This is a genomic window from Pseudomonas sp. FG43 (genome assembly GCF_057809175.1).
Genome location: NZ_JBMDJL010000008.1, coordinates 1 through 57,671, shown reverse-complemented (window position 1 = coordinate 57,671; position 57,671 = coordinate 1). Strand labels below are relative to the sequence as shown.

The window sequence follows — 57,671 nt, the reverse complement described above, 5'->3', positions numbered from 1 at the left end:
CTGGACTTCGGCGATGTGCTCGACGGTTTGCGGGCCGGCACTTTCTACCAGCCGCCAGATCACATCATGGGGTGCCAGCTCGCCATGGGCCGAATCAAAACCGCCCATTGCCAGCAGGTTGCGACGCTCGAACGCCAATGCTCGTCCCACATAGGGGTAGCCCCGCATCAGGTCGAGGTTGAAGTCCGGTTTGAACACCGGCTCCTGCGACTCGTCATCAACGATTGCGCCTTCATCACTGTAGACACACAACAGGCCGGAAATCTGGGCGACACGCTCGGCCAGGACCAGCAACGCAGGCTGGGTCAGCCGATCACCGGCATGCAGCAGATATACCCAGTCGGCATTCTCAAGCAGCGGCAGTACATCGTTCAGTTGCTGCGACCAGTCGGCCTGCAGCGGGAAGCGCAATACCTGCTGATCTTCGAGGCTGGCCGCATTGGTCAAGACCACAACGGACTCGGCCGGGTAATCCTGATCGGCAATGCTCTTGAGGGTCATTTCCAGCGCGTCGGGGTCATTCTGCGCATCGATCACCACAGGCACAATGCGTGGATTCCATGCCCAGCGCGCGATACGCTGCTCCAGTAGCTTTTTCTGAGGCTCAGTGAAGAGACGGCATGACAACCACTCGGCATAGAGCTCGGCGTAACTTTGACTGCCACTGCCGACCCGGCTGCGCATGATGCCTTGCCGGCTGGCCATGACGCCGTTCATGTCAACCTCATCCCACTCCCTTGGAGACTCCAGAGCCTTGTGCAAGGCCATGAAGCGCACCCAACCCTTGGCCGGTGCCTGCTCGCCGCTACGCGCCTTGAGCATCTCGTTCAGCCAACCCCATTCCGTGGTTGCAATGTGATACATGTCCGGCTGACTGCTGAGGCGAGCTGGATGCAAGCGTTCAAGACATTCAAGACTGTTCAGCGCAATCAGGTTGCCGCGTCGCAACAGGCAGTTGAACAACGCGAAGTCGAGCAGCGCAACAAAGCCCTGCCCCGGTTGCGCCAATGATGGCAAATACTCCAGAACATCGGCTCTGCGCATCAGAGCGCTACTGAAACAACCCAGAGTATTGCGTGAGGTACGCTCGAAAATCGCCAGCATGTCCTCACCCTTGAACAGGGCATCGTAGGGAACAAGACCAACGTTCTCCATACGGGTCGGCAGCACATAGTCATCGACATCGACCAGATGTCGCTTGCCGACCACCAACTGGACATCAGGACACATATCCAGTGCCTGAGCCTGGCGTGCAATGCAGTAAGCGTACAGACGATCGTCATCGCACAGAAACTTGATGTACTCGCCCTTCGACTCTTCAAGACACTTGAGCAGATTGCCCTGAAAGCCCAGACGATAAGGATTGCCTACATAGCGTGCAATACCATCTGATGAGGGCACCAGCTCGTCGAAGATTTCTTTGATTTCACCAGTCTGACAGTCGTCGCAAACTATGATCTCAAGATTGTCGTAGCTCTGAACCAGAGCACTTTGCAGCGCTTCGCGGAAGAACCGTGGATTGAGGGCGGGAATGACAATGCTGACGAGAGAAGTTTGATTCACAGTACGAACTCATGAGCGGCGGGAAACCAGCCAGTCGAATGGCTTCCCTCACCGCTGAAAAAAGACGGCGGATGCTCAATGCCAGGAATCAGATCTGGCTGAACAGGTTCAACTTGGACAGTTGGACAAACACCGCCTGGGATGCGTCCAGCATAGTCTTCTGCAACGTCAGTCGGGTGGTTGCCTCAACCATGTCCGAGTTGACGAACGTACCCTGCTCAACCTCGTTATTGCCCTTGAGCAAGTCGTTGGTCACGCCTTGCGCAGTAGCAGCGACCTGACGCGCACCGCCAGCCGAGCGCGCAGTGGAAGCCTGCTCCATGCTGCTGATGATGTTGCCCAGAGCCGAAGACAGAGCAGAATCAAGTTTTTGCGAAGCAACCAGATCGCCGTCGGTAGGTGTGGTCAACGCCTTGATCGCTGCCGACAGGGTGTTCAGCACGTTTTCGGTCTGATGCGTGGAAGATTGCACCACGAACTGGTCACCGTTGGCCGGCGTGCCGCTGATGGTGAAGTTGACGCCCGCCGCATTGGCGGTTGTTCCGGTCAGCGTGCCTGTGGACACCGGCGTACTGCTGCTGGTGACGGGCGAGGCATACAGTTCGTAATTCGTGGCACTGGTGAACTTGAGAATCGCACCCGTGGTAGGGAATGTATTGTTGAACGCGGTCAGGTCCGCAGCGCTGGTCCCCACTACCGAACTGCTGATGTTCGCAGTCGAAGGGTTGCCCGGGCTACGGGAGGTGGTCACGCTGTCCGGCGTAGAAGCCAACTGATAGGTACGGTTGGTCAGGACCGCATCCGCAGCCGCAGTCGTGGCCCTTTCCGCCGCCGTCAGGTTGACGTTCATGGTCAGCTCGACACCGCGGAAAGTGAATGACTGATCATTGAAGCTGCCGTGGGTAAAATTACCCGCCGTCGAAGCATCGGCGGTCACATCATTGCCCGAACCATCCGTGATCTTGAACTGGGTGCTGCTCAGGAAGGTCAGCGTGTAAGGCTCGCCTGCCTGATAGTTGTTGTTATAGGCGTTGCTGGACTTCACCAGACCACCGGTCAACGAGACCTTGCCATCTTCCACAGCAGGGGAAGTCAATGTCGCCGAAGTACGGGAGGTGTTGACGGCCTGCTCGAACGCCTCGAAACCGGTGGTATTGCTTGCCAGGACCAGGCCATCACCCACCGCGAGGTTCACGTGGGTCTGGTCACCGTTGTAGCTGTAGGTGCCGTCGGCATTCTGCGAGTACGGAGGAATAGACGACTTTGAACCCGAGAACATGTACTGCCCGTTGGAGTCCTGGCTGTTCATCAGGCCCAGAATCTGGCTTTGCAACTGCTTGAGTTCATCTGCCGTGGAGATACGGTCCTTGTCGGTATACGAACCGTTACCGGCCTTGACGATCAGCTCCTGAGCAGTCTGCATGGCATCAATGATGCTGCTCAGCGCAGTTTCAGAGTTGGTGGTGTTGGTATTGATCGTGCCGATGTTCGACGAGTACTGGGTCAGCATGGAGTTCTGCTGTGCCAGTTGCAGCACACGCGACGCGCCCACCGGGTTATCACTGGCGGTATTGAGCTTGATCCCGCTGGAAACCTCTTCGCCAGTCTTGATCATGTTCGAATAGTTGCGCTGATAGTTTGAAGTCGTGGCTTCGTAGAACTGGGAAGTTGAAATACGCATGGTTCACGACTCCTTAAAGACTGTTGATCAGCGTGCTGAAAATGGTTTGTGCCGCCTTGATGATCTGCGAAGAGGCGGTGTAGTACTGCTGATACTTGATCAGGTTGGCCGCTTCTTCATCCAGGGACACGCCCGATACCGAATCACGCGCTGACTTGGCCTGAGCCAGAACGGCATCGGTGGCCGTCACATCACTCTTGCCCTGACTGGCGCGAGTACCGATCTTGGCGACCAGATCCCCGTAGGCACCCGACAGGCTGGTGCCGACACTGCCACCGGTCACGTCAACACTCTTGGCGGTCTGCAAGGCCACACCGGCCAGGGCGTTACGGTTGTCGGAAGAACCGGCACCGGTCATATCGATACTGAAGGTGTCATTGACGATTGGAGACCCCGAGAGCGTCATCTCGATCTCGAATGCGGTCTGGGTGCTTGGCGTGGTACGGGTATCGGTGTAGCCCACGCTGAGCTTGATATTATTGCTCTGCCCCTGAACGATGGAACCGCCCACGGCATTGCCATTCTGGTCGAGCACAGCTGCACCGGTGGAATCCACCAGCGTATAGCTCTGCACGCCTGTGCTGCTGACCGAGCCCATCACCAGTTTCATCGGGGTGGAGTTTTGCAGCGCATTGCGCAGATCACTGGTCTGGGTCGAATCGTAGATGTCGGCCTTGGTATTGAGGACCGGCTGGGTAAAGCCACCAGTACCGGAGTTGCTGACACCCGCCTTGGCGGTCAGTGGCGCAGCAGCGGCAATGTCCTTGGCGTCGGTCAGGGCAACAGCGATCCCCGAAGCACCGTTACGTGTTGGCGAGACCTTGAAAGAATCACCTGCGGCCAACGTATTGCCGTTGAGGCTTACAGTGAAGCCCTCGAACTGGGTCGGCGGGTTATCCGTCAACGAACCGGTGCCGACGCTTTCGCCATTGGGCAGGCGACGCACAGTGAAGTTGTTCGCATCGCTGAAGGTGACTTCGTAATCGTCGGCCGTCAGTTTGCTGGTGTCCTTGATCGTGACATCCAGATTGCCCGAACCTGCACTGTTACCCACCTTGCCGGTGCTGCGCTGTGTGATCAGATCAGCGCTGTTGATATTGGTGAACAGGCCCGAGCCGAAATTGCCCTTGCTGTCGATACCCTGACTCATCTGGCTGTTCATCTGATCAGCCAGCACCAGCGCCACCCGACCCAACTCATTGGATGCAGGCGTCAATACTTCGGAGCGATAACGCAACAGACCACCGATGGCGCCACCTGTCACTACCGAGGTAACGTCGGTGCTGGTCTGGCCTATCTTGATCTGCAGGTTGTACTGCAAAGGGTCGGTCTTGCTTGGACCAGCCGAAAGGGTCGCCGCTGTAGAACCACTCACCAGGGACTGCCCGGTACCAGTCATGACATCATAGTTGCCATTACTGCTTTCAAGCACCTTGACACCGATCAGCTCGTTGAGTTTGCGCACGGTTTCGTTGCGCGTATCAAGCAATGTGTTGGGTGTGGTATTTCCGGCAGAAGCTGCAGTGATCTGCTTGTTCAGGCTGGCAATCGTACTCGTCAGTTCGTTGACCTGAGCGGTCAATGTAGTCAGCTGTGCATTGACGTTCTCGTTCTGCGACGACAACTGTGAAGCAATCGAATTGAAACGGGCGCTCAACGCGCTTGCCTGGGTCAGGAAAGTCGAACGCTCTGCCGACTGGGTCGCATTGGAGGCAACGGATTGCAGGTCGGTAAAGAACTTCGACATCTGCGCCGCAACACCCGTGGTGCTGTCCGACAGCAAGGTATCGGTCTTGCTCGCCTGACCAGAGTAAGCCACTGCATCGGCACTGAGCGCCGTGCTGGTTTGCAATTGGGCGTCGAGATAGCCGTTGTAGATACGACGCACATCGGACAACGTGGTACCGGTACCGATGTAGCCGATACCCAGGCCAATGTTGATCTGCGCCGAAGCCGTGGTCATTACCTGCTGACGCGAATACCCGGCAGTGTCCACGTTGGCCGTGTTGTTACCGATGGTATTGATCGCGGCACTGCTGGCGGTAATACCCGAGAGCCCAATTGAAATCAGCGACATGATTCAAACCTTATAAAGTCGTGGAAGAGCCCGTTGCGGCGGCGTAGTTCTGGTAACTCTTCATCTGTTTCGCAATCTGCGAAATCTTGCTTGCGTAGGCCGGGTCCGTGGCGTAACCGGCCTTCTGCAATTCTTTTACATACTGTTCAGAGTTATCGGCGGAGTTGATGACTTCTTTATAACGATTGTTGTTCTGCAGCAGACTGACCAGGTCATGGAAGCTGTCAGCGTAGGAATCGTAGGAACGGAAGTCCGCCGTTTCCTTGACCATCTTGCCGTCACGGAACTCGCTGGTAATCGCACGAGCCTGCGCGCCCTGCCAACTGCCGGTTGCCTTGATGCCAAACAGGTTGTGGCTGCTACTGCCATCCTGTTGACGCATGATGGATTTACCCCAGCCGGTTTCCAGCGCAGCCTGCGCCACCAGCATGACGGGATCGACCCCGATACGCGCTGCCGCCTCCTTGGCCAGAGGCAACATGGTCGCCACAAACTGGTCGGAGTTGCTGAAGGCGCGCTTGGCAGGAGCCAATGGCGGCTGGGCCATGGTACGAACATATTGTGGCTCGGCAAGATTGGGGTCCAGCGTCCAGTCACCATTGCTGCCAGTAACCGTCGCGCGCTGCGCAGACAATGGGCTATTGGTGTTGGCCGTTGCCGTCGAAGGCACAATCCCCAGCAACAATCGGTCAGTAAGCTTGCTGGGCAATGCCAGACGACGCGAATTGAGCAGCGCCATATCATTGCGACCTTCGACAGAACCTGTAGCGCCCGCCTTGTCTGCTGCCGCCGAGCGCGTCGCCCACAACGGACGCTGATAGACACTGGTGGCCAATCCCGTCTTGGCGGCATCCGCAGCGGCAGCCGGGTTTTCAGCCGTCGCAGCCGCGTGATTGACACCCTTGTCCTTGGACAACTGACGCATCAGCACATCCTGCAAGCCAATACCATTGGCGCGGGTCGACAAGGTCACTGCCAACTGCTGGTCATACATGTCCTGATACTGCCGTGTTGCCGCAGTATTCAGCGGATTGTCCTTGGCCAGGACTTCGTTGGCCGAACGCATGGCCTTGAGCATCTGGCTGACGAACAGCGACTCGAACTCCCGGGCAACCTTCTTCAGGTTTTCCGGGCTGTCCTTGTCGCCATTCTTCAAAGCGGCCAGACGATTGACGTCGGTATAGGCACCCGAATCGACCGTCGTGGAAATTCCGCTCTTGGGCATATCCATGCTCGATTCCTCAGATCACGATCAGGTCGGCTTGCAACGCGCCAGCCTGCTTCAATGCTTCAAGAATGGCCATCAAGTCGCCAGGAGCAGCGCCCACCTGGTTCACCGCACGGACGATCTCATCCAGCGTGGTGCCCGGGCCGAACTTGAACATCGGGTGCATTTCCTGCTGGGCGTTGAGCCTCGAACGCGGCACGACAGCCGTCTGCCCGTTGGAAAGCGCGCCGGGCTGACTGACGATCGGATCTTCAGTGATGGTCACGGTCAGGCTGCCGTGAGTCACGGCGGCTGGCGATACCTTGACGTTCTGACCGATCACGATAGTGCCGGTACGCGAGTTGATGATGACCTTGGCGGCGGTCTGGCCCGGATCGATTTCCAGGTTTTCCAGAATCGACAGGTAATCCACACGCTGCCCCGGATCCAGAGGCGCGGTCACACGAACCGAACCACCGTCCAGAGCCTGGGCGACGCCTGGGCCAAGCATGTCGTTGATCTTGTCCACAATGCGCTTGGCAGTGGTGAAGTCGGAGCGATTGAGGTTCAGCGTCAGGCTGTTGCCCTGATTGAAACCGCTCGGCACTGCACGCTCAACCGATGCACCACCCGGAATACGACCAGACGAAGGAACGTTGACAGTAATCTTCGAGCCGTCGCGACCTTCAGCATCGAAACCACCGACCACCAGGTTGCCCTGGGCAATGGCGTAGACGTTGCCATCGACACCTTTGAGCGGAGTCATCAACAGGCTGCCGCCGCGCAGGCTTTTGGAGTTACCGATGGACGACACACTGATATCCACCACCTGACCTGGCTTGGCGAATGGCGGCAGGTCCGCATAGACCGCTACTGCAGCAACGTTTTTCAACTGCACGGTGCCGGAACCGCTCGGCACCTTGATACCGAACTGCGACAACATGTTGTTGAAGGTTTGCAGAGTAAACGGCGTCTGAGTGGTCTGGTCACCCGTACCATTGAGGCCCACGACCAGACCATAACCGATCAATTGGTTGGCCCGGACGCCCGAGATACTGGCGATGTCCTTCAGGCGTTCGGCCTGAACACCGAAGGCGGTGGACAGCAGCAGGGTTGCCGCAATCAGTTGCTTGAACTTGATCATGTCTATCCCGCTATCAGAAAGGGAACAACGGGCTGAGGAAGAACCGGTCGAACCAGCCTGGCTGGTTGGAGTCGGCAAATGCACCAGTACCTGAATACGTAATACGCGCATCAGCCACTCGCGTGGATGACACAGTGTTATCGGTGGCAATGTCGTCGGCACGAATCAAACCGGCAATACGGACCAGCTCGTCACCGGTATTGAGGGTCAGCCATTTTTCGCCACGCACTGCCAGAATTCCGTTAGGCATCACATCAGCTACCGTCACCGTCACCGAACCGGTCAGGCTGTTGCTCTGGGCGGCCTGCCCCTGACCTGCGGTAGAACGTGCGCCCGTGTAGCCGGCATTGAGACTCAGGTCGTTACTGCCGATCGGGTTATTGGTCGTCAACCCGGAACCGAACAACGAAGTCAGACCCAGGTTGGCAGTGCTGTCCTTGGTAATGGCAGAACTGGCAGCCTTGCTGGAAGCCATACGCTCGGAAAGCGTGATGGTGATGATGTCACCCACCCGGAAGGCCTTGCGGTCGCCGTACAGGTTCTGCTCGAAACCGGCCTGATAGATCGCGCCATTGTTGGCAGCGGCAGACATGGGCGTGCGCGGCAACACCGGCGCGTAATAAGGGTCATTAGGCTTGGCAGAAGGCGCCACACAGCCTGACAGCAAAGCGATCCCGCACAAAGGGGCGATCAATACTGAAAAACGCAGAACACTAAGGCGTTTCATGACACTTGAAACCTCGCGGTGTAGCAGGCGCCGATCGGGCGCCCTGTCGATTTGAGCAGATACATCAGGGTCTTACAGATTCTGAGTCAGGTTCTGCAACATCTGGTCGGCAGTGGAGATCACTTTGGAGTTCATCTCGTAGGCGCGCTGAGTGGTGATCATGTTGACCAGCTCTTCAACCGTGCTCACGTTGGAGTTTTCCAGAGTGTTCTGCAGGGTCGTACCCAGACCGTTCAAGCCAGGAGTACCCACTTGAGGCGCGCCGCTGGAACCGGTTTCCAGGTACAGGTTGCCGCCAATGGCCTGCAGACCGGCCGGGTTGATGAACTCGGCAGTCTGAATATTGCCGATGACCTGCGGCGTTGCAGTAGCACCCGCCACAGTGATCGAAACAGTACCGTCCTGACCGACCGTGAAGGTCTGGGCGTTTTGTGGAACGACAATCGCAGGCTCCAGGGCATAGCCATTGGCAGTCACGATCTGGCCGTTGGCATCCAGGTGGAAAGTACCGTCGCGGCTGTAGGCGATGGTGCCGTCAGGCTGCGAGATCTGGAAGAAACCGCGACCATTGATTGCCAGGTCCAGAGGGTTTTCCGTGGTTTGCAGGCTGCCTGCGGTGAAGTTCTTTTGCGTGCCGACAATGCGCACACCGGTACCCAGTTGCAGACCGGACGGCAGTTCGCTGTCCTGGGTCGACTGAGCACCTGGCTGACGCTTGATCTGATAGAGCAAATCCTGGAATTCGGCACGATCACTCTTGAAACCTGTGGTCGAAACGTTCGCCAGGTTGTTGGAGATTGTGGTCAGGTTGGTGTCCTGAGCAGCGAGGCCGGTTTTCGCAACATATAGTGCAGGAAGCATTCGTTTTCTCCTCAAGCGCCGGATTGTCGACGCAAGCTGTCAATGGTTAGCCAAGTTGCAAGACGCGAGCCATCGCCTGATCATCTTCTTCAGCTGTTTTCATCATTTTGACGTGCAATTCAAACTGCCGGGCCAAGGCCAGTACCGAGGTCATTTCCTCCACGGCATTGACGTTGCTCGCCTGCAGAAAGCCGGACTCGACACGCACATTGGCGTCGACCGGCGCAGCCTGGCCACTCTTGGTGTGGATCAAACCGTCAGGGCCTTTTTCCATGGTGCTCAGGTCAGGGTTGACCAGCTTGATACGGTCAACTTCCGCCATGACCTGCGGGCTTTCACCCATCGAGCGAATACTGATCGTGCCGTCGGCACCGATTTCGATCTGCTGCTCAGGCGGCACGGCAATCGGCCCGCCGTTGCCCATGACCGGCAAACCACTGCCGTTGCGCAGCACACCCAGAGCATCGATATTCATGCCGGCACTGCGGGTATAGGCCTCACCACCATCGGCAGTCTGAACCGCAATCCAGCCATCACCCTTGACGGCGACATCCAGCTCACGACCGGTCTGGACCAGCGCGCCACCGGAAAAGTCAGTACCCGGACGTTCGCCCATCGCATAGGCACGCGAAGGCATGACCTCGCCAAATACCGGCATCGAACGGGCCTGTTGCAGGTCGCGCATGAAGCCATTGGTCGATACGTTAGCCAGGTTGTTGGCATGAACCTTTTGCGACTGAGCGTTTTCAGACGCCCCGCTCATTGCGACATAAAGCAACTTGTCCACAGTCTTCCTCCTCCGACAGACGCTTGCCGCCTGTAGCTGTTCTGCATGGGAGAAAGCAATTTTTGAACCAACTTTTCAGAATGGATACAAACGCCTGATTCTCTTGTAAAAACCGGAGCATGCCGGACAACCTTCGGCACCGCGCCACACAAGAGCGGCGGTAGATTGCCGCCACCCAGCAAACCGGCCTGACACACCGCCAAAAAAACTTCGCTCACCCTGACCGATACGCCTGACGAGGGTGATAATCTTGCCGGGAACCCACATAACGGGAATCGTCATGCACTTTCGAGCGCGTCTTCTCGCCAGCATTGCAGCCCTGCTGATGACCAGCCCCCTCCTCGCCCAGGCCGCTCCTGCGCCTTATTACAGATGGCAGGGCGACAGCAGGATCGTCTGCGCCCAGACCAGCCCGGGACCGGGATGGAAACGACTGAACGGCTCGTTTATCAAGTCCGACTGCTCGGTCTGAACAGCACCCCGAAAAGCGCTCCCTGCATCGGATTTCACAACCGCCACAAACAAGAAAGCCCCTCGCAAGGGGCTTTCTTCAACACTTCATCAAACCTGATTATCAGGTCATCTGAATAGTGGTCTGCATGATGGTGCTTTCAGTCGAAATGGTTTTCGCATTCGCCTGATAGTTGCTTTGCGCCTTGATCAGGTTGACCAGCTCCAGTGTCAGATCGACGTTGGAGTCTTCCAGCGCCTGGCCCGTGATGTAACCCAGAGTGCCTGACTGCGGAACACCGGTCACAGGCAAACCAGAGGCGAAGGTTTCACGCCAGTTAGTACCACCCGCCGGAGAGAGCCCCTGCACGTTGGCGAATGTCGTCAGAGAAACCTGACCAATCACCTTCGACTGACCATTTGTGTAGGACGCAAACAGGTTGCCACTGGCATCCACGCTCATATCCTTGATCTGTCCGGCTGCATAACCATTCTGGGTCTGAGTGATAGGACCCGAAACAGAAGCCGTCTGGGTAGCCTGAGTCATGTCCAGCCTGATACCCGAAGTGACGCCAACAGCACCGTTGGCAACCCAGGTCGCCGAGGTACCCGTACCGGTTTGCATGGCAGGGACCCAATTGTTGACCTGGAAAGTACCATCGGCATTGACTGCAACGTTGGTACTGGCCGACGGAACAGACGGGGTTGCCGCCGTATTGATGACCATGTTGCCGGACGTGTCGAAAGTCAGGTCGTTACGGTCAGCTGTGGTACTGGCCGGGTTGCTGATACTGCGACCATCGATCAGCGAATACATGGCCCAGGTGTTGGTACCTGTTTTAGCCAGGTAAGTTTCCAGAGAGTGCTCGTTACCCTGAGAATCGAAGACCTTGGTGCTATAGGTAAAGTTATAGCTATTGGTATTCGTCGCATCGAAAGGCGTGATAGTCGGAACTGTAGAGGTCGAATTAAGGTTGGCGACGTTGGTGATAATGCTGGTCGGACTCGCCGCCTGATTTGAACTGTCAACCCTCAGGTTGCCCGAGACACCAACAGCAACATTGCCGTTCGCATCAACGTTGTAACCCTGAAGATTCATACCCGCACTATTGACGACGAAGCCATCCTTGTCGGTACGGAATGCACCGGCACGGGTATAGAGCGTCTCGCCGCTGTTGCTGAGCATGAAGAAGCCATTACCGTTGATTGCCAGGTCCAGACTGTTACCCGTCCCAGTGGTAAGACCGCCTTGGGCAAACTGCTGAGAAACGGCAGCCGTGGTCACGCCACTACCAATACTGGTGCCGCCGGAAGTGCCACGAATCGACTGAGCATACTGATCAGCAAACTCGATACGCGATTGTTTGAAGCCTGTTGTCGCCACGTTGGCAATGTTGTTGCCGGTAACGTCGAGACTTTTGTTTGCCGCATAGAGCCCACTAAGGCCGATATTGAATGACATGTACCACTCCTACGCCGTCTAGTCGGCTCTATATTCCGATTGATTGCACTTTGGACAAAGCGATCGAACTGCCGCCAGCCAGGTTTAGAGTCATTTCCCCGCCACTCACAGCCGTGGTCACACTGTTGACCGTTGCTGGAAGATAAGTCGAGAGACCATTGTTTGTGCCGTTGATAGTGCCATTTGCAATAAAACTGTAGGTACCGGACGGCATGGCGGTGCCCTCACTATTGAGGCCATCCCAGGTGAAACTTGCATTGCCTGCACTTCTGGAACCCAAATCGATGGTATCGACCAGATTATTGCTGGCGTCGTAGACCTTGACCGTCGTCGCTGACGTTGAAGCAGGCACTACAACAGAACCAGTCAAACCTTTACTGGTATCCACCTGAGCGGTACCGGTTTCGACAATCACCGAACGACCCACCAGCGAAGAAGCCTGCAATGCCTGCGAGGACTTGTAGCTGGTCGCAATCGAGTCAACGGTCGACGTCAGGTTCTGCATGCTTTCCAGACTACTGAACTGCGCCAACTGCGCAACGAATTGCGTGTTGTCCTGCGGATCCAGCGGGTTCTGGTTCTTCATCTGCGTGACGAGCAACTGCAGGAACGCATCCTTGCCCAGCGCTTCGCCCGAACTGCTCGCACTGGCTTTGGGGTTCTGCAGCGAACTTATAAAATTCGTCGAGACATCGTTTTCAACGGCCATAACTTTCGCCCTTTATCACTGACCGAGGGTCAGAACCTTCTGCATCATGGATTTTGCGGTGTTCATGATTTCGGCGTTCGTCTGGAACGAACGGCTGGCGGAAATCATGTCGGCCATTTCTTCCACGACATTGACGTTGGGGTAATAGACATACCCGTTCTTGTCGGCAGAAGGGTGATTAGGCTCGAAGCGCGCCTCAAGGTTGGAACTGTCTTCAATGATGCCGCTGACCTGAACGCCCTGACCGGCATCGCCCTGATCCTGAAACAGCGAGCCACCGTTGGACTGCTGACCCTGCAACACGGTCGCAAATACCGGGTGACGGGCACGGTAAGTCTGATCCATGCTCGATGAAACAGTCTCGGCGTTGGCGATGTTACTGGCCGTGGTGTTCAGACGTGTGGTCTGGGCACTCATGGCGCTGCCGGCAATGTTGAACACATTGGCTAGTGACATGAATTATTCTCCGCGCAGGGCTGAAACCAGCCCTTTGAACTTGCTGTTAAGCAGGGTGAAACTGGCCTGGAAACCCATGGCGTTATCGGTGTAGCTGGCCTGCTCGACCTGCGAATCAACGGTGTTCTGGTCCAGCGAAGGCTGAGACGGAGTGCGGTACATCAACGTACCGTCGCCACTGCTCATGCCCTCGGCTTCGATATGACGGCTATTGGTCATGTTCAGCGCAAAACGACCGTTCTGAGCCTTCTCGCTTTCGGCGGCCAGCACCGAGGAGAAATCCAGATCACGGGCCTTGAAGTTCGGGGTATCGGCGTTGGAAATGTTGTTGGCCAACACCTCTGCACGCTGAGCCCGGAAGTTAAGGGCCTTTTCGTGTATGCCTAATGCTTTATCGAAGCTGATGCTCATTTCGGGAAACCTTTGCCGGTTGACCTGATTCTCGTATCACTGAGAAAGCAATCAGCGTGCCAAATCCACAAAACCAGTGTTTACGGGGGTTGTAGCGACGGCCAGAGCGGCAATGCCAGAAAAGCGGCAAGGCATTTCCGCTATGAGAGGGTAAAGCGGCAAGGGATGTGTCGTTTTTTTGCCATGTCAGCGGCAGGCATGGCCGGCCGCTGACAGCAGAAATCCCCGAGCCCGTCACTGTGCAGTGGCAGGCAACTCGACATAACCGGGTTTCAAGCCCGAAACTTCGACACCCTGAGGCATCGCACGGCCGACAGTGACAATGACCTGCTGCGGCGCATCGGCCATTTCCTGTCGATAGACAACAAAGGTCCTGCCTTCAGCATCCTGGCGCAAGGCTTCAGGAGCAAGTACGAAACCGTTTTCAGCGCGGTAAGTCACGATAGCCAGCCGCGCACTCATGCCAAGGCGCACTTTCGATTGCTGAGCAGCGGTCAAGGAAGCGATGTTTATGACAACTTCATAAGTCGTACCGCCACCGAACATATCGGAGGCCACACCCTGGGCAGCAATGGAAGAAATGGCCCCATCGAGGGTAATACCATCGAAACCATCACCCGTGACCTGCACAGGCATACCCTCAGCCAACTGATGCAGATCCGCCTCTTCGACACGAGCAACCGCCCTGATCTGTTCCAGGCTGGCCAACTCAAAAAGCGGTACACCCTGAGCCATGCGCATTCCTTGCTGGACCAAAGGAGAGGCGCCCCCTTCAGGCCTCTGGGGACGCAATACAATGCCGGCAAACGGAGCCTCGATTGTGCGCCGGGCATGCAGCGCCTGCAAAGCCTGATAGCGTGACTGGGCATTGGCCAGTTCCATTTCAGCTATCTGCCGGTTTTCCCCTTTCCCCTTCTCCATCACGGTGCGTAACTCCGCCTGAGAGGCAACCATATCAAGCTGCTGCATTCTGGCTTGTTGCTCAAGCGCCTCCACATCCATGCGAGCCACAATACCGCGCTCAAACAAGCGGCGAGTGTCAGCCAGTTTTCGCTCGGTATCACTCAAACCATATTGCGCAGTGGTCACGGTACGCCGCGCCCGTGCCATTTCCTCGCCCTGCGCCCAGTTCTGCATGTCCTTTACTGACCGCTGAAGCTTCAATTGAGCGGCAAGCGCCTCACGCAACTGAATATCCAGTTGTGCCGTATCCAGCGTCAGCAAATGCTTGCCACGCTCGACCTGCTGCCCTTCGACAACAGTAACCTCCTGCACAACACCCTCAAAGGGAGCCGCCAGAGTCGAGCGGCTGGCAGCTTCGATTCGCCCAACCAGCCCCAACTGGTTTTCCAGCAACTGCGGCTGCACAGGAACCCAGCTGACACCCGGAGATATCGGCTCAAGCCGCGATTGATAGCCATAGACAATGCCCGCAAAAAGCCCGGCCGCAACAACACCCGCGACAATAGCCCGGCCACTGACGCGAGATATGCGTAATCGCGCCAGATACTTAGTCATTGAGATCAATCTCCCAGCTCTCCAGGGTCGTACCCAGCCTCTGATCCAGGTCAGTCTGAGCATTAAGATAGGCAATCAATGCATTAAGGCGAGCATTCTCCGCGTTACGCAGATCCGCCTCGAAACTCAAGACCTGGAAGTTACTGGAACGACCGGCCTGCAACTTTTCCCGTTCGATATTCAGCTTGCGCAACGACAATTCACGGGCGCGCTGGGAAATCTCATACTGCCGCCAGCGCGTCCCCAGATCGCGCACCCCGTCACCGACATCACGCGCCAGGGACTGATTGGCCTCAGCCAGAAGCAGATCCTGATTTTCCACATCGACCCTTGCCCGAACCTCGGCTTGCCGCCGACTTAAATCACCAATCGGAATGTCGACCTGAATACCGGCATAGCCTTCCCAGGTGCGTGTAGTGCCCGGACCAAAGTCATTCTGAATGCGATCACGGATCTGAGAAGCACCGCCGATCAATGACACATCCCACAGCCGATCATTGCGGGCGACAGCGAGGTTGATTTCCGCCTGCTTGGTGGCGATCAACCGCGTGAGATAGGCAGGCTGTCGCTCTTGGGCCGTTGCAAGCGCCTGCGTCAGCCCCACCTCTATGCGGCGAGCCTCAAGCACCTCCGCCGCTCGCACTCGCGTCCCGAGGTCCAGAGCCAGAAGACGCAGCAACTCAAGACGACTGGCATCCAACTGATTGGAAGCCTCTTCGATGGCCAGCTCCTGAGTGGCGACATCGGCTTCAGTCTGAACGATATCGAACTCGGCCATCTGCCCCGCAGAAATCATGGCCCTGTTCGCGTCAAGCAACTGGCGTGATCGCTCCAGAGCATCGCGCGCGATACGCACCTGCTCCTGAGCGCGCAGCAACTCACGATAACCCGTGATGATCTGGGTAATGGTGTCCGAAACCGTCGACTTCAGAGCCAGACGGTTGACCTTTTCTGCAAGCACAGCCAGACGCACGGGAGCGGTGGCAATATCTTTCCCGGCACCGCGCAACAAAGGCTGAATGATGGTCAGGGTTGCACCATCATTACGACTGCGGCCGGTACTGTCGGCAAGCGTCAACTGGTTAGTCCAGGCCAGACTGAGCTGGGTACCGTACTCACCCAGCATTGTGGTTTGCGGGATAACCTGGGTCTGGCGATAGCTATCACTCTGACTGCGGTTGGCCAGATAACGACTGCTCAGAACGAGCTTGGGTGTAAAACGGTCCTTGGCAACCCGCAAGTCGAATTTCTGCGCAATACGCTCCAGATAAGCACTGCGGATGGAACGGTTTGCGCGCAATCCCAAAAATACGGCATCAGCCAGAGTAAGGTCGATCGTCTGCTCATTCAGCGAAACAGTCCTGGCCGGCATGCTCGGGGCATCAGGAGCCAAAGGCGCAGCAAGCGAAGGCTGGACACTGTAAAAAACCAGGCAGATCACTGCCGCGAAACGATAAAGATCAGTCATCGCGCAACGCCTGTACCGGCTCAAGCCGGGCTGCCATGAGGGCCGGGTTCAAGCCAAAGAAAAGCCCCACCAGCAGCGAGCTGGTAATGCCAAGGGGAAGAGAAGGAATAGAAAGCGTAAAGCCCCAGCCCGACACCACCGAAAACAGCCATGCCGCCAGCAAACCGATGCATGCACCCACCGACGCTCCAGCGATGGACAGCACAGCAGCCTCCAGCAAGAACAGCCGCCCGATATCCAGTGGCCTTGCCCCCAGCGCCATGCGAACACCGATTTCCCGGCGGCGCTCGGAGACATTCATCACCATCACGTTCATGACCCCGACCCCGCCGACAAGCAGGGAAATACCGCCAAGGCCTGCCAGCAGATAGGAAAAGGTGCGGGACTGTTGGGCCATGCCGTCAATCAATTGCTGGGGAATCTGCACCTGAACATCTCGTCCCGGCGCCAATGGCTGCAGAAAGTCCGTCAGGGCTTTGCCATCCTGCTCAAGGGTTTCACTCCCTCTCCCCCTGGCGACGATATTACTGATTTCAGGTTTTGAACTGATCCGCCGCATGCCCTCTATCGGCACGACAATAGCCTGATCGACAGCGACGGGAATAAGTGGATTCTGCCCGTGATCGGCCAGTATCCCGACCACTTCGAAGAGATAACTGTCGACCTGTATATGCCTGCCTGCCACATCCTGAATATTCAGGATGCCCAGATCCCTGGCCACTTGCGCGCCCAGCACGGCATAAGTACTTCTAGCGTCATGACGAGAAAGAAACCGGCCTTGAGTTACCCGAAGCCCCAGGACCGCCTTCAAATCACTGGATGTGCCGACAACACTTGCATTGTGCGCACGGCCATCAAAACGAACCCTGGTCGAAAGCACGATGAGGGGCGCGATATCAAGGATTCCGGGGACTGCATCCATGACGGCCTGGCTATCCAGCGTAGAGGGCGCCGGACGCACCTTGACCCCAGGCATTGCCGCAAAGCTGACGACCAGCATATCGCTGCCGAGCCCCTTGAATGCACTGATTGCCTCGTTGGCCGCGTTCTGACCGATATTCAGCAAGGCAACTACGGAAGCGCACCCCACAGCGATCCCCAACAAGGCAAGCAACGACCTGCGCCCCAAAAGACGCAAACTGTTCAAGGGCTCCATGAAGATCTGCCCAAGCGACGGGCCGTAACGTACAGACTTATTCTCAGGCATGTGCAATCCCGACAGACGACACATGCTCTTCAAGGCAACCGTCTTTTACATTCAGGCATCGCTGCATGTGCCGGGCCATGGCGTTATCGTGAGTCACCACGATCAGCGTGACGCCCTGCTCCCGATTCAGGGAAAGCAGCAAGGCAAGAATCTCGGCGGCGGTCGTGCTGTCGAGGTTTCCGGTAGGCTCGTCGGCAAGAATCAAAGCAGGCTGCCCGACCAGAGCGCGAGCAATCGCAACCCTCTGACGCTGCCCGCCCGACAGTTCGGCAGGCCGATGGTGAGCCCTGTCGGCCAGGCCAACGCGCTCTATTTCACGCTGCGCCGCCACTCGCGCGGCATGACGGGAATAACCGCGATACAGCAACGGCAAGGCTACGTTATCAAGGGCATTGAGGCGCGGCAGCAGGTTGAAGCTTTGAAAGACAAACCCGATAAGCTGATTGCGCACCCTGGCTCGCTGCTCTGCCGAGGCGCTCCCCATATCCAGGCCATCAAGAAACAGACCGCCAGAGGTTGGACGATCAAGGAGACCGAGGATATTAAGCAGCGTGCTCTTGCCTGAGCCAGAGCTTCCGACGATGGCGCAGCTCTGGCCGCGCTCGATGGAAAGAGAGACATCGCGCAGGACCGCATGTGTCACGGCTCCTGCCTGATAGGAGTGGCAAATACGCTCCAGTTGAATCAGGTTTGCGCAAGGTAGCGGCGTGGCGCTTCTGCATTGCTCCTGAGTGACTTGCCCTTCCATTGCGTACAGCCTTCTCCATGACCTCGTATTCGCCCGCCCTTATAGCACTTCAACAGAGAAGGTTGGAGTATTTTCAAAAAAAGAATTCAACACCCGCCTCCCACATCCTGAGCAGACTTATTAACAACACGATAAGGAAAATCAAAATGTGACAAGAGATTTCAATTACAACCAACCCTTTCAGCAGGGCCTTTATATCAAAACTACCATAACCTCATGAAAATAAAGCACCTGTATGAAAACCTCCCAAGACAAGCACTTCCAAAGCCAAGTCAACCCGCCCCGCCCACCACATGACGCAACTATTTCGGCACGAAGAATGCTATAAAACCTTAAGCATCCTTAATATTGTTTTTTTATAAAACCTCCTTGTTTCAGTGAAAATGAGAAGGTATAAAGTGCCAGCCTTCCCGTGCACGACGGGAGGTAGCTTGTAATACAATATGGAATATAGGGATTATTAAAGATGAAAAGAAAAGGTATTTTAGGATGTCTGGCAGCACTGGCGATGGCAACAGTTGCCGGTAACGCCGTTGCGGCAGGCGGCGCCTATTCTGGAAACGCAGTCGTTAGCCCCACCTACTCCTCCAACCTCTGGAACACCACTAACTTTCCGATTCTGGGCGCACCTCCCGCCAGCGGCAGGATCACATCCATCAGCTGGAACTACTCGATCGGCACCATCCCCGCAAATGCAACTTTCACTGCCTACCTGTGCCAGGGCAGTACCAGCGCCTGCATCAACGTGACTTCCATGAGAAGCGGAGTGACACAGGCGTTCAACAACAGAGCGCCTAATCAGGCATTCTTCCTGTATCACCAGATCTATCGCTCAGGCACCTTCTCTCCGGTATCGGGTGGCCCGGCACAAGTCATCGTGAACTGGGATAATTAATCCCGACCAGAAACTTGCGGAATCATCGACATTCAATTATCGGTGACTCTGCAAGTCTCATGAGACTCTTCGCTCGTTGCCTCCCAGAAAACCTGTTCAATCATATAAATCAGTCTTCACAACATCCCGCCCACAAAAAAGAGACCCGAAGGTCTCTTTCATGTTCATACAAAACCCACCATCACTTGGCCTTGTAGATAATCCCCGGACTGCACTGAACCATCTGATAATGATCCGGCAGGCCGTTGAGCGCTTCGGAGGCACCCAGGAACAGGTAGCCACCCGGCTTGAGCGTACCGTGGATGCGCAACAGAATGTCTTTCTTCACTTCGGCCGAGAAGTAGATCAACACGTTGCGGCAGAACACGATGTCGAACTTGCCAAGGCTCGCGTAGCTGTCGAGCAGGTTGAATGAACGAAACTCGACACGGCTCTTGATCGGCGCCTTCACAACCCAGCGACCCGGACTTTTCACGTCGAAGTAGCGCTGCAGGCGATCCGGCGACAGGCCGCGGCCGATTGCCAGGCTGTCGTACTCACCGGTCTTGCAGTTGGTGAGCATCAAGCCGGACAAGTCGGTAGCAACGATCTGCGCGCCAGCCTTGAGCTGGCCCGGATTGCTGCGCTCGAACTCGTCGATGGACATCGACAGCGAATACGGTTCCTGGCCGGATGAACAGGCGGCCGACCAGATGCGCAAACGCTGACCGGGGCTGGCCTTGATCTGCTCGGGCAGCACCTTGTTTTTCAGCACCTCAAAGGGGTAGGTATCACGAAACCACAGGGTTTCGTTGGTCGTCATCGCATCGACCACCTGCTCACGCAAACCGCTGCGAGGCTGAGACTGGATACGCTGAACCAGCTCGCCCAGCGATTTGAGTCCCTGCTGCTCCATCAGCTTGTTGAGACGGCTGGAGACCAGGTACTGCTTGTTTTCCCCCAGCAAGATGCCACAGGCTTTTTCCAGAAAGACCCGGAACTGTTCAAAATCCAAATTACCTGTAGACAAGGTGCCGCCTCTCAAAATCATGTGAACCACCAGGGACGACGCCCCTAGCTATTATCTGCCGCCTTGATCCGCGCCACGACCCTGGCCGCCAGGTCATCAGGTCGAAACTTCGCGAGAAAATCGTCAGCACCCACTTTCTTTACCATCGCCTGATTGAATACCCCGGAAAGCGAGGTATGCAAGGTGATGTGTAGTTTCTGCATCCGTGGATCATTGCGTATGGCTGTTGTAAGGGTATAGCCATCCATCTCCGGCATTTCAATGTCGGAGATCATCATCAGAAACTCTTCTTCAGGTTTCTTGCCCTCTTCAACCATTGCCTTCAGGTAATCCAGCGCCTGACGACCGTCATTCAAGGCAACCACCTCGACACCGACAGTTTCCAGACAACGACTCACCTGCTTGCGTGCAACCGACGAGTCATCGACCGTCAGCACTCGCAACGAAACGGCCTTGCTGTGAGTCTCTTCGTCGATCACACCATGGGAAACACCCTCGGTAATCGGCGCCACCTCGGCGAGAATCTTCTCGACGTCGATGATTTCCACCAACTGATTATCGACACGAGTCACGGCCGTCAGATAGTGGTCGCGCCCTGTGCCCTTGGGTGGCGGATGAATCTCTTCCCAGTTCATGTTCACGATGCGTTCTACCGAATGCACCAGAAAACCCTGAACCTTGGTGTTGTACTCGGTAATGATGACGAAGGAATTAACCAGCGAAATCATCCCGGTCGAGCCCGTCGCCATTGCCAGATCCATGATCGGGATCGTGCCACCGCGAATGTTGGCCACACCACGCACAATCCGGCTGGACTTGGGCATGATGGTCAGTTTCGGGCATTGCAGTACTTCTTTAACCTTGAATACGTTGATCCCATAGAGCTGCTTGCCGTCAAGACGGAACAAGAGCAGCTCAAGGCGATTCTGACCGACCAGCTGAGTTCGCTGGTTCACCGAATCCATTACACCCGCCATGCCCGACCCCCTTAACAAAAGCCACCGTTCGCCACACACCAGATTTGGCAAGCGGCACGAGCCTTGCTTTTTATACGCCATGAACACAAAGACGACAATTTTTCGACACCTGACACTGGAAACCCGCAGACTGCTCTGCGTGATCGCAATGCTGTGCCTTTCAAGCACTGCAAACTACGGCCGCGCCGAGAGTTTCACACTGCCTGAACAGCTTATCGGCGTCACTCAGGGGTTTCTTGAGTTCACAGTAGAAGACTATTTATCGAGTAACCAGATTGAAGGTCGATTTGAAATTCAGGTCAGGCAGTTGGACCCCAGATTACGCATGGGCTCCTGCGACAAGGATTTGACAGCAAAACTGGAAAGCGCAAAGCCGCTAGGCAGAGTGAGCGTGCGCGTACGCTGTGAAGGCTCATCGCCATGGACCGTATTCGTGCCGGCAGAGGTCAAGCTGTTTCGCAACGTGGTGGTTTCGGTACGCCCCTTGAAACGCGACAGTGTCGTGTCAGAAGAAGACATCGCCCTGCGTGAAAGGGATATTGGCAGCCTGGGGCTGGGTTTCATGACATCACTGGACCATGTAGTAGGACAAAAGGTAATCCGACCAACGGTCATCGACCAGGTGCTGTCCCCGGTTTATCTGGAACAGCCACAGATGATCCGCAAGGGAGATCAGGTGGTCATCACGGCCAGGAGCGGCTCACTGTCGGTACGCATGCCCGGCGAGGCACTGTCCGACGGCAGTTATAACGAGCAAATACGGGTGAAAAACCTGAATTCCAATCGCGTCATCAAGGCCAACATTACCGGCCCTGGACAGGTGGAAGTCGCCATGTAGATCGATTGAGGCTGGCGTCGAACGCGCGTTTTTCCTAGACTGCGGTGCATATTCCCGCGGTGGAAAGCGCGTTCCGTGTGCTTTTCACACAAAGCCTAAAGTTTTTTTGGGTTGGGCCGAAAACAAGGCAAGCGTCCAAACACCCAGAGGTTTTTTCAATCATGGTCATAGATTTCAGTCGCCTTGGAAATTCACAGTCTGTCGGTAGCACTTCGCGCACCGGGACTACAAAGGAAAGCGGTAAAACCGATGCAACGGAATCTGCAGCGACTGCTGCAAACGTCAAAGGCACCGGGGAATCCGTTCACTTGAGCAGTGAGGCTCAACAGTTGCAGAAGATCACTGATAAGTTGGGCGAACTGCCAACCGTCAACAGCGCTCGCGTAGCCGAGTTGAAGCAAGCGATTGCAGACGGCACCTACACAGTGGACAGCAACCGCGTAGCCAGCAAACTGCTTAATTTCGAAACCCAGCGCTAGCCCTGTGCTTGCGGTGGATAATCTGGACGCTTGAAAACCAGAGCATGCGATGCAAGATACTACTTTGCTTCAGATGATCACCGACGGCATGGTTCCGACCCGGCAACTGCTTGAGTTGCTGCAGGCCGAGTCACTGGTTCTGCATGGCCGCGACATGGGCGAGATGGAACATATTCTGGCGCAGAAACAGGCGCTGGTGATTCTGCTCGAACAACATGGTCGCAGGCGCAGTCAGTTACTCGCGGGCCTTGGGCTACCTGCGAACCGCAAAGGTCTCCAGGAGCTGGCCAGCCAGTCCGATGTGGGCGAACAGCTTCTCGCCGCGAGCGATGAACTGAGCGCACTGATCGCTGAATGCCAGGCTATCAACGAGCAGAATGGTAGCCTTATCCAGTTGCAGCAGGTGACAACCGCTCACCAGCTCCGCATCTTGAATGGTGTCGACACCCCGACGCTGTATGACAGCCGCGGGTCGACCGCAGGAAGAGCAAGACCACGCCCGCTCAGTCAGGCGTAACTTCCTGTTTCAAGGTTTAGTGCGTAGTGGCAGAATGCCTGTTGTTGCGTTGCCGTAGTATTTTGCCTGGAGAAGTAAAAACGTGAATGGCTCAAGCGCGGATGATGCTCCGCAGCCCCCGAAGGTTCTGAATACTCCTTTGGAAATCGCCGCCAACCTGCGGTTACTACTTGAACATAATGATCCGCTGATCATTACCTTTCATGAGCGCTCCCAACGCTTCCAGAGCTACCTGATCGAAGTTGACCGTGACAGTAACGTCATGGCCCTTGATGAAATGATCCCCCGCGACGGTGAACGATTCCTGGCCAACGGCGAATCGTTTCGGGTCGAAGGCTTCCATGACGGCGTGCGCATCGCCTGGGAAAGTTCGGAGCAGATGACCATCGTCGACGTGGATGGCCAACGCCTCTACCGCGGCGCCCTTCCTACAGAAGTCGTCTACCACCAGCGTCGCAACGCCTTCCGTGCCGCTCTCAAGCTTGCACAACTGGTCGACATTGAAATCGGTGGTGACAAACTCAAGTTCCCCCTGGCCGGCAAGCTTCTGGATATCTCGGCAACCGGCTGCAAGCTGCGCTTCGAGGGCGATGTGTCCGAACGCATGCAACTGGGTCAAGTGTACGAACGCTTCATCGCCAAGCTGCCTTTCGGCGCAATGACGGCACCGGTGGAGCTGCGCTATCTGCACTTCGAAGAAAGATTCCACACGACCTTCGCAGGCGTACGCTTTCACAACATGAGCGGCCTGGTACAACGCCAGGTAGAACGCTTCGTTTACCAACTGCAGCGCGAAGCACGTCGATTCGATAAAGACGACGATTTTTGATAGAAGCAGTTGCAAGCTGCAAGTTTTAAGCTGCAAGCTTTTGACTTGCGGCTTTTAGCTTGCAGCTTGCAGCGCCCTCCCCATCAAGGCCTATTGATTTCCTCTTCTTCCAGCCTCACCGACGGTGCGGGTGCGGCACTCGCCTCAGGCTCGACTTGCGGCTCGACCGTGGTCTGCATCTGATCCTGAACCACCTGCTCATCGACCCGAGGGTCAAGCGCCACGACCAGTGGTGAGCTTGACATGCTGTCCGGCATCGCCACGTGATGCAGCGGCGCGTCGTCCACCTGATGCTGATGCGTGACTGCCTTGGGTCGGGTAAGCAGCGCAAGTGCCAGCGCAATGAAGCTGACAAACGCATAAAGCATGTTATTGCCGAATAGCTTCATCAGGGCTCCGGCGACCAGAGGGCCGATACTGGCGCCAATCCCGAAAGTCATCAGCAGCATTGCTGTCAGCGATACCCGCCGCTCACCTTCAACGTGGTCATTGGCAAAGGCCACCGCCAGTGGATACAGGCTGAACTGCACCAGAGAAGCGATGAAACCCACTATAAACAGCATTTCCAGCGGCATGCTCGGCAGAACGGCAAGCGGCAAGGAGGCCAGCACCAGAACACCTGCAAAAGCGCGCATCAGGTGCGCCCGGTCATAACGATCGGACAACAGGCCCAGCGGCCACTGCACCAGCAGGCCGGCAAGAATGCAGACACCCATGAACATACCGACATGCTCGGTAGACAGCCCTTGCTGGGCGGCGTACAGCGGCGCCAGGCCATAAAAGGCACCGACGATAAGCCCGGACGCCAGCACAGTGGTCAACGACTGCGGCACGCGACTGATGAAAAAGCGCGGTTCCAGCGGAGCAGGACGCAACGGCGCCGGGTGAATGCTGCGGGTCATGGCCACGGGCACCAGACACAAGGCAAAACACATCGCAATCGACATCAGAAGCTCAGGCCCGAGCCCCGGATGGACCACCAGAATCATTTGCCCCAATACCAGCCCCAGATACGACGCAATCATGTAGCCACTGAAGACCATGCCTCGCTGGCGTGCAGCCGCCTGCTCGTTGAGCCAGCTCTCGATGACCATGTACTGACACATCATCCCCAGCCCGACGATCATGCGCAGGAACAGCCAGGCTGGCAGCCAGTTGATCAAACCCAGCCCCAACACCGCCGCGCCCACGATCCCGGCACAGGTCGCATAGGCACGGATGTGCCCTACCCGACCGATCAGGCGATGCCCTACCTTGCCGCCCAGCACAAGCCCGACATAGTTTGCCGCCATCATCGCACCGATCCACAGACCGTCGACCTCATCGGCAGCCAGCCGCAAAGCCAGGTAAGTGCTTAACAGACCCGAACCGATCAACATCATCAGCGAAGCGAAATAAAGACCCCGAAAAGACTTCCAGATTTGGCGCATGAACGTTCCAAAAATAAAGACACGCCCGAACAGGCGAATCCAAAACAGCGGTTTTTAAACCTGGGCACCCAACACACGCCGCTCCCAGGGGGTTATTTCATCAAGAAAGCTGGTCAGCTCCATGGTCTTGGAGGCGATGTAGCCTTCGATAAAAGCATGGCCAAACAGTTCCTTGGCCAGCGAACTGCGCTTCAGACGCTCCAGAGCCGCATGCAAGGTACATGGCAATGCCAATTCTTGCGGCACCACGATTTCACCCTGAATCGGCGCTGTCGGCTCCAGCTTCTGCTCGACGCCATACAGACCTGCCGCCAGACTCGCCGCAATGGCCAGATAAGGATTGGCATCGGCACCCGGCAAACGATTTTCCACTCGCCTGGCCTCGGCCGAACTCGCCGGAATGCGCAGCCCCGCGCCGCGGTTGTCGCAGGACCAGCACGCATTGTTGGGCGAGGCATAAGGATGAAACAGCCTTTGATAAGAGTTCACATGCGGCGCAAACAACGCAGTGAAATCGACAAGGCAGGCCTGCTGACCACCGATGAAATGCCGAAAAATCTCTGTCGGCTGGCCACTTTCATCACTGAAGACATTACGCCCCGACGCCGACTCCACCACGCTCTGATGAATATGCATCGAACTGCCTGCCGTCTGCGCTAACGGCTTGGCCATGCACACCACGTTCAGGCCATGCTTGAGTCCAACCTCTTTAAGCAGGTGCTTGAACAGAAAGGTCTGGTCAGCCAACAGCAAAGGATCGCCATGCCACAGATTGATCTCGAACTGACTGACACCCATTTCGTGCATGACCGTATCTCGGGGCAACCCCAGTTCCGCCATGCACCGGTAGACCTCAGTGAAGAACGGGCGCAGGCCGTTATTGGAACTGATGCTGAACGCCGAAAAACCCTCTTCACGCCGACCATCCAGCCCTACCGGCGGCACATAAGCTCGGGAAGGATCGGGGTTGGGGGCAAAGACAAAGAATTCGAGTTCGGTGGCAACCACCGGCGACAGACCGCGCTCGGCATAGCGGGCAATGACAGCCTTGAGCTGTACCCGCGTCGATAGCTCGCAACCCTCACCGCTCAGATCGTCCGCATCGCAGATCGCCAGCGCACGAGTCTGCTCGCTCCACGGCAGACGGTGGATCTGCTGTGGATCAGCAACCAGAGCAAGGTCGCCATCATCGATGCTGTAAAAATGCGCGGGCGGATAGCCGCCCATGATGCATTGCAGCAAAACACCACGAGCCAATTGCAGGCGACGCCCTTCCAGAAACCCGGCAGCAGTCATCACCTTGCCACGCGGTACGCCATTCAGATCCGGCGTCACGCACTCCACCTCATCGATACCCGCCAGTCGCTGCGCAAGAGAGCGGGGGTCATTGGCTGTCATCACTCAGTCCTTGATTGTCATTAGGTCGCTCAGTGCAACCTGCACAAAATACGCATCGCCCGTTCGAGATATCAAGCACTGAAATGACTTCGTCGACAGGATCACAACCCGCGTACAGCAAATCTCAGCGCCGCACTCTTGGCCGACTTCTTGCTTTTACCATCGGCAAAACAGTTCGGCTGCCATTTTTATGTCAAAGCCATTCTCGTGAACAGGGAAGGCGTCAAGAAATGTCCTGTCGAGCAGCAATCATCTGCGACACGAGTAGAGAACTCTCCATGAGCGCACCGATTCCCGTAACTCGTCCCCTGTTACCGCCTCTTGAGGAATTCATTCCCTACCTCGAACAGATCTGGCAAAGCCACCAACTCACCAACGGCGGCCCGTTTCACCAGCAGCTTGAAAAAGAGCTGGCCGAGTATCTGGGCGTCCAGCATCTGTCGCTGTTTTCCAATGGCACCCTGGCACTGATGACCGCTATCCAGGCCCTGCGGATCAAGGGCGAAGTCATCACCACGCCCTACTCCTTCGTCGCCACCGCTCACTCCCTGCTCTGGAATGGCCTGACTCCGGTGTTCGTCGATATCGACCCCAACACCTACAGCCTGGACCCCGACCGTATCGAAGAAGCCATTACCCCGGCGACCACGGCAATCATGCCCGTGCATTGCTACGGAATCCCTTGCGATGTGGACCGCATCCAGCAGATTGCCGACCGTTACGGCCTGAAAGTCATCTACGACGCGGCCCATGCCTTTGGCGTGCAGTTCCGTGGCGAGAGCCTGCTCAACCACGGCGACCTGTCGGTACTGAGCTTTCACGCCACCAAGGTGTTCAACACCTTTGAGGGCGGCGCCATCGTCAGCCCGGATGCGAAAACCAAACAACGCATCGACTACCTGAAGAACTTCGGATTCGCCGATGAAGTCACCGTGGTCGCGCCCGGCATCAACGGCAAGATGAGCGAAGTGAATGCAGCGTTCGGCCTTTTGCAGTTGCAACATATCGACCAGGCGCTTCTGAAGCGTCAGCGTATCGACGAACGCTATCGGGAGGCTCTGGCCTCGGTGCCCGGTATCGACATCGTCTGGCAGAGCACCGAGAAGCACAATTACTCGTACTTTCCGGTACTGGTCAGAAACGAGTTTGCCGTTTCCCGCGATGACCTTTACCAACGGATGCGCGACCGCAATATCCTCGCACGCCGCTATTTCTACCCACTGATTTCCACCTTCCCGATGTACAGAGGCCTGGACTCGGCCAAGCCCGATCGCTTGCCTATCGCAACCGACCTGTCCAACCAGATCCTCTGTCTGCCCATTTTCGACAGCCTCACCGATGAAGCCTTCGACAGCATCATCGATGTGATCGTCACTGCAAGTAATGAGAACTGAACATGCGAACGTGCCCGGTATGCTCCTGTCGTTTTCCGAACTTCTATCCCTTGGGTAGAACCTATCTGGAAGCCGCCCATCGTTTGAATGTCCACTACTCGATGGAAGACTACGAAACACTCAATGTCAGCCAGTACAGTTGCCCTGAATGCGCAGCCTCGGATCGCGACCGGCTCTATGCACTGTTCTCCATGCATATGCTGAACAACCCGCAAGGCAAGGAACTGCGCATCCTGGACATCGCGCCAGCCCCGGTCCTGTCCAGATTCCTGCGCAGCCTGCCCAATGCCCGGTATCGCTCGGCAGACCTGTTTTCGCCCATGGCAGATGACAAGGTCGACATCATGGACATGAACATCTATGCCGATGAGTCGTTCGATTTCATCGTCTGCTCCCACGTACTCGAACACGTGCGTGACGACGCCAGGGCCATGTCAGAGCTGTATCGCGTACTGGCCAAAGGCGGCTCGGCCATTCTGATGGTGCCCTTGCTGCTGACCGCCACCGTGACCGACGAAGATCCGGACGAAGAAAACGTGGATGAGCGCTGGGCGCGGTTTGGTCAGGACGATCATGTACGCATGTACGCCAAACATGACTTCGTGACCCGCCTGGAAACAGCCGGATTCCAGATCGATGCCCTGGGCACCCAAGCCTTCGGTGACGGGGTATTCAAACAGCACGGCATTACCGAGCAATCGGTTCTGTACATAGGCCGCAAGTGCTGAGCGAACCTGGCCCACTTGCACCGACCCCGTTGAACGGCTGGTCCTCCCTACTCTCTTCACACGTGGTATTGCGATGAGTTCTTCACGCCTGGTCAGTATTGTCATCCCGGCTTACAAGGCCACCTTTTTCGAGACCGCGCTTGCCAGCGCGATCAGCCAGAACCATGACGACGTTGAAATCGTCATCTGCGACGATTGCCCGACCGAGGCCATCAAGAACATCGTCGACAAACTCAGCCCTGGCAGCCGCTGGCCTATCCGCTACGAGAGAAACCCCGTAGGCTTGGGCGAAGAGCACAACGGTGCCCGCGCCATCAGCCTGGCCCGTGGTGAGTTCATCAAGTTCCTGTACGACGATGACATTCTGGTCCCTGACTGTGTACGCCTGCTCTTCGATGTCCTGCACGACAGCCCCGACATCAAGATGGTCTGCGCTACCCGCAAACTGGTAGACGACAAAGGCCAGTTCATGCAGGACAACATGGCCACCCGCAACCCGTTCGGGCGCAATGTCGTGATCAATGGTCCGGAACTGGTGTCGTTCATTGCCCAGTACCCGATCAACTTCATTGGCGAACCCAGCTCAGTGATGTTCCGCCGCGAAGATGCACTGGTGTTCGGCAATGAAATCATGTCGCTCAAGGGCATATTCATCTGGGGCCTGGCGGACGTTGCGTTGTTTGTGAAGCTGCTTCGCCAGGGCAATCTGGCGATGCTTGCGCGCCCGCTTTCGTACTTCCGGGTTTCCGATCAGCAGAGCAGTGAAGTCTGCCGTAACAACCCTGAACTCCCGAGACAACGACGCGCCGATTATCACCGCATCACCCGTGAGCTTGGCTGGGTACGCCCGGAAGAGCAGAATCGCACCGTCAAGATCGCCCCGCTGTCGCAGCGTGACAATATTCAGGAACTTGACCTGGTTGCCTATTTCGACCGGCGCCCTGAGAACCAGCGCCGCAACCAGCAGGTCGCCAGCTGGCTGGGCACCCGCAGGCCTACGGTCCCGCAACAGGCCCTGATCAGGCAGCACCTGCAGGATCATGACGGCGGCCCGACAATTGCCATTGTCGTGTCGGACTTCAATCAGCAGCCCGAAAGCGTCCTTGCCACCGTGCAGAGCCTGGCTGGCGACCCGCAACTGCTGGACAAGCTCAAGGTGTTCATCCTCGCCGACTACGACACGTCGAATCAGACGCCACTGCAAGCCCAGTTGCCATGGTTGAGCGCCACTGAGCAGGATCGCGCCATCGTCATCAATGACCTGATGGCAGAAAACGAACACGACTGGTGGGTACTGGTCGACGCAGGGACTACTTTCACGCAAAGCGGCCTGTTGAGCGCGGCACTGAAACTGATTGATGCACCACACGCCTGCGCCCTGTTCGGCGATGAAATCGCACTCGAAAACCAGGCGGGCGCCAGCCTGGGCCTGCGCCCGGAATTCAGCCTCGACTACCTGCTGGCCAGCCCTTCGGCAACCAGCCGCAACTGGCTGTTCAGCCGAGAGAAAACCCTGCTGGTGGGCGGCTTCAATCCCGATCATGCACAGGCCATGGAACTGGACCTGATCCTGCGCATGATCGAGCACCCGGACTTTACCGAGTTTGCCCATGCAGCCGAACCGCTGGTGCTCGCTCCACAAGCCCAGCCCCAGTACAACAACGACGAGCTGCGCACGCTACAGCGCCACCTGTTCGCTCGCGGCTATGCAGACAGCGAAATCCAGACAACCGCGTCGGGCCATTACCGGATCACCTATGGTCATGCCGGACAGCCGCTGGTTTCCATCATTGTCAGCTCCAACGATCAACTGGAAACATTGCTGCCGTGTGTAGAGAGCGTCCTGGAAAACACGGCCTATCAGAACTATGAAATCCTGATCAGCGACAACAACAGCCAGTCAGCGCAAACCCTTGAATGGCTGGCGAACATCGATTCGCTGCAATCGGACAAGATCCGCGTCGTACATCATCAACAGACCCTCAGCCAGTCCGCCCTGCTCAATAGCGCGGCTCGACAGGCACAAGGCGAATACCTGCTGTTGCTGGCCGACAATGCCGCCATCCTGCACAAGGACTGGCTGCACAACCTGCTCAATCAGGCGCAGCGACCTGAAGTCGGCGTGGTCGGGGCCAGGATTCTGGCCGCAGACGGCAGCCTCGCCAACGCCGGCATCATTGTCGGCCTACAGGACACGGCGCAGGCCGTCACGGGCGGCGAACCCGCAGCCTCGGCATCCTTTGCTGCGCGTCTGGAAACAGAGCAGAACTACAGCGCGGTCAGCGGCGCATGCCTGATGGTTCGCAAGTCGCTCTTTGACGATGTCCAGGGCCTGGAAGAACATCTGTTTCATCAGTACTTCAACGACGTCGATCTGTGCCTCAGGGTTCGCGACGCCCAGCATCTGGTGGTCTGGACGCCTCATACCGTCATCCAGCTGCGCTCTGCCCCTCAAGCCATCGATGCAGAAGCCATGGACTTCGCCCGGCGAGCACTGCATCACCGCTGGCTGCATTACATGGCCTGGGACCCGGCCTACAACACCAACCTGACGTTGCAGGCCGGCAGCTTTGTCAGCCAAGACAATCCGCAACTGGCATGGCGTCCGCTGATCCACCGTCCGCTGCCTGTGATGCTGGTACAACCGGATGATGCCCATGCAGGCACTCGCGTCGCCCAGCCACTGCAAATGCTGGGGACTGCCCTGGCCGTGGACGGTGTTCTGAGCAACAGCCCTCTCTCGCTGCCAGAAATCGCCCGCCTGAGCCCGGACACGGTTGTGCTGCAAGGTTCGATCACGGCATCGCAAATAGAGGCCATCGGTTCCATCAAGGAACACACCAATGCCTGGGTAACCTTTGACCTGCCCCAATACCCGACAGGCCTTGAGTCGGCATCCTCGTTACGTAGCGCGCTGGAACAGGTGGACGCCGTCACCGTGCCGACACAGGCTCTGGCCGACCTGATCCAGGATGCACACCCCAACATCCAGGTGATCCCGACCAGGCTGTCGCCCGATATCTGGCTGAACGTGCAAAGCCAGCGCAAAACCCGGGACAAGCCGCGTGTAGGCTGGATCGGCACAGCCGATCAACAGGCCGATCTGCTGATCCTGTCCGGAGTTATCGAGGCTCTCGCCGACAAGGTGGAATGGGTGATCATGGGCCCATGCTCGCGCTGGTTGCGCCCGTACATCCATGAGCTGCGCTCGCCGGTGGAAGGCGTTCTGTATCCCGAACTGCTGGCCAGCCTGAACCTGGACCTTGTGCTGGTTCCGGCCCGGTCGGACCTGACCACCCAGAGCAAAAGCCCGGTGTCCCTGCTGGAGTTTGGCGCTTGCGGCTACCCGGTGATCTGCAGCGATGTGCTGTGTATCGAAGGCAATCTGCCGGTGACCACAGTCAGCAATGAAACCTCAGCCTGGATCACGGCCATCGAGGCGCACATCAGTCAACCTGACGAATGTGCTCGTCTTGGGGACGAGTTCAGGCGTGAAGTGAGAGAGAACTGGATGCTGGATACGACGAATCTGCAGGATTGGCAGACTGTCTGGTCAAGGCCTCGATAAGGCCAGTGTGAAGGCACCACATTCTTGTGGTGCCTTTATCAGGCTTTATCCAGAACAACCCTGATGAAGTACTTCTCACCCAGTTCGTCATGGAAATAGGCATTCTTGAAGTTGCCATGTGATGTAGCACGCAACAGATTGATATGGTCTCGCAAAGAGCCCACTTCATCCAGGTTCAACTCACACAGCTCGTTATAATCCTTGATACCGTTGTAATTACCTTCGGAAAGCGGTTTGAATACTTCGTATCTGCCTTGCAGGATTCGAGGCAAGTATTCACGCATCAACTCCTTTTCAGCCTCGATGACTTTATTGTAAACCTCAAGCGACGTTTCACCCGACCCCACGGTGACCGGCTTCTGGGCAATGATATGACCATGGTCGATCTCTTTATCCATGACATGAATCGTTGCGCCCACCGGCAGGCCATTGAGTATTGAAAACGCCTGGGGATACCAGCCACGGTTGAAGGGGTTGAACCCCGGATGAAAGTTGATACAGCGCACGCCTTCCACCAGACGCTTTGGAAAAAGCTGTTTGCAATGAACACTCAGCACCAGATCGTAATGACTGATGATGAAATCCACCACCTCATCATCTTTTACATTGATCTCGCGAGCCCCCAGTTCAACCATGCTCTGGGGCGTTTTGTTGTAGGAGGTATAGCGCAAGTCCAGCGTGACAGTTAAATGCTCATCCAGCGTTTCAAGGCACTCTATCAGCGCCGCGGAAAGTGGTGGATTATCGGAAACCACCAACAACCTTACTTGCGAAGTGCGACCCGAAACGTGTTGATTATCGTCTGTCAACTTCACGGAATTTATCCATATGCCAGTTAAATTACAGGGTGCGTCAAAAATATAGCAGCGACTTCCAGAGAGGTGCAAGCCGTGGCCAGGAAGCACCACACGGCTTATTTAATCGAAATCGCCCGCAAGGAAGGGCTCAAGGCAGGTAAAGGCTGAACTTGCCGCCGCCCAGCACACCGCCATTGGCAATCTCGATACGGCCCCGCACGCCATTGCGTTCATGCAGGCGAGCGATATGCGCCGCGAAGTACAGGCCGAGCCCTGTGCTGCCAGTGCTCTGGTTGATGCCCTGAACATAATCGTCCTGATTCTCGATCATGTGCGCCGGATAGCCTGGACCGTCGTCATTGATGACGATCTTCAACTGGCCGTCCTCTTCGCTGGCACTGATCACGATTTCCTCGCGGGCAAACCGGATGGCGTTGACGATGATATTGGCCACCACCGAACCGATCAGTTCACGGTCGAAAAAGCCCAGCGGGCTCAAGGCGTCGATTTCACAGTTGGCAATAATGCCACGGCTACCCAGCACTTCCTGATGGTGAGCCAGTTGCGCCTCGATGAAATCATCCAGTTCGTGATAATCGGGACGCAATGGAAGCTGGTTGACGCCCAGCTTATAGATGCCGAGCAACTGCACCAGCATGCCATTGAGGTTGGCGAACTCGTAATCGATGACGCCATGCTCGGGGTTACTGCGCTGCTCGCTGGGAAGCTGGGCCAGCCACTCGCTATGAGCCTGGGTCAGGGTCGCCAGGGAGTTCTTCATGTCGTGGACGGTGGAAGCGATCACCATCGAGAAATCGAGTCCGTTCTCTTTGTCACTCATGCGCCAAACGCCCTTTCCTTGAGTTTCTGATAACGCTCGTACCGTGGATCACTATCGGGCATCTTGCCAACCATTTTCAGGGTGGCACGACACTCCTCACGACCTGCTTCACCCAGGTTCTGCCCTGGATGCAGCAAGGACTGCGCCATGTTCAGCGCGATACTGATGTTCTTGGGCTGCAAGGCAAGGGCACGCCGGAACATGTCCTGCGCCTCGGTGAGATTACCGGCCTTGTAGCTGCGCACGCCTTGAAGATTGAGATCGATGGCTGCCTTGTTGGCACCAAGGATCGCAGGATCATCAGTCATGGTGGCGATGCTTTTCATGACAGCCGGGTCATCGCCGTAGATTTCTGCACAGTTCTTGAGCACGCCTGCGCCAGCACCTTCCTGACCCAGTTGCTTGAGCTGGGTGGCCACTACCAGCGCCGCCTCCGCACTGAGAAACTGCCCCATATTGTCCAGACGCGACATGGCCTGCTCGGTCAGTTTAGCGGCAGTTTCAGGATCGGAATGTTGCAGGCTGGCCGCTTTCATCAAGCGCGTACGCACCTGCAAGCCTTCGTCTTCGCCGTGCTCCTTGGCCACATCGCCCAAGGCATTGTTGATTTCAACGCGAGTCCGCGCATCCAGCCCCTGGTCGCCGCCCTTGCTGATCAGGGCGTGGGCCAGACCGAGATTGGTTTCAGGGTCCTTGAAACGCGAATGCTGGCCTTGGGATACAGCCTGTCGATAAGCCTTGGAAGCACTCTCGAAATCCTCGTTGCCCAGCGCCAGTTTGCCCAGCAGCTTTTGCCTGCGCACCGCCAGTGGCGACAGGCGCACGGCGTTTTCCAGCACGCTCTGGGCACGTTTGGCATCGCCACGGGCCACCAGCACTTCGGCCAGACCGTCAAACAGGGCCGGCATGGTCGGAAAGGCTTTGATGGCCTGCTCGAACACCGCTTGCGCCTCGGTCACCTTGCCGCGCTTGAGCAGCAGGTTGCCCAACGCGCCGTAAGCCCAGGGCGTAGCCCGGTCGGCCAGGATGGTCTTGAGGAAGCTTTCCAGAGGCTCGTTCTGGTTCAGGTCACGCAGGGCGTCGGCCTTGTAGCGCAGGCACAAGGGCGCGAAACGTGGGTCCTGTTGAATCAGGTTATTGCAGGCCGCCAGAACTTCGGCAGGCTTGCGACGGTCAAGCGCTTGCAGGATCGGCTTGAGCAGGGTTTTGCGCTGTACCAGCTTCTCAAGACGCTGAGCCAGGCCCGCGCGATTGAACGGTTTGGTCAGGTAACCATCGGGCTCCCACTCAAGGGCGCTCATGACCATGGCCTGGCTGTTCTCGGCGGTGACCATGATAAAGACGCTTTCATAGCTCAGCAGTCTTTCGACCATCAAGTCTTCGAGCACCTGCTGGCCGTTCTTGCGACCGTCACCCAGGTTGAAGTCATGCAAGACAAAGTCATAACGCTTTTGCGAGCACATACGCAGGGCTTGCTCGCCGGTGTCGGCAGTATCCACGTCCTTGACACCCAGCTCGCGCAGCATCGACCTTACCGAACTCCGGAAATCGGAAAAATCGTCGACGATAAGAAAGCTCTTTTGGTTGTACGCCAGCATCCAGATTCCTGTCTTGCAGAGGGTGAAAATATGCGTCTAAAAACCTGAAAACGCTTTAGTTCGGCCTTTGCAACCAACTTTCAGGGCGCACATGATAACTAATGGCTAGAAGCCATTAAACATTTTTCCACAGACGGGACTCTTTGCGCTATTTGCCAGAAAGTTGACAAGACTCTTTAGTTTTTCGACCGAAGGTTAAAAAACTGAATGGTCGTTCGCGAATGAGATAGGCGTAGGAGCGAATTTATTCGCGAGAGGCCCGTACATCCGAAGAAAATGTATCGCCTTCAAGGACGTCTCGCGGATAAATCCGCTCCTACCTGCACCTGCTTGCTGCGCGACGCAGGTTATGCAACCTCACACCCAGCCGTCGTTACGCTTGCGGCTGCGGGTCAGGGAAGGAAGGATCAGGCCAACCAGCAAGCCGATCCCGGCAATGCTGCCACCATAGACCATGTAACGCATCATGACCTGCTTGTTCTCGTCACCCAGACGAGCCTGGGTCGTGCGCAGTTCGGCCTGTGTGTCGGCCAGCTCGGTATTGAGCGCCTGGCTTCGGGCTTCCAGCTCATCGATCAGCTTCTTGCGCGCATCCAGGGTTTCCTGCATGCCCTGCACACGGGTCTTCCAGGTATTGTCGATGTCCGCCAGTTGGCCGGTGAGCTGCCCCACCTGCTCGGTCAGTTGCGGAACCCTTTCGGCCGGACCGGCCACATCCTGCAGGTCGCTGCTGAGGATCCAGACGGTGCTGCCGCTCTCGCCCCGGACCTGGCTGTAGCTGCCCTGGGTTGAGAGCAGATCGACCTTTTGCCCGGATTTCAGGGTGCCGACGATACGGTGCCCATCGGTAGGGCCACTGCGCACATAAGTGTTGAGGCTGTCGCTGACCCAGCGTTCGTTTTCGGCAGCCTGGGCATGAAAAGGGGTAAAAACAGTCAGCAATGTGCCGAGCAGACCGGCCCCGAGCGCACGACGGGAAGAGTTGAAGAAGACAGGCGCACGGGAAACGAGTGCAGAAAGATGAAGAGACATGGCAATGATTATCTTTGTCTGAAATAAGAAATTAAGACCCTGAGGCTCCTGACCTTGTGGTCCGTCGAGTGAGTCCGTCAGCTAACAGACCCTGCGAAAGGGGTCAGGTTCACTATCGCGCCCCCAAGCGTCAAAATTCAGCCATATGGCACAAGGCCCGTTATTTACTGATTTCAAACGGATTCAGCCGTGCGACTATGCTGAACACAGTGACTGTGGTGTGCAGTGTTTGCTTTCCCGTCCATGTGCCGTAGAGAATACGGCCAGGTGATGCTCACCCTCCTGATGCAACTGCGACTGCATCGCTCTAATGGAAAATAGAATGATCCCAAGACAAGTGATTAACGCCTCGGTCAGCCCCAAAGGCAGCCTCGAAACCCTTTCTCAACGCGAAGTGCAGCAGCTCAGCGCTGCCGGTTCAGGCAGCACCTACACGCTTTTCCGCCAGTGCGCCCTGGCCATTCTCAATACTGGCGCCCATGTCGATAACGCCAAGACCATTCTTGAAGCCTACGAGAACTTCGAGGTCCGCATTCATCAGCAGGATCGCGGAGTTCGCCTGGAATTGCTCAATGCTCCCGCCGACGCCTTCGTCGATGGTGAAATGATCGCCAGCACTCGCGAAATGCTGTTCAGCGCCCTGCGCGATATCGTCTACACCGAGAGCGAACTGGACAGCCAGCGCATCGACCTGAGTGACTCCCAGGGCATTACCGACTACGTGTTCCACCTGCTGCGCAACGCCCGTACCCTGCGCGCCGGTGTAGAGCCGAAGATGGTGGTCTGCTGGGGCGGCCACTCGATCAACACCGAAGAATACAAATACACCAAGAAAGTCGGCCACGAACTGGGCCTGCGCAGCCTGGACATCTGCACCGGTTGCGGCCCTGGCGTCATGAAAGGCCCAATGAAAGGCGCCACCATTGCCCACGCCAAACAGCGGATCAATGGCGGCCGTTACCTGGGCCTGACCGAACCGGGCATCATCGCTGCCGAAGCGCCGAACCCCATCGTCAACGAACTGGTGATCCTGCCGGATATCGAAAAACGCCTGGAAGCCTTCGTGCGTGTCGGCCACGGCATCATCATCTTCCCCGGCGGCGCTGGCACGGCTGAAGAGTTCCTGTACCTGCTGGGCATCCTGATGCATCCGGACAACAAGGATGTGCCGTTCCCGGTGATTCTGACCGGCCCGAAAAATACCGAGCCTTACCTGCAACAACTGCACGCCTTCGTCGGCGCGACGCTGGGTGAAGCCGCGCAGAAGCATTACCAGATCATCGTCGATAACCCTGCGGAAGTTGCACGGGTGATGACCCGCAGCCTGAAGGAAGTCAAACAGTTCCGCCGCGAGCGCAACGATGCCTTCCACTTCAACTGGCTGCTCAAGATTGAAGAAAGCTTCCAGCACCCCTTCGATCCGACCCACGAAAACATGGCGAAACTGCAACTGAACCATGACGTGCCGCCTCATGAACTGGCCGCCAACCTGCGTCGTGCATTCTCCGGCATCGTGGCAGGGAACGTGAAGGACAAGGGCATTCGCCTGATCGAGGAACATGGCCCTTACCAGATCCATGGCGACCCGGCGATCATGAAGCCGCTGGACAAACTGCTTCAGGCGTTCGTCGAACAACACCGCATGAAACTGCCCGGCGGCGCAGCCTATGTGCCGTGCTATCAGGTAGTGACGTAAACACAAACGCAAGAGGCTGATTTCAAAAAAACCGGTGGCCAGACTCACAATCTGTGGGAGGGGCCTTGGCCGCGACAGCCAGTTGAAGGCGCTGAAAATGTGTTGCCTGTCAGTTAGTCGTCGCGGCCAAGGCCCCTCCCACTTGCGCCCCGTTTTTTTAACGCTGAATACGAAACTGCCTGGGCGACAGCCCCGTCGCACGCTTGAAGAAACGCGAGAAATAAGCAGGCTCTGAAAACCCCAGGCTGTCGGACACCTGATTGATGGTCATGGTGGTGTAAACCAGATTGCGCCTGGCTTCCAGCAACAGTCGCTGGTTGATGATCTGCAAGGCCGACTGGTCGCACAGACGGCGACACAATACGTTGAGATGTGCGGCGCTGATGCCCATTTTCTGCGCATGTCGCTCAATCGACCAATGCTCGCGAAAACTCGATTCCAGTTGATGCATGAATGCCTGCAAATGCTCGCGCCCGCGATCCGGCACCTGAACTTCCTGACGCGAGTGCTCATTGTTGCGCCGACTGAGCCAGACCATCAGCACATTGATCAATGACTGCAACATCAGGTCACGCCCAGGTCGACGCTGTCGGTACTCCGCTGCAATCGCGCTGAACAGCGTATCCACGTAATGACTGTCGTCACCCAGCGAATAGCACCGCGCCGCACTCAGGACCGAGCCGTCCAGAGCCGTCTCCAGTTGCTCCACCAAAGGCCTGGCCAGGCTGAGAATGTGCCCTTGAATGTCTTCACAGAACCTGAAGGTATGCACACTCAACGCCGGGACCACCTGCAACGAAGGTGTATCGACATGCTGGACCGAGTCTTCGACCTTCAACATCGCCAGCCCCGATTGCACATACAGCAACTGCACCAGATCGCTGTGCCGATGGGGTTTGATCTCCCATTCATGGATCTTGCTGCGCTCGGGGATCGACTCGCAGTGAATCAGATCAGGCGTCGGCCAGGCAGCCGTCTCGCCATAGAGCTTGAATACCGGAATCGCAACGAGCGCTGCTCTGGGCATGACCGACTCCGAAGGGTAATCCTTGAAAAGTCCAGATAATGCGCTGGATATTGCCTTCTTATGCCATCGGCATCCATTAAAAATACAGGAGACAAAAACAAAGACATCTCACCGACCATCGGTTGGCAGGGATCACATGGCAGGAAAACAATAATGAAGACCCAAGTCGCAATCATCGGTTCAGGCCCGTCCGGGCTGCTGCTGGGCCAACTGCTGCAACGTGCCGGTATCGATAACGTCATCATCGAACGCAAGAATCCCGACTACATCCTTTCCCGTATCCGCGCCGGCGTGCTTGAACAAGGCATGATCGATCTGCTGCGCGAAGCCGGTGCCAGTGAACGCATGGATGCCCAAGGACTGATTCATGATGGCTTTGAACTGGCTTTTGACGGGCGCTGCGAGCGTATAGACCTGAAAACCCTGACCGATGGCAAGACCGTCATGGTCTACGGCCAGACCGAAGTCACCCGCGACCTGATGCAGGCCCGCTCGGCAGCAGGCGCCATGACCCTTTATGACGCCGAGGATGTGCAACCCCACGACCTGAAAACCGATCGCCCTTACGTGACCTTCAACCACAACGGCAAAACGCAGCGCCTGGACTGCGACTACATTGCCGGTTGCGACGGCTTTCACGGTGTTTCTCGGCAATCCATTCCCGCAGACAGCCTGAAAGTCTTCGAGCGCGTTTACCCTTTTGGCTGGCTCGGCGTACTGGCCGACACGCCGCCGGTCAACGAAGAACTGGTGTACGCCAGCCATCCACGCGGCTTTGCCCTGTGCAGCATGCGCTCGACCACTCGCACCCGTTACTACGTGCAGGTCAGCGCGGATGAGAAAGTCGAAGACTGGTCGGATGAGCGCTTCTGGGAAGAGTTGAAAACCCGTCTCCCCGAACATCTGGCTGAGAGGTTGGTCACCGGCCCCTCCATCGAGAAAAGCATCGCGCCGCTGCGCAGCTTTGTCGTGGAACCCATGCAATACGGTCGTCTTTTCCTGCTCGGCGACGCCGCACATATTGTCCCGCCCACCGGCGCCAAGGGTCTGAACCTGGCTGCCAGCGATGTCAGCACGCTGTACCGGATATTGCTCAAGGTGTACAAGGAAGGCCGGACGGACTTGCTGGAGAAGTATTCGCAGATCTGCCTGCGCCGGATCTGGAAGGCCGAACGTTTTTCCTGGTGGATGACCTCGATCCTGCACAGCTTTCCCGGCACCGATGACTTCAGCCAGCGGCTTCAGCAGACCGAGCTGGATTACTACGTGGGTTCGGAGTCAGGCCGAAGGACCATCGCCGAAAACTATGTGGGGCTGCCTTACGAAGCGATTGAATAATGAGCGCGTAGGAGCGAATTCATTCGCGATAATCGGTACATCCAATAAATTTTTATCGTTTTCAATGTGGCTTCGCGAATGAATTCGCTCCTGCTTTGTGCAATCTCACAACAACCACCCCGCATGGCAGTGCAAATCGCCAAAGAGTTTTTGTTCCCGGCCCCCTAAGATCGGGATCAGTTGCACGCAGTATAAAAACAACAAGCTCCGAGGATTCACCGCCATGTCCAACCCATCGATTCGGGATGCTGGCGACGTCGAAGGCAATCATGTCTACCGTCGCATCACTCTGCGCCTCATACCCTTTATCTTTATCTGCTACCTGTTCAACTACCTGGATCGGGTCAACGTCGGCTTTGCCAAGCTGCAGATGCTCGATGCCCTGAACTTCAGCGAAACCGTCTACGGCCTGGGAGCCGGGATCTTCTTCATTGGCTACGTACTGTGTGGCCTGCCCAGCAACCTGGCGCTCAATCGTTTCGGACCCCGGCGCTGGATCGGCCTGATGATGATCACCTGGGGCACGTTCTCCACCTGCCTGCTGTTCGTCACTACTCCGGTGGAGTTTTATGTACTGCGCTTCGTGACCGGCATGGCCGAAGCCGGCTTCTTCCCCGGCATCGTGCTCTACCTCTCGCGCTGGTACCCGAACCAGCGGCGTGGTCGGATCATGGCACTGTTCATGTCCGCCATTCCGGTATCCGGCCTGCTGGGCGGCCCGTTCTCCGGCTGGATTCTCAACCACTTCGCCGCTGGCCAGGGCGGCATGGCGGGCTGGCAGTGGATGTTCCTGATTCAGGGCCTGCCGACTGTCGTGCTGGGCCTGCTGGCGTTCCTGCTGCTGTGCGACAAGGTCGAAGATGCAGGCTGGCTGACACCCGAGCAACGTCAGCGGGTCAAGGCCGACATCACCACCGATGAACTCAGCCGCCCGGTGATCAGTGAAAAGGCCTCCCCTCTTTCGGTACTGACCATGCCGTTCATCTGGGTGCTGGGCTTCATCTACTTCTGCATCCAGAGCGGCGTGTACGCGATCAACTTCTGGCTGCCGTCGATCATCAAGAACCTGGGCTTCAGCGATGCACTGGTGATCGGCTGGATCAGCGCCGTGCCTTATCTCATGGCGGGCGTGTTCATGATTCTGGTGGGCCGCTCGGCGGATCTGCGCAATGAGCGACGCTGGCACCTGGTCGTGCCGATGCTGATGGGTGCTCTGGGCCTGATCATCGCCGCCAACTTCGCCACCGTGCCGGTCATCGCGATTCTTGGCCTGACCATCGCCACCATGGGCGCCCTCACCGGCCTGCCGATGTTCTGGCCACTGCCCACCGCCCTGCTCAACGCCAGCGTCGCCGTGGCCGGGCTGGCACTGATCAACTCCATCGGCCAGATGGCGGGCTTCCTCAGCCCGTATCTGGTGGGCTGGATCAAGGACCAGACCGGTTCCACCACCATGGCGCTGTACTCCCTGGCCGGCCTGACCATCGTCGGCAGCCTGGTGGCCTTGCGGATCAGCCGCCAGTCAGCGCCCAAGGCGGCCGCTGCTGCGTAATCCTTGCTTGCAGCACCAAAAGCCAGACTTCGTGTCTGGCTTTTTTATTTTTCAGGCCTGATCAACCCAAAAACTAATGGCTATGTAGAATCAAACGGTTTCGTCCGGTGTGCTTATCTCATGTTCTGGAGAGCTTGAATGGATGTGTCTCGTTATATTCTGTTGTTGGCCTTGATGGAAAAAGTCAGCACCGGCAAGGATGTGGCGTATCTGGTCCAGGATGACAAGATCATTGCCAAGGGGGTTAAAGGCGACAAGGGATATGAAGAGCCGATTGTGAACATGCTGCACAATCATTCGTCTCCCGAAGGCACAATCTTCGCCACTTATGCACCAACGGATATGTGCCAGGGGCTAGCCTGGCAAAAGAGCTTACAAAAGATCATCTACGCCGAAAACTTTGCTCCAAAAAGTATTTCACTGATAGACGACGTTATTCACGATCCAGTTGACCTGGAGATCGGAAGTTCATTTGAAATAGTCCCTCCCGGCGGAGAGGCGAGGCTGAATACATATCCAACGACCCAATTGTTATTCAATAACTGGGATGCCTTATTTAATCAGTCAGCCCCTCAGATAGAACTCAGCGACGCTGCCGAAGACATCTACTCCAGCAATCAGGGCATCGGAACTTATGACAAACGTGTGAGCAAGGGAACTGAAACCAGTATGCTCACACGCATATCCACCAGCATCCCAGTACAGACAGGAAAGGTCGATACAGATCCGGAAAGGAAGGACCGGATATGGATGAAAATTGCCTATGCCCTGGCCGCAGCAGCACTGCCTGATCAAAGGAAAAAGCAAAAAAACAAGAAAAAGCCCTCTTTCTTACCCCACGGCCATAACGTTGCCGCCATCATGGTCAGTAGCACAGACCTCATTCTTGGCTGGGGCGTCAATATCAAAGACCTGAATGGCTGCTTCCATGCTGAAACATCAATGATTCTGGCCTATCTGGCCCAAAAAAATGTCAGCAAATTGCCCGAGGGGGTACGTATTTACTCGACACTAGCACCATGCCATATGTGCGCAGGGCTGATTACCACACTCGGCGTGAATGTTCCGGTTGTTGTAGGCCATATGGACCCACGCATTAAAGACAGCACGCTCGACAAGAAAAAGAATGGCTCCATACAGCGCATGACCACCATGATGCCTATCACCCAGAAACCTATCGTCAATATTAGCGACTTGAAGCCAGGCCATATTCGCTCAGAGCAGGCTGCATGGATGCAGAGGTTTTATACCAATACAGGCAAATTCCCCACAGCTGCGGACTGGATTGCTTCAGAACATACAAAGGCAGAAGTAGAAAAAAATAAAGATTTAGAAGAAAAAGAAAAAAAACCTATCGGTGTCACCACATTCCTGAGGACAGACCCTCCCACACAACTCTTCAGCTACAACCTCACCAGCCTCAAAGAGCTCCTGGATGTAGGAGACCCCGGCGAGAACGAAATCCTGAAGCGCGGCATTGCCCTGATCGAAAAAATCAAAACAAGCGGCCTGATTCGCTAGGTCTATCCAGCAGGCGATTGCCCAATCGCCTGCTGTCCCATCTGCTTCCCCTCCCCCTCGTCGCCCCCCTTTTTGAAAAAACCAATCAAAAATCCTTGCCACAAATGATCGATTCAATCATTATCAAGCCACTAACAATAAAACGAGAATATGGCCATGCAATTTCGCGGCATCATTCCAGCTCTGGTCACGCCCTTCACCGATGATCAGCAACTCGATGAGCAAGCCCTTCGCGGCCTGATCGAAAACCTTCTGCAAGCCGGTGTACACGGGCTTTTTGTGCTGGGCACCAACGGCGAGTTCTTTACCCTCTCCGAATCCGAAAAACTGAAAATCGCCCGCATCACTGTCGAAGCGGCGGCCGGACGTGTGCCTGTAGTGGTCGGTACCGGTGCCTTTGCCACTCATGAAGTGATCGAACTGAACAAAAAAATGATCGATGTGGGCGCAGATGCCCTGTCGATCATCACGCCCTACTTCAATGCCATCAGCCAGTCCGAACTCATCAAGCACTACACCGCGATTGCCGATGCCTCCGAGTTGCCGCTGATGATGTACAACATTCCGGCCAAGACAGGCATGTCCATCGGCATCGGTGCCGTGGCAACCCTGAGCCAGCACCCGAAAATCAAAGGCATCAAGGACAGCGCCGGCAACTTCGACGCGCTGGTGCAGATGATGAAATACCGCAGCGACGACTTCGCCGTGTTCGCCGGCACTGACTCGTTGATCTACTGGAACCTGCTGGCCGGTGGCGATGGCGCTATCGCAGCCACCGCCAATGCGGTGCCGGATGTGGTCATGTCGATCTGGAACAACTTCCAGTCGGGTAATCACGAAGCCGCCCGCGCTGCCCAGGAAGCTCTTCGTCCACTGCGCGATGCCTTTGCGCTGGGCACCATGCCTGTGGTGTTGAAAACCGCGACCCGATTGCTCAACGTCCCCGTCGGCCCGTGCCGTGCGCCGGTCCAGCCGCTGGATGCCGCCGCACTGGAAAAACTCCAAGGCCTGCTGGCCGTCTACCGCTAAGCCGGAGGTAATCCCATGTCCGCCACTTATCACTTCCAGACCGTGAAGCATGTGGTTCACGGCCCCGGCAGCCTCGATCTGCTCACTGACAAGCTGCCGCTGCTCGACGTCCCGGTCAAAACAGTGGTGCTGGTCACCCAGAATGCCATGCACAACCTGGGCGTGACCCAGCGTGTCACTGAGCAACTCAAGGCCCGCAACATCGCCGTGCATATGCTCGATAACGTCGAGATCGAACCGACTCTGGAAAACATCGAGCGCGTATTTCGGGAAGACGTTGCACCATACGCCCCCGACGCACTGATCGCCATTGGTGGTGGCAGCGTGCTGGATGCGGCCAAGCTGTTCGCCGTGATGCTGACCAACGACACACCGCTCAAGGACCTGCTGGGCATCGACAAGGTCACGCACCCCGGCAAACCTATGGTGCTGGTGCCGACCACGTCGGGCACAGGCTCGGAAGTCACGCCCAATGCCATCGTTACCTTGTCCGATGAAGAATTGAAGATCGGCGTAGTGAGCCGCCATCTGCTGCCGACGCTGGTGGTGCTCGACCCGCTCTTGACCCTGAGCCTGCCACGCCCGATCACCGCTGCCACCGGGATGGATGCCTTTACCCACTCGCTGGAATCCTTCATTTCCACCAAGGCCAACCCCATCAGCGATGCCTTTGCGCTGGAGTCCATGCGCCTGATCGCGGGCAGCATTGTCGAGTCCTATCAGCAACCGGAATCGATACGGGCACGCGGCGATATGCTGCTGGGCTCGATGTATGGCGGCCTGGCCCTGACCGCAGCCGGAACCGCAGCGGTGCATGCACTGGCTTATCCACTGGGCGGCAAGTTCCACGTCACCCATGGCGTGGCCAACGCCATGCTGCTGCCTCATGTCATGGCCTTCAACCTGGACAGTTGCGCCGAACGCCTCAAGCGCGCCGCGCTGGTGTGCGGTCTGGCCAGCCATGACGACAGCAACGAAGTGGCGGCCCACAAGCTGATCGAGCAGATCCGCCAATGGACTCTGGTGCTGAACATTCCCCAGAACCTGCGTGATTTCGGCGTGGCCGAAGAGCATCTGCCGGACATGGCAGTAGCGGCCTCCAAAGTCACCCGCCTGATGACCAACAATCCCAAGCCTTTGAGCCTGGAAGACATTCAGCAGTTGTACCGGTGCCTGCTGCCATGATTCGCGCCGACTTTCCCGGCCTGCTGATACTCGCCGACGATCTGTCGGGAGCCGCCGACTGTGCAGCGGACTTTGCAGCCCGTATCGATACCCGCGTGGTGCTGAACCATGGCGGCGCACACGTGGCTGGCACGGGTGTCGTTGCAATCGACGTAGACTCCCGTCGCCTTGCCCCTCAGCAGGCCGCCGAACAGCACCATGCCGTACTGCGCCAACAGCATGCGACGGCGATGGCGCTGTACAAGAAAATCGACTCGACCCTGCGCGGCAATGTCGCCAGCGAAATCGACGCGCTGCAATCGGTGCGCGGCATGGCACTGGTGGCGCCAGCCTTCCCGGACATGAAACGCACCACCAGCCAGGGCGTGCAATTGATCGACGGTGTGCCGGTGGATCAAAGCGATGTGTGGCGCAATGAAAACCTGCAAGGCACCAGCAACCTGCTGGAACTTCTGCTCAAGCAAGGCTTGCGTACGCAATGGCTGGGCCTGGACGAAATACGCAACAGTGACACGCTGAAACAGGCTCTGCGCACAGCGCTGGAAAACGGCGTGCAGGCTCTGGTCTGCGATGCCGAGCTGGACAGCGACCTGCAAAAGCTGGCGGAGGCCTCAGCCCCGTGGCATCAAGAACTGTTCTGGGTCGGTTCGGCAGGTCTTGCCCGGCATCTGCCTGAGGCATTGGGTCTGCCAGCGGCCAGCCCCATCAAGGTTTCGCCCTGCTCTCCCGTGTTGACCGTGGTCGGCAGCATGTCCCGGCACTCCCAGTTACAGGCCGATACGCTGGCGCAATCCAGCCCGCAATACAGCCTGACGATTGCTCCGGGCACCTTGCTTGACAGCAGCGCCCAGGCCGAACGCGATGCACTGCACCAACATTTGAAAGACCAGTTGAGCGCCGGACATGACGTGCTGGTACGGCTGGATCAGCAACAACGCAACCCGACACACGCCGCAGCCTTGAGCAACGCACTGGCCAGGTGGCTGGCACCGGCCTTGCCCCATGCCGGTTCGCTGATCGCCACTGGTGGCGAAACCGCACGGGCGATTCTGGTCGAGGCCGGTATCGAACAGATGCCGCTGCTGGGCGAACTCGCCACCGGCGTCGTGCTGTCCCAGGCCCGGCTCGGCGCTCGCACCCTCAACGTGGTGACCAAGGCTGGCGGCTTTGGCGAACCCGACACCTTTCTCGCGGCCTGGCGACAGCTGCACGAACCGGCTTCGACCGGCACACCTTTCAAAGAGGAAGCTCCCTATGTCTGAACGTCCTGTCATTGGTATCACCATGGGCGACGCCGCCGGGGTGGGCCCTGAAATCATCATGAAAACCCTGACCCACGCCTCGGTATACGAAACCTGCCGTCCGCTGGTGATCGGCGACGCCAAGCGCCTTGAAGACGCCAGCCGCATCGTCGGCAGCAATCTGCGCGTCAACAGTATCGCCAGCCCGGCGCAAGCCCGCTTTGTCCAGGGCGTGGTGGACTGCATCGATCTGGGCCTGATCCCCGACGACCTGCCTTACGGCAAGTTGTCGCCCATCGCCGGTGATGCCGCCTTTCGCTATATCGAACGCACCGTACAACTCACCGAAGCCGGTGAACTGGATGCGATCTGCACTGCACCGCTGAACAAGGAAGCGCTGCATGCAGGCGGGCATATATTCCCCGGCCACACAGAAATGCTCGCGCACCTGCTGGGCGTGGAAGAAGTGTCGATGATGCTGATGACCCCGATTCTGAGAGTCATCCACGTCACCACTCACATCGGCATCATCGACGCCATCGCCCGGATCGAACCGGGTCTGGTCAAGCGCACCATTGAGCGCGCCCGGGAAACCCTGGTGCGGGCCGGTATCGAAAACCCGCTGATCGCGGTGTGCGGTATCAACCCCCATGCCGGTGAAAACGGCCTGTTCGGTTACGGCGAAGAAGCCACCAAGATCCAGCCCGCCATCGACGAACTGCGCGCACGCGGCTGGCGTGTCGAAGGCCCGCTGCCGGCCGACACGCTGTTCTTCCGCGCCGGTCGCGGTGACTTCGATGCCGTGGTCGCCATGTATCACGATCAGGGCCATGGCCCGGTCAAGGTCATGGGCCTGGAAGCCGGAGTCAACGTCACCATCGGCCTGCCTGTGATCAGGACCTCGGTGGATCACGGCACCGCTTTCGACATCGCCGGTAAAGGCATTGCCGACGAACGCAGCCTGATCGAAGCCCTGCGCCAGGCAGTGGAACTGGCTACCCGTAAACGCGACACCCGCAATTCCATCGCCGTCTGAGCGCAAAAACCGGCAAAGACGTGCGGCACCCATAACGCGCCAAAAAAACAATAATGGAGCGATACCGATGGATACCTTCAACGCACAAGACACCTCGATCATCGTCGGCATGGTGATCGTCTACATCGCAATCACCACCTGGATGAGCATGCGCATGCGCAGCAAGACCAGCGAGCAATACATGGTCGCTGCCAGGACCATGCCTGCCATCATCGTCGGCATTCTGATGATGTCCGAATTCATCGGCGCCAAATCCACGGTCGGCACCGCACAGGCAGCCTTTGAAAGCGGCTTCGCTGCTTCATGGTCGGTAATTGCCGCCGCCATCGGCTTCCCGCTGTTCGGACTGTTGATGGCCCGCAAGCTTTACAGCTCCGGGGAGTTCACCATCTCCGGCTTCATCGCCAAGAAATACGGCACGTCCACCAAGCTCGCGGTGTCGATCATCATGATCTACGCGCTGCTACTGGTGAACGTCGGCAACTATGTCAGCGGTGCCGCCGCCATCGCCACAGTGCTCAAGATCAACCTCACTACTGCGGCTTTCATCACCGCAATCATCAGTACCCTCTACTACGTGTTCGGCGGCCTGAAGAGTGTGGCCTACATGAGCATCCTGCACACCGCAGTGAAATATATCGGGGTGTTGATCGTACTGGGCGTAGCCTTGCAAATGACCGGTGGTTTCACGCCAGTGATCCAGAACATGCCGGAGCACTACTTCACCTGGGACGGCACCATCGGCGGCTCGAAAATCATGGCGTGGATCATCGGCACCGTTGGTGCGATCTTCTCCACCCAGTTCATCATTCAGGCGATTTCCTCTACCCAGAGCCCGGATGCGGCCCGTCGTTCGACCTTCTATGCATCGCTGCTGTGCATCCCGATTGCGCTGGCGCTGGGCTTTATCGGTGTGGCGTCCAAATACCTGCACCCGGACATGAGCAGCCTCTACGCCCTGCCGGTATTCCTGCAATCCATGAGCCCGGTCATGGCGGGTGTCGTGACCATCTCCCTGGTGGCCTCGATCTTCGTCAGCGTCAGCACCGTGGCCCTGGCCATCGCTTCGCTGGTGGTGCGCGACTTCTACGTGCCGTGGCGTAAACCTTCGGTGGATCAGGAATTCAAGACCACACGCCTGATCGCTCTGGTGATCGGCTTCGTGCCCCTGTTCTTCGTGTTCTTCGTACCGGAAATTCTTAACCTGTCGTTCTTCACCCGCGCCCTGCGCCTGTCGATTGCCGTGGTTGCCATGGTCGCCATCTACCTGCCGTTCTTCGGCTCGGGCCGTGGTGCCACGCTGGGCCTGATCGCTTCGGCCATCACCACCAGCGCCTGGTATCTGTTGAACAACCCATATGGCATCGACAACATGTACATCGCTCTGGTGACACCGGCCATCGTGATTGCCATCGAACACCTGCTGCCCAAATCCGCCCAGGCCAAACGCCAAGACGCCGAGGTTCCCAATGCCAACCAATGACATTCGCCAGGACGCCTTCCTGCCGACGCCCTACGCCCAGAACCATGCCGCCAACCTGCATGAACTGGCCGACGGTACGCTGCTCTGTACCTGGTTTGCCGGCACTCAGGAAGGCATGGCCGACATCTTCGTCCTGCTGTCGCGCCGCGACCCGCAAACCGGTGTGTGGAGCGAACCGCAAAAGCTGTCCGAGGACTCGACCCGCTCCGAGCAGAACCCGATCCTGTTCCAGGCGCCCAACGGGCCACTCTGGCTGATCTGGACCGCACAGGTTTCCGGCAATCAGGAGACGGCGATCATCCGCCGTCGCCTGTCGCTGGACCAGGGCAAGACCTGGGGTGCCATCGAAACCCTGTTCGACGAAGCCGGCACTTTCGTGCGCCAGCCGCCAGCCGTGCTGGACAACGGCGACTGGGTCCTGCCGGTCTGGTACTGCATCACGGGGCCGGGTGAAAAGTGGGTCGGCAATCATGACGTCAGCGCCGTGATGATCTCCAGCGACCAAGGCGTCAGTTGGTCACGCCATGACGTGCCGGACAGCACCGGCAGCGTACACATGAACGTCCACCAGTTACCGGACGGCACTTTGCTCGGGCTGTTTCGCAGCCGCTGGGCGGACTTCATCTACAGCAGCCGCTCGAACGACCGTGGCCGCACCTGGAGCGCGCCGGCCCCGACCGAACTGCCTAACAATAACTCGTCGATCCAGTTTGTCAGGCTGGCCACCGATGAGCTGGCGCTGGTCTACAACCCGGTCAGTGCCGAAGGTCACAGCCAGCGCCGCGCTTCGCTGTACGACGAGATCGAGGACGAAGGCGACGATCGGGTAACGCCAGGTGCCCGCAGCGATGGCAAGGCAGCCATCTGGGGCATTCCGCGTGCGCCGATGAGCCTGGCCGTCTCCCGCGATGGCGGTCATAGCTGGCCGACTCGTCTGGATATCGAACTGGGTGACGGCTTCTGCCTGACCAACAACTCGCAGGAAAAACTCAACCGCGAGTTCTCCTACCCCAGCATCATCCAGGCCGCCGATGGTAGCCTGCATGTCGCGTTCACTTACTTCCGGCAGAAGATCAAGCACGTGCATCTGCCGCTCAATGCGATTCGCTGAAAGTCCTGCGCCGGCCTGCGAGCCGGCGCACCTTCGGAAGCCCTGAATATGCCCGACCCGATAGAATCCGTACTTGTGACCGGTGCCAGCTCCGGCATCGGTCAGGCCATCGTCGTGCGCCTGCTTGAGCAGGGTTTGCACGTCACCGGCCTGAGCCGTCGTGCGCCAGACCTGCAACACCCGAACTTCACCTGGATCGAATGCGACCTCAATGACTTCAACGCCCTGGACCGGGCGCTGCAACAGACTCCGCAGATCGATGCACTGGTGCATGCCGCAGGCTTCATGCGCACCGCACCGCTTGGGCAACTCAACGATACCGACGGCCAGGCCATGTGGCATCTGCATGTGGCCGCCGCCAGCCATATGGTCAATGCACTTTACCCGCGACTCAAACCCGGTGCCCGTCTGGTAATGATCGGCAGCCGCACCATGCAGGGCGCCGCCGGGCGCAGCCAGTACGCCGCGACCAAGGCTGCGCTGCAAGGCATGGTCCGCTCATGGGCCATTGAGCTGGCACCAAGGGGAATCACCGTCAATCTCATTGCCCCCGGAGCCACCGAAACCCCGATGCTGCTGGACCCGGCTCGCAGCGCAACGCCACCCAACAAGCCGCCGCTGGGGCGTTTTGTGCAGCCCCACGAGATTGCCGGGCTGACCGCGTTCCTGCTCGGCCCGGACGCAGGTGCCATCACCGGTCAAAGCCTGGTGGTATGCGGCGGTGCGTCGTTGTAAGGTTGCACCTCGTTTTCCTGCGTTAGAAGAGCTTGAATGAAAGTCGCCAATCGTCGCCAATCGATACTCGAACTGGTTCTCTCCGGAAAATCCAACGTCGATGAGCTGTGTGCCCAACTCGGCGTTTCGGAAGCCACCGTGCGGCGCGACCTGACAGCACTGGCCGAAGACGGCCTGATCATCCGCACCTACGGCGGTGCTGCGCACATTGGCCAGCGTGAACCGGAAACCACGATTGAAGAACGCAGCCGCCAGCACAGCCAGGAGAAGATGGACATCGCCCTGGCGGCGCTGGCGCACATCAACGATCACGACACGCTGTTCCTGGAAGGCGGCACCAGCACCAGTGCGCTGGCTCATGTGCTCAATCAGCGACGCGGCCTGCATGTCATCACCAATAACCTGACGGCATTGAGCGATCTGGCGCTGATTCCCGAAGGCCGGGTCACGGTGCTGGGCGGCACGTTGCGCCCGTCCAGCATGTCGACTTATGGCGTGGCCGCACAGGCCGCGCTGGAACACCTGAGCGCCGACAAGCTCTTTGTCAGCGCCGATGGTGTGGTGGCGGATCTGGGGTTGTGCGAAGCCAGCGCCGAGCAGGCCTATCTCAAGGAAAACATGCTGGCCCGCGCCGCACAGATCTTCGTGCTGGCCGACTCCACCAAGCTGGGCCGCGCCCGCCAGCAGCACTGGACACCGCTGCGCCAGCCCTGGACGCTGATCACCAACCCGGTGGACGATGAATCCCTGCTGGCACTGTTCAAGGCCCGCAAGTCGATTCATGTGGAAATTGCGTATCCGCAAAAAGGCTGATTAAAGCCTGCCAATATCTCCGGGCTTGAAAACCGCCTCGCCCGCCGCCAGCCCGTTGACCAGCGACTGCCCGAACTCCGGCTGACTGACCTCGAAACGATCTCCCGGCTGAGTACGGATGCCGTCGGCAAAGGACAGGGTCGCCGTGCCGAAGAAGTGGATATGAACATCACCGGGGCGCAGGAACTGGCTGTACTTGAAGTGGTGGTATTCGAGGTTTTCCAGGCTATGGCACATATTGGCCTCGCCGCTGAGAAATTCCTTCTCCCATAACACATCCCCGTTGCGCCAGACACGGCTGGTGCCCACCAGATTCTGCGGCAGATCGCCGACCCTCAGTTCCGGGCCGAACGAGCAGGCCCGCAGCTTGGAGTGAGCCAGGTACAGGTAATTACGCCGCTCCATCACGTGATCGGAAAACTCGTTGCCAATGGCAAAGCCCAGTCGATAAGGCTTGCGGTCGTGACCGATCACATACAGGCCGCTCAACTCCGGCTCCTCGCCGCCATCTTCGGCAAACGGCGGCAGCGTAAAGGCCGCTCCCGGACGCACCACAATGCTGCCATCGCCCTTGTAGAACCATTCCGGCTGCACGCCCGCCTGACCGGCCTGCGGCTTGCCACCTTCGACACCCCATTTGAAGATGCGCATGGTGTCGGTCATCGATATTTCATCGCCGGCCTGCTGATGCATCTTGTCCCGCGCCGAGGCGCTGCCCAGATGGGTCAGGCCAGTGCCGCTGACCAGCAGGTGCGCAGGGTCTGGATGATCCAGCGGCGGCAAGACCCGAACCTCGCGCAGCAACTGCGCATAATCATGGTCAGTGCCAAGCCCTTGCTGATCCACCTGCCGCGCCAGGCTGGAACCCGCTTCGATAGCCTTCAAGGCCAGCTCGCGAACGCTGTCGGCACCCAGCACTTCACGTACCCGGTCACCGTCCACCAGGCCGACCCGACGCTGCCCATGACTCAACTCGAACTGTATAAGCCGCATGAAACCTCTCCTTTCAACGATGGGTTGAAGCGCTTGCCGAGAATTCGGACTCAGGCAGCACGTGCCTGCGCTCCAGTACGCGATAGACAATGCCGGTCAGCACCAGCCCGAACACCATGACTCCAGACAGGAAGTACAGGCCCGACGCCAGATTGCCGGTGATTTCCTTCAGTGCGCCGATCACGAACGGGCCGATGTAACCGCCCAGATTGCCCACCGAGTTGATCAGCGCGATACCGGCCGCCGCACTGGCACCGGCAAAGAACCGGCCCGGCAAGGTCCAGAATACGGCCGTGCAGGAAAACAGCGAGAACGCCACCAGACACAACGCTGCCAGTTGCGCTGCCGGCAAAGTCAGCCAGGCACTGCTGAACAGGCCGATGGCACCCAGCACATAAAGCACGGCCAGGTGTCCGTAGCGGTCGTTGAGGCGGTCGGAACTGCGCGGCACGATCAGCAGGCCGATGATCCCGAAGATGTAAGGCACCGAGGAAACGAAACCGGTGGTCAGGTCACTGCCGCCGAACTGCTTGATCAGGGTCGGCAACCACAGGCCAAGGCCATAGATGCTCAGGGTCACCGGCAGATAGAACAGCGCCAGCAGCAACACCCGCTTGTCCTTGAGAGCATGCAGCGGGTTGCCATGTCGGGTCTGGCCATAGGTGTCCAGATCGTTTTTCAACTCACCGTTCAGCCAGTCTTTCTCGGCCTGATTCATCCATGAAACCTGTTGCGGACCATCCGGCAGCCAGCGCAGCACCGGCCAGGTCAACAGGATCGCTGGCGTACCAATGACGATGAACAGCCACTGCCAGCCATGCAGCCCGAGAATGCCGTCCATGCCCAGCAAGCCGCCGGACACAGGTCCGGTGACCATCATGGCGATGGGTTGCGAGAGGATGAAGAACCCGAGGATCTTGCCGCGATGGCGCACCGGGAACCATTGAGTGATGTAGTAGAGCACGCCGGGAAAGAAACCCGCTTCGGCCGCACCCAGCAAGAAGCGCATCACGTAGAAACTGTAAGGCCCCTGCACGAATGCCATGCCAATGGTGATAGCGCCCCAGGTGATCATGATCCGGGCGAACCAGCGGCGTGCGCCGAAGCGCTCCAGCATCAGATTGCTGGGGATCTCGAACAGAAAGTAGCCGATGAAAAACAGCCCGGCCCCCAATCCGTAGGCCGCATCGCCGATGCCGATGTCCGCCCCCATGTGCAGCTTGGCGAAGCCCACGGCCGAGCGGTCCACGTAGGCAATCAGGTACAGCAGAATCAGGAAGGGAATCAACTTCAGGGTGATGCGACGTATAAGCCTGAGTTCCTGGCTCATGAAGGCGGTCTCCATTTTGTTTTTGTTATGGAACCTCGATTACCGACCGACTATATAGTATTACTATTTAGACTTACAACTCTTCCAATGATCGATATTTAGGCTTACCTTAGCCGAAAGCAACGCAATTAAGTCTTACAATAAGAGAGCCGAGCATGTCTGATTCCGATAAAAAACCGACCCTGCGTTCTGCCCAATGGTTTGGCACCGCCGACAAGAACGGCTTCATGTACCGCAGCTGGATGAAGAACCAGGGCATTGCCGATCACCAGTTTCAGGGCAAACCCATCATCGGTATCTGCAACACCTGGTCGGAACTGACGCCCTGCAACGCCCACTTCCGCACGATTGCCGAGCACGTCAAACGCGGCGTGATCGAAGCCGGCGGCTGGCCGGTGGAATTCCCGGTGTTCTCCAACGGCGAATCCAACCTGCGCCCCACCGCGATGTTTACCCGCAACCTGGCCAGCATGGATGTCGAAGAAGCGATTCGCGGCAACCCCATCGATGGCGTCGTGCTGCTGACCGGCTGCGACAAGACCACACCGGCCCTGCTGATGGGTGCTGCCAGTTGCGACGTGCCAGCCATCGTCGTCACCGGCGGGCCGATGCTCAACGGCAAGCATCAAGGCAAGGACATCGGTGCCGGGACCATCGTCTGGCAAATGCATGAGTCCTATAAGGCCGGGCAGATCGGCCTGGACGAATTCCTCTCCGCCGAAGCCGGCATGTCCCGTTCGGCAGGCACCTGCAACACCATGGGCACGGCCTCGACCATGGCTTGCATGGCCGAAGCGCTGGGCACTTCCCTGCCCCACAACGCCGCCATTCCAGCCGTGGACTCACGCCGTTACGTGCTGGCGCATATGTCCGGCATGCGCGCCGTGGACATGGTGCGCGAGGACCTGCGCCTGTCGAAGATCCTCACCAAAGCGGCGTTCGAGAACGCAATCCGGGTCAATGCCGCGATTGGTGGTTCAACCAATGCCGTCATCCACCTCAAAGCCATCGCCGGGCGTATCGGTGTGGATCTGGAACTCGATGACTGGACCCGAATCGGACGCGGCATGCCGACCATCGTCGACCTTCAGCCTTCCGGGCGCTTTCTGATGGAAGAGTTCTACTATTCGGGCGGCCTGCCCGCCGTATTGCGGCGCATGAACGAAGCCAGCTTGCTGCCCAACCCCAATGCATTGACCGTCAACGGCAAGAGTATCGGCGAAAACACCCGCAATGCGCCGATCTACGGCGAAGACCAGGTCATCCGCGCACTGGACAACCCTATTCGCTCCGATGGCGGTATCTGTGTGCTGCGCGGCAACCTCGCGCCACTGGGCGCCGTGCTCAAGCCTTCGGCAGCAACGCCTGCATTGATGCAACATCGTGGCCGGGCCGTGGTGTTCGAGAATTTCGAGATGTACAAATCGCGCATCAACGACCCGGATCTGGACATCGATGCCAGCTCGGTGATGGTCCTCAAGAACTGCGGCCCCAAGGGTTATCCAGGCATGGCCGAAGTCGGCAATATGGGCCTGCCGGCCAAACTGCTGGCCCAGGGCGTGACGGACATGGTGCGGATTTCCGATGCACGCATGAGCGGCACCGCCTACGGCACGGTGGTGTTGCATGTTGCGCCGGAAGCCGCAGCGGGCGGACCTCTGGCGGTGGTGCAGGAAGGCGACTGGATCGAACTCGACTGCGCCAGCGGGCGGCTGCATCTGGATATCCCGGACGCGGAACTCAAGGCACGCCTGGATGACTGGCAGGCACCCCAGCAGTTACTGGCTGGCGGCTATCGCCAACTCTATGTCGACCGGGTAATGCAGGCAGATCAGGGCTGCGATTTCGACTTTCTGGTCGGTTGCCGAGGTGCCGAAGTGCCTCGTCATTCACATTAAGTGACGATAATGGCGGGAAGCCACACTGGCTGCATAAGTACGGCTCCCGCCCTCTGTGTTGTGCAATGTTATGATGCGCGGCATCACTGCCAGGATCGACTTGCGTTCCCATGGATTACCGAAAACCCTCCGACCGTAAAAGCATGCACTCGCGCATCGTCCAGGAACTGGGCATGCAGATCGTTTCCGGCCGCTTCAAGCCTGACGAAAAACTGCCTGCCGAAGCCCTGCTCTGCGAGGAATACGCCGTCAGCCGTCCAGTGTTGCGTGAAGCCACAAGGGTTTTGGTCGCCAAGGGGCTGGTGTATTCCCGCCCGCGAGTGGGGACGGTGGTCAAGGCACGACGCGAATGGCACCTGCTCGACCCGGATGTGCTGCATTGGGTAATGCAAAGCTCGCCGCAGAACGAGTTTTTCAATCTGCTGACCAGTGTGCGTGCGGTGATCGAACCAGCGGTTGCGGCATTGGCGGCGCAATATGCGACCGATGAAGAAATCGCCTCGATCAGCGAAGCCTACCAGCGCATGGAAGATGCCCCGACGCCTGAAGCCTTGCTGCAGCCGGACCTGGACTTCCACAGCCGTATCGCCGACGCGACCCACAACGACCTGCTGGCCCATTTGTGCAACATGCTGTCACTGGCGTTGCGTGAAGCGCTCAAGCATTCCAACCAGCGGCCCAACCTGCATGAACTGGCGCTGCCGCGACACAAGGCGATTCTCACCGCCATCCAGAACCGCGACGCCCTCGGCGCCCGGCATGCAACGCTGGTGCAACTGGATGATGCGAGGAATGCGTTGAGTGTGGTGTTAGGGGTTCGCGAATAGATTCAATCGTTGTATTCAATGCCCTGTCGCGGCCAAGGCCCCTCCCACAA

Annotated in this window: 49 protein-coding genes and 1 pseudogene (1 of these 50 running past the window's edge); 23 read left to right on the top strand and 27 right to left on the bottom strand. The window is 57.6% G+C overall.

The window, feature by feature from the left end; all coding sequences use genetic code 11:
- The 8 genes from ACODS3_RS11620 to ACODS3_RS11585 form a co-directional block, all read right to left on the bottom strand.
- Positions 1-1,563, bottom strand: the 5' portion of a protein-coding gene (locus tag ACODS3_RS11620) for a glycosyltransferase (protein WP_489034358.1). Its footprint begins 2,016 nt before the window's first position; 1,563 of the gene's 3,579 nt are visible here — the first part of the coding sequence; it begins with the start codon at positions 1,561-1,563; its stop codon lies off the left edge, out of view.
- 88 nt (positions 1,564-1,651) lie between these two features.
- Positions 1,652-3,244, bottom strand: a complete 1,593-nt coding sequence (locus ACODS3_RS11615; protein WP_489034356.1) for a flagellar hook-associated protein 3 — start codon at positions 3,242-3,244, stop codon at positions 1,652-1,654.
- 13 nt (positions 3,245-3,257) lie between these two features.
- Entirely contained in the window at positions 3,258-5,321 is a 2,064-nt protein-coding gene (gene flgK / locus ACODS3_RS11610) for a flagellar hook-associated protein FlgK (protein ID WP_201018425.1), read from the bottom strand.
- Between the two features lie 10 nt (positions 5,322-5,331).
- Complete coding sequence (gene flgJ, locus ACODS3_RS11605) at positions 5,332-6,552, bottom strand: flagellar assembly peptidoglycan hydrolase FlgJ (protein ID WP_489034353.1); 1,221 nt, start codon at positions 6,550-6,552, stop codon at positions 5,332-5,334.
- A 10-nt stretch (positions 6,553-6,562) separates the two neighbouring features.
- Positions 6,563-7,672, bottom strand: coding sequence for a flagellar basal body P-ring protein FlgI (locus ACODS3_RS11600; RefSeq protein ID WP_025260912.1), 1,110 nt, complete (start codon positions 7,670-7,672; stop codon positions 6,563-6,565).
- 13 nt (positions 7,673-7,685) lie between these two features.
- Positions 7,686-8,399, bottom strand: a complete 714-nt coding sequence (gene flgH / locus ACODS3_RS11595) for a flagellar basal body L-ring protein FlgH (RefSeq protein WP_201018423.1) — start codon at positions 8,397-8,399, stop codon at positions 7,686-7,688.
- Positions 8,400-8,471: 72 nt separating this feature from the next.
- Positions 8,472-9,260, bottom strand: a complete 789-nt coding sequence (gene flgG / locus ACODS3_RS11590) for a flagellar basal-body rod protein FlgG (protein ID WP_201018422.1) — start codon at positions 9,258-9,260, stop codon at positions 8,472-8,474.
- 46 nt (positions 9,261-9,306) lie between these two features.
- Positions 9,307-10,047: a flagellar basal body rod protein FlgF gene (locus tag ACODS3_RS11585; RefSeq protein ID WP_201018421.1), complete on the bottom strand. Its 741-nt coding sequence runs from the start codon at positions 10,045-10,047 to the stop codon at positions 9,307-9,309.
- Between the two features lie 280 nt (positions 10,048-10,327).
- On the opposite strand from ACODS3_RS11585, the gene ACODS3_RS11580 reads away from it, so the two are divergent.
- Complete coding sequence (locus ACODS3_RS11580; protein WP_201018420.1) at positions 10,328-10,519, top strand: hypothetical protein; 192 nt, start codon at positions 10,328-10,330, stop codon at positions 10,517-10,519.
- Positions 10,520-10,621: 102 nt separating this feature from the next.
- Here the strand turns inward: ACODS3_RS11580 and flgE are convergent, their stop codons facing one another.
- The 8 genes and pseudogenes from flgE to ACODS3_RS11540 all read right to left on the bottom strand — a co-directional run.
- Entirely contained in the window at positions 10,622-11,959 is a 1,338-nt protein-coding gene (flgE, locus tag ACODS3_RS11575) for a flagellar hook protein FlgE (RefSeq protein WP_201018419.1), read from the bottom strand.
- Between the two features lie 28 nt (positions 11,960-11,987).
- On the bottom strand, positions 11,988-12,668 hold the full coding sequence (locus ACODS3_RS11570) for a flagellar hook assembly protein FlgD (RefSeq protein ID WP_201018418.1): 681 nt from the start codon (positions 12,666-12,668) through the stop codon (positions 11,988-11,990).
- Positions 12,669-12,683: 15 nt separating this feature from the next.
- A complete protein-coding gene (gene flgC, locus ACODS3_RS11565; protein WP_201004738.1) occupies positions 12,684-13,124 on the bottom strand; it encodes a flagellar basal body rod protein FlgC in 441 nt (146 codons plus the stop codon).
- A gap of 3 nt (positions 13,125-13,127) precedes the next feature.
- Positions 13,128-13,535: a flagellar basal body rod protein FlgB gene (flgB, locus tag ACODS3_RS11560; RefSeq protein WP_201004739.1), complete on the bottom strand. Its 408-nt coding sequence runs from the start codon at positions 13,533-13,535 to the stop codon at positions 13,128-13,130.
- 234 nt (positions 13,536-13,769) lie between these two features.
- Positions 13,770-15,053 carry an efflux RND transporter periplasmic adaptor subunit gene (locus tag ACODS3_RS11555; protein ID WP_201018417.1) on the bottom strand — a complete coding sequence of 428 codons (1,284 nt, stop codon included), beginning with the start codon at positions 15,051-15,053 and terminating at the stop codon, positions 13,770-13,772.
- A complete protein-coding gene (locus ACODS3_RS11550; RefSeq protein ID WP_201018416.1) occupies positions 15,046-16,521 on the bottom strand; it encodes a TolC family protein in 1,476 nt (491 codons plus the stop codon). The genes ACODS3_RS11555 and ACODS3_RS11550 overlap by 8 nt, the downstream gene beginning before the upstream one ends.
- Positions 16,514-17,728: an ABC transporter permease gene (locus tag ACODS3_RS11545; protein WP_236124211.1), complete on the bottom strand. Its 1,215-nt coding sequence runs from the start codon at positions 17,726-17,728 to the stop codon at positions 16,514-16,516. Before ACODS3_RS11545 ends, ACODS3_RS11550 begins: the two co-directional genes overlap by 8 nt.
- A gap of 162 nt (positions 17,729-17,890) precedes the next feature.
- Positions 17,891-18,476, bottom strand: a pseudogene (locus ACODS3_RS11540) (ABC transporter ATP-binding protein); the annotation flags it as partial.
- A gap of 466 nt (positions 18,477-18,942) precedes the next feature.
- On the opposite strand from ACODS3_RS11540, the gene ACODS3_RS11535 reads away from it, so the two are divergent.
- Entirely contained in the window at positions 18,943-19,371 is a 429-nt protein-coding gene (locus ACODS3_RS11535) for a flagellar protein FlhE (protein ID WP_201018415.1), read from the top strand.
- Between the two features lie 181 nt (positions 19,372-19,552).
- Here ACODS3_RS11535 and cheR read toward each other — a convergent pair whose 3' ends face one another.
- Positions 19,553-20,380 carry a protein-glutamate O-methyltransferase CheR gene (gene cheR, locus ACODS3_RS11530; protein WP_025260925.1) on the bottom strand — a complete coding sequence of 276 codons (828 nt, stop codon included), beginning with the start codon at positions 20,378-20,380 and terminating at the stop codon, positions 19,553-19,555.
- 44 nt (positions 20,381-20,424) lie between these two features.
- Positions 20,425-21,357, bottom strand: coding sequence for a chemotaxis protein CheV (locus ACODS3_RS11525; protein ID WP_201004748.1), 933 nt, complete (start codon positions 21,355-21,357; stop codon positions 20,425-20,427).
- Positions 21,358-21,436: 79 nt separating this feature from the next.
- On the opposite strand from ACODS3_RS11525, the gene flgA reads away from it, so the two are divergent.
- The 4 genes from flgA (at position 21,437) to ACODS3_RS11505 (ending at position 24,020) form a co-directional block, all read left to right on the top strand.
- The gene (gene flgA / locus ACODS3_RS11520; RefSeq protein ID WP_201018414.1) at positions 21,437-22,195 is read left to right on the top strand and encodes a flagellar basal body P-ring formation chaperone FlgA; all 759 of its coding nucleotides are present in this window, start codon (positions 21,437-21,439) and stop codon (positions 22,193-22,195) included.
- Positions 22,196-22,356: 161 nt separating this feature from the next.
- On the top strand, positions 22,357-22,674 hold the full coding sequence (gene flgM, locus ACODS3_RS11515) for a flagellar biosynthesis anti-sigma factor FlgM (protein ID WP_201004752.1): 318 nt from the start codon (positions 22,357-22,359) through the stop codon (positions 22,672-22,674).
- Between the two features lie 49 nt (positions 22,675-22,723).
- A complete protein-coding gene (locus tag ACODS3_RS11510; protein WP_201004753.1) occupies positions 22,724-23,191 on the top strand; it encodes a flagella synthesis protein FlgN in 468 nt (155 codons plus the stop codon).
- Positions 23,192-23,273: 82 nt separating this feature from the next.
- The gene (locus ACODS3_RS11505) at positions 23,274-24,020 is read left to right on the top strand and encodes a flagellar brake protein (protein ID WP_201018413.1); all 747 of its coding nucleotides are present in this window, start codon (positions 23,274-23,276) and stop codon (positions 24,018-24,020) included.
- A gap of 83 nt (positions 24,021-24,103) precedes the next feature.
- On the opposite strand, the gene ACODS3_RS11500 is transcribed toward ACODS3_RS11505, so the two are convergent.
- Together ACODS3_RS11500 and ACODS3_RS11495 are read right to left on the bottom strand one after the other, a co-directional pair.
- Positions 24,104-25,450, bottom strand: coding sequence for an MFS transporter (locus tag ACODS3_RS11500; RefSeq protein ID WP_489034345.1), 1,347 nt, complete (start codon positions 25,448-25,450; stop codon positions 24,104-24,106).
- A 54-nt stretch (positions 25,451-25,504) separates the two neighbouring features.
- On the bottom strand, positions 25,505-26,746 hold the full coding sequence (locus tag ACODS3_RS11495) for a glutamine synthetase family protein (RefSeq protein ID WP_489034504.1): 1,242 nt from the start codon (positions 26,744-26,746) through the stop codon (positions 25,505-25,507).
- A gap of 380 nt (positions 26,747-27,126) precedes the next feature.
- Here ACODS3_RS11495 and vioA point away from each other — a divergent pair, with 380 nt between their 5' ends.
- The 3 genes from vioA to ACODS3_RS11480 all read left to right on the top strand — a co-directional run bounded on the left by vioA (position 27,127) and on the right by ACODS3_RS11480 (position 32,538).
- On the top strand, positions 27,127-28,242 hold the full coding sequence (gene vioA, locus ACODS3_RS11490) for a dTDP-4-amino-4,6-dideoxy-D-glucose aminotransferase VioA (protein WP_201018411.1): 1,116 nt from the start codon (positions 27,127-27,129) through the stop codon (positions 28,240-28,242).
- Between the two features lie 2 nt (positions 28,243-28,244).
- Positions 28,245-28,970: a class I SAM-dependent methyltransferase gene (locus ACODS3_RS11485; protein ID WP_304574364.1), complete on the top strand. Its 726-nt coding sequence runs from the start codon at positions 28,245-28,247 to the stop codon at positions 28,968-28,970.
- A gap of 73 nt (positions 28,971-29,043) precedes the next feature.
- Positions 29,044-32,538 (top strand): glycosyltransferase, encoded by a 3,495-nt coding sequence (locus tag ACODS3_RS11480; protein WP_201018410.1) that lies wholly within the window; start codon positions 29,044-29,046, stop codon positions 32,536-32,538.
- Positions 32,539-32,576: 38 nt separating this feature from the next.
- On the opposite strand, the gene ACODS3_RS11475 is transcribed toward ACODS3_RS11480, so the two are convergent.
- The 4 genes from ACODS3_RS11475 to ACODS3_RS11460 all read right to left on the bottom strand — a co-directional run bounded on the left by ACODS3_RS11475 (position 32,577) and on the right by ACODS3_RS11460 (position 36,806).
- The gene (locus tag ACODS3_RS11475; protein ID WP_201018409.1) at positions 32,577-33,353 is read right to left on the bottom strand and encodes a dTDP-4-amino-4,6-dideoxyglucose formyltransferase; all 777 of its coding nucleotides are present in this window, start codon (positions 33,351-33,353) and stop codon (positions 32,577-32,579) included.
- A gap of 130 nt (positions 33,354-33,483) precedes the next feature.
- Positions 33,484-34,176: a sensor histidine kinase gene (locus ACODS3_RS11470; RefSeq protein WP_201018408.1), complete on the bottom strand. Its 693-nt coding sequence runs from the start codon at positions 34,174-34,176 to the stop codon at positions 33,484-33,486.
- Positions 34,173-35,774, bottom strand: a complete 1,602-nt coding sequence (locus tag ACODS3_RS11465; RefSeq protein ID WP_201004763.1) for a tetratricopeptide repeat-containing response regulator — start codon at positions 35,772-35,774, stop codon at positions 34,173-34,175. Before ACODS3_RS11465 ends, ACODS3_RS11470 begins: the two co-directional genes overlap by 4 nt.
- A 357-nt stretch (positions 35,775-36,131) precedes the next feature.
- Complete coding sequence (locus ACODS3_RS11460; RefSeq protein WP_201018407.1) at positions 36,132-36,806, bottom strand: TIGR04211 family SH3 domain-containing protein; 675 nt, start codon at positions 36,804-36,806, stop codon at positions 36,132-36,134.
- A 322-nt stretch (positions 36,807-37,128) separates the two neighbouring features.
- Here ACODS3_RS11460 and ppnN point away from each other — a divergent pair, with 322 nt between their 5' ends.
- A complete protein-coding gene (gene ppnN, locus ACODS3_RS11455) occupies positions 37,129-38,502 on the top strand; it encodes a nucleotide 5'-monophosphate nucleosidase PpnN (RefSeq protein WP_201004766.1) in 1,374 nt (457 codons plus the stop codon).
- A gap of 157 nt (positions 38,503-38,659) precedes the next feature.
- On the opposite strand, the gene ACODS3_RS11450 is transcribed toward ppnN, so the two are convergent.
- A complete protein-coding gene (locus ACODS3_RS11450; RefSeq protein ID WP_489034342.1) occupies positions 38,660-39,529 on the bottom strand; it encodes a helix-turn-helix domain-containing protein in 870 nt (289 codons plus the stop codon).
- A 153-nt stretch (positions 39,530-39,682) separates the two neighbouring features.
- On the opposite strand from ACODS3_RS11450, the gene pobA reads away from it, so the two are divergent.
- From pobA to ACODS3_RS11395, 11 genes are all read left to right on the top strand, one after another.
- A complete protein-coding gene (gene pobA, locus ACODS3_RS11445; RefSeq protein ID WP_489034340.1) occupies positions 39,683-40,867 on the top strand; it encodes a 4-hydroxybenzoate 3-monooxygenase in 1,185 nt (394 codons plus the stop codon).
- A 223-nt stretch (positions 40,868-41,090) separates the two neighbouring features.
- Positions 41,091-42,419, top strand: a complete 1,329-nt coding sequence (locus ACODS3_RS11440; protein WP_489034338.1) for an MFS transporter — start codon at positions 41,091-41,093, stop codon at positions 42,417-42,419.
- Between the two features lie 138 nt (positions 42,420-42,557).
- A complete protein-coding gene (locus ACODS3_RS11435; protein ID WP_489034336.1) occupies positions 42,558-43,940 on the top strand; it encodes a Bd3614 family nucleic acid deaminase in 1,383 nt (460 codons plus the stop codon).
- Positions 43,941-44,096: 156 nt separating this feature from the next.
- Entirely contained in the window at positions 44,097-44,969 is an 873-nt protein-coding gene (gene dapA, locus ACODS3_RS11430) for a 4-hydroxy-tetrahydrodipicolinate synthase (protein ID WP_201018402.1), read from the top strand.
- 15 nt (positions 44,970-44,984) lie between these two features.
- A complete protein-coding gene (locus ACODS3_RS11425) occupies positions 44,985-46,154 on the top strand; it encodes an iron-containing alcohol dehydrogenase (RefSeq protein WP_489034334.1) in 1,170 nt (389 codons plus the stop codon).
- Positions 46,151-47,416, top strand: a complete 1,266-nt coding sequence (locus ACODS3_RS11420) for a four-carbon acid sugar kinase family protein (protein WP_489034332.1) — start codon at positions 46,151-46,153, stop codon at positions 47,414-47,416. Before ACODS3_RS11425 ends, ACODS3_RS11420 begins: the two co-directional genes overlap by 4 nt.
- Positions 47,409-48,431 carry a 4-hydroxythreonine-4-phosphate dehydrogenase PdxA gene (pdxA, locus tag ACODS3_RS11415; RefSeq protein WP_489034330.1) on the top strand — a complete coding sequence of 341 codons (1,023 nt, stop codon included), beginning with the start codon at positions 47,409-47,411 and terminating at the stop codon, positions 48,429-48,431. The genes ACODS3_RS11420 and pdxA overlap by 8 nt, the downstream gene beginning before the upstream one ends.
- A 67-nt stretch (positions 48,432-48,498) precedes the next feature.
- Complete coding sequence (locus ACODS3_RS11410) at positions 48,499-49,914, top strand: sodium:solute symporter family protein (RefSeq protein WP_201018398.1); 1,416 nt, start codon at positions 48,499-48,501, stop codon at positions 49,912-49,914.
- Entirely contained in the window at positions 49,901-51,025 is a 1,125-nt protein-coding gene (locus ACODS3_RS11405; protein ID WP_489034328.1) for a sialidase family protein, read from the top strand. The genes ACODS3_RS11410 and ACODS3_RS11405 overlap by 14 nt, the downstream gene beginning before the upstream one ends.
- A 48-nt stretch (positions 51,026-51,073) precedes the next feature.
- On the top strand, positions 51,074-51,760 hold the full coding sequence (locus ACODS3_RS11400) for an SDR family NAD(P)-dependent oxidoreductase (RefSeq protein ID WP_201018396.1): 687 nt from the start codon (positions 51,074-51,076) through the stop codon (positions 51,758-51,760).
- Positions 51,761-51,796: 36 nt separating this feature from the next.
- Positions 51,797-52,573 carry a DeoR/GlpR family DNA-binding transcription regulator gene (locus tag ACODS3_RS11395; protein ID WP_304574374.1) on the top strand — a complete coding sequence of 259 codons (777 nt, stop codon included), beginning with the start codon at positions 51,797-51,799 and terminating at the stop codon, positions 52,571-52,573.
- Here the strand turns inward: ACODS3_RS11395 and araD1 are convergent, their stop codons facing one another.
- Together araD1 and ACODS3_RS11385 are read right to left on the bottom strand one after the other, a co-directional pair.
- Positions 52,574-53,566 carry an AraD1 family protein gene (gene araD1 / locus ACODS3_RS11390; RefSeq protein ID WP_489034325.1) on the bottom strand — a complete coding sequence of 331 codons (993 nt, stop codon included), beginning with the start codon at positions 53,564-53,566 and terminating at the stop codon, positions 52,574-52,576. It lies immediately after the preceding gene.
- Between the two features lie 13 nt (positions 53,567-53,579).
- Complete coding sequence (locus tag ACODS3_RS11385) at positions 53,580-54,896, bottom strand: MFS transporter (protein WP_201018393.1); 1,317 nt, start codon at positions 54,894-54,896, stop codon at positions 53,580-53,582.
- Between the two features lie 155 nt (positions 54,897-55,051).
- Here ACODS3_RS11385 and ACODS3_RS11380 point away from each other — a divergent pair, with 155 nt between their 5' ends.
- Both ACODS3_RS11380 and ACODS3_RS11375 read left to right on the top strand, forming a co-directional pair.
- Positions 55,052-56,794 (top strand): IlvD/Edd family dehydratase, encoded by a 1,743-nt coding sequence (locus ACODS3_RS11380; protein WP_489034323.1) that lies wholly within the window; start codon positions 55,052-55,054, stop codon positions 56,792-56,794.
- A 110-nt stretch (positions 56,795-56,904) separates the two neighbouring features.
- The gene (locus ACODS3_RS11375) at positions 56,905-57,621 is read left to right on the top strand and encodes a FadR/GntR family transcriptional regulator (protein WP_201004790.1); all 717 of its coding nucleotides are present in this window, start codon (positions 56,905-56,907) and stop codon (positions 57,619-57,621) included.
- The last annotated feature ends 50 nt before the right edge of the window (positions 57,622-57,671 follow it).

What these genes read in the sequence shown, in the direction of transcription:
- ACODS3_RS11375 (WP_201004790.1), top strand. Translation starts at nt 56,905, where the DNA reads ATGGATTACCGAAAACCCTCCGACCGTAAAAGCATGCACTCGCGCATC.
- ACODS3_RS11420 (WP_489034332.1), top strand. Translation starts at nt 46,151, where the DNA reads ATGATTCGCGCCGACTTTCCCGGCCTGCTGATACTCGCCGACGATCTG.
- pdxA (WP_489034330.1), top strand. Translation starts at nt 47,409, where the DNA reads ATGTCTGAACGTCCTGTCATTGGTATCACCATGGGCGACGCCGCCGGG.
- flgB (WP_201004739.1), bottom strand. Translation starts at nt 13,535, where the DNA reads ATGAGCATCAGCTTCGATAAAGCATTAGGCATACACGAAAAGGCCCTT.
- ACODS3_RS11615 (WP_489034356.1), bottom strand. Translation starts at nt 3,244, where the DNA reads ATGCGTATTTCAACTTCCCAGTTCTACGAAGCCACGACTTCAAACTAT.
- ACODS3_RS11400 (WP_201018396.1), top strand. Translation starts at nt 51,074, where the DNA reads ATGCCCGACCCGATAGAATCCGTACTTGTGACCGGTGCCAGCTCCGGC.
- ACODS3_RS11525 (WP_201004748.1), bottom strand. Translation starts at nt 21,357, where the DNA reads ATGGCGGGTGTAATGGATTCGGTGAACCAGCGAACTCAGCTGGTCGGT.
- flgJ (WP_489034353.1), bottom strand. Translation starts at nt 6,552, where the DNA reads ATGGATATGCCCAAGAGCGGAATTTCCACGACGGTCGATTCGGGTGCC.
- ACODS3_RS11570 (WP_201018418.1), bottom strand. Translation starts at nt 12,668, where the DNA reads ATGGCCGTTGAAAACGATGTCTCGACGAATTTTATAAGTTCGCTGCAG.
- ACODS3_RS11460 (WP_201018407.1), bottom strand. Translation starts at nt 36,806, where the DNA reads ATGTCTCTTCATCTTTCTGCACTCGTTTCCCGTGCGCCTGTCTTCTTC.
- flgA (WP_201018414.1), top strand. Translation starts at nt 21,437, where the DNA reads ATGAACACAAAGACGACAATTTTTCGACACCTGACACTGGAAACCCGC.
- flgK (WP_201018425.1), bottom strand. Translation starts at nt 5,321, where the DNA reads ATGTCGCTGATTTCAATTGGGCTCTCGGGTATTACCGCCAGCAGTGCC.
- flgC (WP_201004738.1), bottom strand. Translation starts at nt 13,124, where the DNA reads ATGTCACTAGCCAATGTGTTCAACATTGCCGGCAGCGCCATGAGTGCC.
- ACODS3_RS11425 (WP_489034334.1), top strand. Translation starts at nt 44,985, where the DNA reads ATGTCCGCCACTTATCACTTCCAGACCGTGAAGCATGTGGTTCACGGC.
- dapA (WP_201018402.1), top strand. Translation starts at nt 44,097, where the DNA reads ATGCAATTTCGCGGCATCATTCCAGCTCTGGTCACGCCCTTCACCGAT.
- ACODS3_RS11450 (WP_489034342.1), bottom strand. Translation starts at nt 39,529, where the DNA reads ATGCCCAGAGCAGCGCTCGTTGCGATTCCGGTATTCAAGCTCTATGGC.
- flgG (WP_201018422.1), bottom strand. Translation starts at nt 9,260, where the DNA reads ATGCTTCCTGCACTATATGTTGCGAAAACCGGCCTCGCTGCTCAGGAC.
- ACODS3_RS11480 (WP_201018410.1), top strand. Translation starts at nt 29,044, where the DNA reads ATGAGTTCTTCACGCCTGGTCAGTATTGTCATCCCGGCTTACAAGGCC.
- pobA (WP_489034340.1), top strand. Translation starts at nt 39,683, where the DNA reads ATGAAGACCCAAGTCGCAATCATCGGTTCAGGCCCGTCCGGGCTGCTG.
- ACODS3_RS11465 (WP_201004763.1), bottom strand. Translation starts at nt 35,774, where the DNA reads ATGCTGGCGTACAACCAAAAGAGCTTTCTTATCGTCGACGATTTTTCC.
- ACODS3_RS11535 (WP_201018415.1), top strand. Translation starts at nt 18,943, where the DNA reads ATGAAAAGAAAAGGTATTTTAGGATGTCTGGCAGCACTGGCGATGGCA.
- ACODS3_RS11380 (WP_489034323.1), top strand. Translation starts at nt 55,052, where the DNA reads ATGTCTGATTCCGATAAAAAACCGACCCTGCGTTCTGCCCAATGGTTT.
- ACODS3_RS11385 (WP_201018393.1), bottom strand. Translation starts at nt 54,896, where the DNA reads ATGAGCCAGGAACTCAGGCTTATACGTCGCATCACCCTGAAGTTGATT.
- ACODS3_RS11600 (WP_025260912.1), bottom strand. Translation starts at nt 7,672, where the DNA reads ATGATCAAGTTCAAGCAACTGATTGCGGCAACCCTGCTGCTGTCCACC.
- ACODS3_RS11545 (WP_236124211.1), bottom strand. Translation starts at nt 17,728, where the DNA reads ATGCCTGAGAATAAGTCTGTACGTTACGGCCCGTCGCTTGGGCAGATC.
- ACODS3_RS11550 (WP_201018416.1), bottom strand. Translation starts at nt 16,521, where the DNA reads ATGACTGATCTTTATCGTTTCGCGGCAGTGATCTGCCTGGTTTTTTAC.
- ACODS3_RS11470 (WP_201018408.1), bottom strand. Translation starts at nt 34,176, where the DNA reads ATGAGTGACAAAGAGAACGGACTCGATTTCTCGATGGTGATCGCTTCC.
- ACODS3_RS11555 (WP_201018417.1), bottom strand. Translation starts at nt 15,053, where the DNA reads ATGACTAAGTATCTGGCGCGATTACGCATATCTCGCGTCAGTGGCCGG.
- ACODS3_RS11500 (WP_489034345.1), bottom strand. Translation starts at nt 25,450, where the DNA reads ATGCGCCAAATCTGGAAGTCTTTTCGGGGTCTTTATTTCGCTTCGCTG.
- ACODS3_RS11580 (WP_201018420.1), top strand. Translation starts at nt 10,328, where the DNA reads ATGCACTTTCGAGCGCGTCTTCTCGCCAGCATTGCAGCCCTGCTGATG.
- ACODS3_RS11435 (WP_489034336.1), top strand. Translation starts at nt 42,558, where the DNA reads ATGGATGTGTCTCGTTATATTCTGTTGTTGGCCTTGATGGAAAAAGTC.
- ACODS3_RS11410 (WP_201018398.1), top strand. Translation starts at nt 48,499, where the DNA reads ATGGATACCTTCAACGCACAAGACACCTCGATCATCGTCGGCATGGTG.
- araD1 (WP_489034325.1), bottom strand. Translation starts at nt 53,566, where the DNA reads ATGCGGCTTATACAGTTCGAGTTGAGTCATGGGCAGCGTCGGGTCGGC.
- ACODS3_RS11485 (WP_304574364.1), top strand. Translation starts at nt 28,245, where the DNA reads ATGCGAACGTGCCCGGTATGCTCCTGTCGTTTTCCGAACTTCTATCCC.
- ACODS3_RS11440 (WP_489034338.1), top strand. Translation starts at nt 41,091, where the DNA reads ATGTCCAACCCATCGATTCGGGATGCTGGCGACGTCGAAGGCAATCAT.
- flgH (WP_201018423.1), bottom strand. Translation starts at nt 8,399, where the DNA reads ATGAAACGCCTTAGTGTTCTGCGTTTTTCAGTATTGATCGCCCCTTTG.
- ACODS3_RS11405 (WP_489034328.1), top strand. Translation starts at nt 49,901, where the DNA reads ATGCCAACCAATGACATTCGCCAGGACGCCTTCCTGCCGACGCCCTAC.
- vioA (WP_201018411.1), top strand. Translation starts at nt 27,127, where the DNA reads ATGAGCGCACCGATTCCCGTAACTCGTCCCCTGTTACCGCCTCTTGAG.
- ppnN (WP_201004766.1), top strand. Translation starts at nt 37,129, where the DNA reads ATGATCCCAAGACAAGTGATTAACGCCTCGGTCAGCCCCAAAGGCAGC.
- ACODS3_RS11510 (WP_201004753.1), top strand. Translation starts at nt 22,724, where the DNA reads ATGCAAGATACTACTTTGCTTCAGATGATCACCGACGGCATGGTTCCG.
- flgM (WP_201004752.1), top strand. Translation starts at nt 22,357, where the DNA reads ATGGTCATAGATTTCAGTCGCCTTGGAAATTCACAGTCTGTCGGTAGC.
- flgE (WP_201018419.1), bottom strand. Translation starts at nt 11,959, where the DNA reads ATGTCATTCAATATCGGCCTTAGTGGGCTCTATGCGGCAAACAAAAGT.
- ACODS3_RS11395 (WP_304574374.1), top strand. Translation starts at nt 51,797, where the DNA reads ATGAAAGTCGCCAATCGTCGCCAATCGATACTCGAACTGGTTCTCTCC.
- ACODS3_RS11495 (WP_489034504.1), bottom strand. Translation starts at nt 26,746, where the DNA reads ATGACTGCTGCCGGGTTTCTGGAAGGGCGTCGCCTGCAATTGGCTCGT.